Source organism: Actinomadura chokoriensis (assembly GCF_041463665.1).
Classification (GTDB): Bacteria; Actinomycetota; Actinomycetes; order Streptosporangiales; family Streptosporangiaceae; genus Spirillospora; species Spirillospora chokoriensis_A.
Genome location: NZ_JAXCEJ010000011.1, coordinates 1 through 55,526 on the forward strand (window position 1 = coordinate 1; position 55,526 = coordinate 55,526).

Genomic DNA, 55,526 nt, shown 5'->3' on the forward strand with positions numbered 1-55,526 from the left:
GTCGGCGCGGATGGCGTTCAGAGGGCGGGTGTCGCCGTCGGTCTTGATGCCGCGCGCGGCGGCGGTGATCTTGTTGTGGATGGCGTGGGCGTCCTCAGGAGCCAGGTCGCACAGCGCGAGATCCGAAGTGCCGGACGGGTTGTCCCACACCTCCAGGCGCCGTTGCCGGACGGCTTCCCGTTTGCGTTCTTCGGTCGCCTCGGGTGCCAGGCGCTGCGCGATCCGTTTGATGCGGCGGCGCAGTTGCCCGGTGGTCTGCTCGGTCGCCTTCTCCAGCGCCGCTGATTCCACTCGGCCGGCTGTCTCGGGCGGCAGGTGCTCGGTGACCTCGCAGATGGTGCGGGCCTTGGCCATGTCGATCCGTCCGGCCTCCAACGCCGCCCCGCTCTCCGCCAGCGGCCCGGTCAACCGTTCCGCCAGGTGGACCAGGGTGGCGGCGGTGTTGCCGGTGACGGTCAGCGCGGCGGAGACCTCTTCGGTGACCGACTCGCGCGCTGACAGGATCCGGTAGTCGGGGTCGCCCTGGTCTTCGTCGGCGGTGCGGCGGCGGGCGAGCTCGGCGATCGCGGCCAGCTCCCGCGCTTGGGCCCAGGAGGTTTGCCTGCGTGCGGCGGCGGCGACTTGCAACAACTCGTCGTCGGTCAGGTCGTTCAGGCGGTTCTTCCCGCCGGACAGGCAGATCGCCAGTTGCGGGCCGGGCGGGAACCACTCCCGGTTCTCCCATTCACGCTGGCCGCCAGAGATTGTGGTGGCCTGGGCGGGCATCGACACCGGGGGTTCACCTCCCAACCTCAATTCCTGCCCCAATTATATTCGGCGCCCCCGCCGGAAGTGGTGGACAATTCAGACACGCCACATTTCTGTCACCGACTATTGTTACGGCCGGCGCACCAGAAAGGGACGTTCCTTGCGGTCGGTGGTCGTCCAACGGTTGGTGGGGGTTGAGCGCGGCTTTATCGGGGTCGGGGTGGTTGCTGCAGGTGGGCGGCTGGGGTGGCCTCCCGAAGGTGGGTGCGCACCGGACGGCGGGCTGCCGGTTGCTGTCACGTTGGTTGCGGTCGCCGGGTTGAGGGAGGTGTTCAGGTGGAAGCCGGGGCGCAGGGTTCTCGCGCCCCAGCACCCCAGCGCCCCAGCGCGCGCTTCGCGCGCGCCATCACCGACAACCCCCACCCACCGCCCGTCCTCGCCGACTGCTTTTCCGCGCGCAGCGCGGCACCGGCAGCACCCCGCGCCCACCCCGCAGCAAAACACCCCACCCAAACCACCACCGCAACCAACGTGACAGCAACCGGCAACACACAGAAACAAACGCACCCGCCTTCGGAAGGCCACCTCAGCTACCCACCCACAGCAACCACACAAAACCCGATAAAAGAAGACCTCGACCACGCGTGGCATAAGGAGACGCGGCAACCGCAACCCCGCGGCAAGCAGCGGGGCGCCCGAGCCGGGTCGCCCGCGAAGGCGTTTTGGCAGCCTGGTCGGGCGTGCAGCCATTTCTCCGGTCAATCCGCGGGCCGGTCCGGCGCTGTCGCCTCGTGGAAGGCCGCCCAGGCATCCGCCACAACCCCGACGTGCCCGAGTTTGTCGGGGTTGTTGACCGCGCGGATCGTCTGGATCCGTCCGTCGAGGATGTCGAGCGCCCAGGTGCTCAGGACCTTGCCGTCCCGGTCGCGGACGATCGCGCCCGGCTGGCCGTTCACCTGGTGCGGCTCCATCACCCCGCCGATCCGGGCGAACCGTGACACCGACCAGTCGAGCACCCGGACCACGTTCTCGGTACCGATGATCCGGCTGCCGAACTGCGGGGCCTTGCCCCCGCCGTCGCCGACCATCTGGACGTCGGCGGCCAGCAGCTCCCGCAGCCCGTCGACGTCCCCGTCCCGGAAGGCGTCGAGGAACCGCCCGGCGAGTTCCTCGCGCTCGGTCCGGCGGGCCTCGAACCGGGGCCGGCCCGCGTCCATGTGGCGGCGTGCCCGCACCGCGAGCTGGCGGCACGCGGCCTCCGAACGCCCCACCGCCGCAGCGACCTCGCCGAACCCGAACCCGAACACGTCCCGCAGCACGAAGACCGCGCGTTCGAGGGGGCTCAGCCGCTCCAGCAGCAACAGGGCCGCCATCGACAGCGAGTCGGCCAGCTCCGCCGCGCGCTCCGGATCCTGGTAGGGGTCGGTCAGCAGCGGCTCGGGGAACCACGGGCCGACGTACTCCTCCCGCCGTACCCGGGCCGAGCGCAGGACGTCGATCGATATCCGGGTGACCACCGCCGAAAGGAAGGACTTGGTGGACGCGGGTGGTGTCGGTGAGGCCGTGTAGCGCAGCCATGTTTCCTGGACCGCGTCCTCGGCCTCGGTCACGCTGCCCAGGATGCGGTAGGCGATCGAGAACAGCAGTGGCCGCAGCTCCTCGAACTCCTCGTTCTTCGTCCGATCCATCACCAGGCCACCGGGCCCTCTCCGGCGAAGAATCCCGCGGTCGGTCCGTCCGCGCCGAGTGTGGCCAGGCGCACCACGACCGCGGCGCCCTCCGCGACGGTGAGCACCCCGGTGTGGTCGTTGCTGTCGGTGTCGACGAAGCCGGGCGCGACGGCGTTGACGAGGATGCCGTCCTTCCGCAGCTCGTTGGCGTACTGCACGGTCAGTGCGTTGAGCGCGGTCTTGGACGGTGAGTACGCAGCCGACGGCAGCAGCGCCGCGAAGGGGCCGTCCGGGTCGCTGAAGAGGGTCAGCGACGCGGCGTGGCTGCTGACGTTCACGACGCGCGGCGCGGCCGACCGCCGCAGCAGCGGGAGCATGGCGTTGGTCACGGTGATCACCCCGACGACGTTGGTCTCGAACACGGCCCGGACCATCTCCAGGTCGACGACGCTGGGGACCTGGTCGTGGGCGTCCTCGGGCGAGACCTGCCCGGAGCCGGTGATGCCGGCGTTGTTGACCAGGACGTCGAGGCGACCGAAGCGCTCCTCGATCTGACGCGCGGCCTCCAGGACGGTCGCCGGGTCGGTGACGTCCAGGGCCACCGCGTGCACGTCACCGCCCGCCGCGCGCAGTGCCGCAGCGGCCTCCTCCCCGCGGCGCCGGTCTCTGGCGCCGATGAAGACCGTCGTCCCGAGCGCGGCGAGCTGCTCGGCGACCCCGCGCCCGATCCCCTTGTTCGCCCCGGTGACCAGCGCGACCTTCTGCCCGCCCATGGTTGACTCCTTCGTCATAGAGGTGCGTCCCTTCCCGGAACCCGTCTTCGCGACCCGAGACGAGACAGCCGGGACCTCTGTGACATGTGGACGCCGAGCCGGGCCCTCCCGGTAGGTTTGCGAGCCGTGAGCGGGTTTGGGGGGACCATCGCGACGGCGGTCGGCATGTTCGTCGGGACGAACATCGACGACATCATCGTGCTGACGGTGCTTTTCCTGTCGTCGCGGGCGGCGGGCAGCCCCCGGCCGTGGCAGATCTGGGGCGGACAGTACGCCGGGATCGCCGTCCTGGTGTTCGTGTCGGTGGTCGCCGCGCTCGGCCTCACGTTCGTGCCGGACGACTGGGTCGGCCTACTCGGCCTGCTCCCTTTCGCCCTGGGCGTCAAGGGCCTCGTCGCGGCCGTTCGCGCCCACCGAGACGGCGAGGACGCCTCGCCCGTCGTCGCCTCCGGCCTTTTCTCGGTCGCGGGGGTGACCATCGCCAATGGCGCCGACAATATCTCGGTCTACACGCCGGTTTTCCGCACCATTGGCGCCGGTCCCACCATCCTCACCATTGTGGTGTTCACCGCCGACGTCGCCCTGTGGTGCCTGGCCGGTTCCTGGCTCGGCTCCCACAAGAAGGTCATCGAGATCGTGGAACGCTACGGCCAATGGCTCGTCCCCGCCGTCTTCGTCGCCATCGGGGCCCTCATCGTGGCCGAGTCCGGCGTCCTCCTCAAGATCTTCTGACGGCGGTTCGCTGCCTGAGCCGCCGAAACGCCCACGCACTCCAGTACCCGAGGGCGACCAGACCGCCCACGAAGAGCAGCGTCACCAGGAGCCAGTCCCACGACCAGGTAGCGGGATAGACCAGGACGCGGGATCCGGTGTCGCGTGCTTTCACGCGATCTCCCACGTGGTCGACGGAGCCGCCGCTGGCCAGCCGGACGTTGCGGCGCACTCTGGAGCCGTCGTCGGAGATGAAGTCGCCCCGCCATGAGCAGGTCTTGCCGCAGTCCTCGTCCCGGGCGGTGAAAACGCCCGGCTCGCCGACGCGGAACAGGGCGGCGTACGACGGCCGCAGGTCCTGTGCCGCGTAGAAGACGAGGACGGCCGCCGTCAACGGCATGATCACCTTGAAGACCCACGTCCCATCCCGCATGTCGCACCCCCATATTGGAGACGCCTGACCCCCATCTCTCGATTGCCTGTCCGCTCCTGGTTGCGAAAGCGCTCAGCGGGGTGTGTTCGCGCGGTGTTCGTAGACGCTGATGTGGCGCCAGCTGATGGATGTGTAGGGCTCGCCTTTCCAGCCGCCCCAACGCTCGCGCAGGCGGAGACCGGCGATTCGGGCCATCAGATCGAACTCCGGTGGATTGGCCAGGCGGAGCCTGATGGGGCTGAAGACGATGCCCTCCGTGCTGATGCTGACATGATTCTCGTCCAGGATCTGGGTCACGGGGTCGTAGCGGCAGACGTCCAGTCCGACGGCGTCGACGTCGATGTGCTCGGGGTCGACGAACCGGTGGCCGGGGCGTGCCGGGGCCGTGGGTATGCGGCATTCGAGGACGAACACCCCGTCGTCGGCCAGGTGCCGGGCGGCGTTCTCGAAGCAGCGGACCTGGTCGTCCTGGGTGAGCACGTTGCCGATCGTGTTGAACACCAGGTAGACGAGGCCGTAGGTGCGTCCGGTGGTGGCGCGGGACATGTCGCCCATGGTCACCTCGATCCGGTCGCCGTCCGGCTTCTCGCGGATCCGGTCCACCATGTCCGGCGACAGTTCGATGCCGTCCACCTGCACGCCGGCCCTCAGCAGCGGCAGTGCGATGCGCCCGGTGCCGACCGCGAACTCCAGCGCGGGACGCCCATTGGCGAGGCCCGCGAGGAATGCGACCGTCTGGTCCTCGTCACCTCGATGGTCCTCGACGTCGTAACGCTTGGACGCCTCCGGGCCGAAGCTGGTCCGAGGGTCGAAGCCCTTCATGTGCACGCCCTTCCGTTCGGGGGTCATGAAGGCCAGTCCACGCCGGGGGAGCGCTGCGGCCAAGAGATGTAGCGTGGGGCTTAATGATCAGCTTCGAGCTCGGTGTCGAGGACCTCGCGGACACCCGGTTCGCCCTGTCGCCGCTGGACGAGACGGCGCTGAGCCTGCGCGTGCTGCGCGAGCCCGGTCTGCAGGCGGTGCATCTGCCGTGGCGCAGGTTCGCGCTCGCCCGTCTCGACCCGCGCGACGTCCGCCTGCTGACCTCCCTGGTCGGGACGAGGCTGGCCATCCCCGACTTCCTGGGACCGCGCCCCACGACCTTCGCGCCGAGGTTCGAGGACGAGCTGTCCATCGTCCGGCGGACGCCTCCGGAACTCGTCCGCAGGGACATGGAGGCCGCCCTCGTTCAGGCGACGCCACCGGACGACGCCGCGGCCGTCAGGCTCCGCGATGACGCATGCGATGTGCTGCACCGGTACTGGCGGACGGTGCTCGAACCGGTATGGCCGCAGATGCGGCTGCTGCTGGAGGCCGACATGACGTACCGGGCGCGGCAATTGGCCGTGGGCGGCGCGCGGCTGCTGTTCGCCGACATGCACCCGAACCTGCGCTGGCAGGACGGCGTGCTCCACATCGACAAGATGATCGGACGGCACCGCGTGGCGGTGGCCGGGCGCGGACTGCTGCTCATGCCGGCGGTGTTCGCCCACAAGCCCGCCCCACCCGTCCACCCGGACGAGCCGCCCAGCCTGTCCTATCCCAGCCGCGGGGTCGCCACCCTGTGGGCGGCGGCACCGGAACCGGACGACACCGCGCTGACGTCCGTGCTGGGCCAGCGCCGCGCCGCCCTGCTCGCTGTCCTGGACGAACCGCTGCCGACGGTGGAACTCGCGCGCCGTCTCAACGTGACCCCCAGCGCCGTCTCCCAGCATCTGCGAGTTCTGTACGCGGCGGGCCTGCTCACCCGGGCCCGCGACGGGCGGCACGTCCTGTACCGCCGAAGCGACCTCGGGGATCAGCTCACGAGGGGGGTCAGGGGGTGAGGCGGCGGATCTGGGCGTCGTACTCGGCCATGGGTTGCAGGCCCACGGCCGCGCGCCGGTCGTCGAGGCTGCCCGAGTCCTCGATCGGCTGCGGGCCGAAGCCCGTCTCGGTCATCCCGTACTGGGTTCCGTACAGCTGCGGACGGCCGGCGTTGACGCGGACGCGGTCCTCCAGGTAGGCGAGGTCCTTGCGTTCGGCGTCCCCGCGCTCGGCCGCCTCCGCCATGGCCTCCAGGAACATGCGCTGGACGTGCGGTTTCCGGTCGGCGTGCTGGGCGAGCAGCCAGGCCGCGTGCGCGCCCTCCGGGCCGACCGCCGCGATGCCGGGCCACCCGGACCGGCGGACGAGCCGGGCGAGCCACCGCGTGTTGCGCCGGTCGATCCAGATCCCGCGCAGCCCCTGCCAGATCGTCATCCGGCCCGTCCCCGCGGCCGGTTCCCTGACCCGCTGGTCCCGTTCGGCTCGGCGCAGTAACTCTTCACGCGACATGCCGCCATTCTGCCCATCCGACAGGGGCCGAGAACACTTCGCAGGTGGCGCGGGAAGGCAGCCAACCGGCCGCCGCCGACAGTCGGGGTCGTTCAGGAGATGTCGGTCTCGACCTGCTTGCGGAGGACCTTGCCGGTCGCGTTGCGGGGGAGCGGGTCGCTCGTGACGTGCCAGCGGGACGGGACCTTGAAGTAGGCGAGCCGCTCCTTCGCGAAGTCCGCCAGCTCCTCGGTCGAGGGAAGATCGTCACCGGCGGAGACGACGACCGCCGCGACCTCCTGGCCGAGCTCGGGGTGCGGGACGCCGATGACGATGCACTCGGAGACCCCCGGGTACTCGGCGAGGACGTTCTCGATCTCGATCGGGTAGACGTTCTCGCCGCCGCGGATGATCAGGTCGGAGCGGCGGGTGGTGAGCCGCAGCCGGCCGTTCTCGATCATGCCGATGTCGCCGGTGCGCAGCCAGCGGTCCGCGTCGATGCTCGCGGCGGTGGCTTCCGGGTCCCGCCAGTAGCCGATCATGTTGTAGGCGCTGCGGGCGCACACCTCGCCCTCGGCGCCGTCCGGGACCGGCCTGCCCTCGGCGTCGCGGATCTCCACCTGGACGCCGATGTTGGGGGCGCCGAGCGTCCCCGGCGCCTCGGCGAGGTCCATCGGGGTGGCGACGGAGATGGCGGTGCACGACTCGGTCAGGCCGTAGCTGTCGACCAGGGCGCCGCGCGCCGGCGGGAACACGGCCTGGAGCCGCTCCTTGAACGCGGGCGAGGAGGGCGCCGAGGCCAGCGCGAACCCGGTCAGCGACGACAGGTCGTACTTCGACAGGTCGCCGTGCTCCATCATGCGGTGCGCCATCGTGGGGACGGCGCCCCAGTTCGTGACCTTCTCCTGCTCGACCAGGCTCAGCACCCCGTCCACGTCGAAGCCGCCCATGTGCATGACCACGGCGGTGCCGGTGGCCAGCCGCGGGACGGCCAGGTTGTGCAGCGACGCGATGTGGAACAGCGGCAGCGCGAGCAGGTAGCGGCGGCCCGAGGCGTCGATGCCGAACGCGCCCATGAGGGCGTCGTTGTACCGGTGGTACTCGACCACCGAGGTGAGGTTCCGGTGCGAGTGGACGGCGCCCTTGGGGCGTCCCGACGTGCCGCTCGTGTAGAGGATGACCGCCGGGTCGTCCTCGGCGACGTCCGGGATGTCCAGCTCCGCGTCCGGGTAGCGCCCCATCAGCGAGGGGACGTCCTTCTCGACGGTCAGGACGTCCTCGGAGATCAGCGCCGCGCGCTTGGCGTCGGCGATGACGACCTTCGGGTCGGTGTGGCCGAGCGCGTACTCGATCTCGCGCGGCGCCCACCAGGCGTTGTAGCCGACCGGGACGGCGCCGGCGGCGACCGCGGCCCAGAAGGAGACGATCCACTCGGGGCTGTTGGCCGCGTTGATCGCGATGCGGTCGCCGGGCCGCACGCCGAGGTCATCCCGCAGCGCCTTCGCCATCGACGCGACGGCGGCGGCGTGCTCGGCGAACGTCAGCCGGCGCGTCGCGGTGACGATGTAGTCGCGGTCGCCGTACTCCGCCGACCGGGCCAGCACCTCACCGAGGCTGCGGGCGCGGTTCGCGAACACGGGCAGCCGCGCGCCGAGCACCTCCTCCTCCCGGAGTTCGAACTCGCCCCCGGGACCGGTCAGCTGCTGGATGATCTCCATCGGAACCCCTCCTCCTCGCCGGACGGCCCATTGTGGGCTGCCGCACACCGGGTTCACCAGGGCTTTCCGCTCAGCGGGACGATCGGGCGGACCGTTCCACACAAGTCATTCCCGCTGAGCGGGACTGGACCTTTTGCGTGCGCCGCGTCACATCACCATGACCGCACCAGGACTGAGAAGACCGGACTGACCGGGCAAGATCCGGCAGACCGGGCTAGGCGCGCTAGCAGGACTGAGCAGGAGAACCGATGGGAAGCCTCAGCGACAGGGTCGCGATCGTCACCGGAGCGGGACAGGGCGTAGGGCAGGGCATCGCCCTCGCACTGGCCTCCGAGGGCGCGGCGATCGCCGTGCTCGGCCGCACGGCGGCCAAGCTGGACACGACCTGTGAGCTGATCCGGGAACGCGGTGCGAAGGCCGCCCCGTTCGTCTGCGACGTCGCGGACACCGAGGAGATCCCCGGCGTGGTGGAACGGGTCGCCGAGACGTTCGGCGGCGTCGACATCCTGGTGAACAACGCCTACTCGGGCTCCTACGGCCCGCTCCTGGAGATGAGCGACGCGAAGTTCCAGAAGGGCTTCGTCACCGGCCCGTTCGCCGCGTTCGCGTTCATGAAGGCTTGCCACCCGCACATGAAGGCTCGGGGCGGCGGCAGCATCGTCAACCTGGTCACGTCCGCCATGGTCCGCTGGGACCCGGCGACGTACGGCGCCTACGCCGCCGCCAAGCAGGCCCTCCGCTCGCTGACCCGCACGGCGGCGGCCGAGTGGGGGCCGGACGGCATCCGCGCCAACAACATCGCCCCCCACGCCCTGTCGCCGGGGCTGAAGTGGTGGGCGGAGAACAACCCCGAGGCGGCCGAGGAGTTCCGCAAGACGATCCCGCTCGGCTACATCGGCGACTGCGAGGACGACATCGGCAAGGCCGTGGTGGCGCTCGTCCAGCCGGCGATGCGCTACCTCACCGGGGCGACCATCCCGCTGGACGGCGGCCAGGCCAACTTCGGTTAGCGCCGTCGACGCAGGGCCGGTTGCGGCCCTGAGCAGAACACGAACACCTCACGGATCCCGGCCTGCCACAGGTGTGCCGCTGATTCGCTCCCACCCAGACCCCGTCCCCCGCCTGCCCGAAATACCACTCGCCGCCGCGGCGGCCGGTGAAAGGAGTACGACCGGATGAAGGTCGACAAGATCGGACGCCTCGCAGCGGGCGCCCTCGCGGTCGCGCTCGTGACCGCGTCCTGTTCCAGCGAGCGTTCGGGTACCGACGGCGTCTCCGACGGCAACGGCTCGGGCGGCGGCACGGCCGTGTCGAGCAAGACGTTCGGGACGCTGGCCTCCCCCTGCGGTCCCGGCGACGCCAAGGGCAAGACCGACCAGGGCGTCACCGACGACGCCATCACCGTCGGCTTCGGCGACGACCGCGGCTTCACCGCCGCGCCCGGCCTGTCCAAGGAGATGGGCGACGCCGTCGCCGCGATGATCGACTGGTGCAACGACCAGGGCGGCATCAACGGACGCAAGATCAAGGGCAACCAGTACGACGCCGCCTACATGCAGTCCGCGAAGGTGGTGCAGGAGTCCTGCAAGCAGGACTTCATGCTCGTCGGGCAGGGCTTCGCGATGGACGAGGCCGCCGAGCAGTACCGGGTGGGGTGCAAGCTGCCGACGGTCGCGGGCTTCACCGTCGGCCCGAACTCCTCGATGGGCCCGATGAAGTACGAGGCCGTCCCGTACCCGGTGGACATGATGAACATCGGCGGGCTCCGCATCGCCGAGAAGCTGTTCCCCGACTTCAAGGGTAAGACGGACATCCTGCTGTCCACCTCCCCGGCCGTCAGCGCCGGCACCGGCAAGATCGCCGGCGCCATGAAGGAGATCGGCGTCAAGCCGCTCAACTGCGGCGTCCGGCTGAACGACAAGGGCGAGAGCAGCTACATGCCGTTCGCCGAGAAGATCAAGAAGTGCGGGGCGGGCTACCTGTGGTCGTCCGACTCGCCCGACGCCGGCCAGTTCAGCCTGCTGGAGTCGATCGAGCGGGCCGGCGCCAAGCCGAAGTACCTGTTCGAGGCGACCTGGTACAGCCCGCTCGTGTCCAAGTGGAACACCTCGGGCGCGGGTGACAACCTGCACATCGGCATGATCTTCCAGCCGCTGGAGAACGCGGACAAGGTCCCGGCCGTCAAGCAGTACACCGACGTCGTGAGCGCCAAGAACGGCAAGGTCGCGATGCTCGGCATGCAGGCCACCTCGTCGTTCCTGCTGTGGGCGCAGTCCGCGCAGAAGTGCGGCTCGGACCTCACCCGGCAGTGCGTGATCAACGAGCTGTCGAAGGTGCACGAGTGGACGGGCGGCGGCCTGCACGCGCCCACCGACCCGGGCAACAACAAGCCGGCGTCCTGCTCGCTGATGGTCAAGCTCAACAAGACCAAGTACGAGCAGGTCTACCCCAAGAACGTCGGCGAGTTCGAGTGCGGTCCGGAGTTCGTCGTCAAGACCGACCCGAAGACCTCGGGCGTGAAGCTGAACGACGACCGGATCTCGACGAAGTTCCTGACCGGCGACGTCATCAAGCCCCAGTCCTCCTGATCCGACCGCCGGAGGCGGTGACCACATGGCGGTGAGCAAGTGACGACGTTCCTGACCTATACGATCCTGGGGCTGGTCCTGGGGTCGGTCTACTCCATCGCGGCATCGGGGCTCGTACTCACGTACAACACCTCGGGCATCTTCAACTTCGCCCACGGCGCGCAAGCGATGTTCGGCACGTTCCTGTACTGGCACTTCACCGAGCGGTGGGGCTGGCCGGTGTGGCTCGCGCTGATCGTCGTGATCGGGCTGGTCGGTCCAGCGATGGGCGCCGCGCTGCATGCCGCGATCATGAAGGGCCTGCGCGGCACCGCCGACGTCACGAAGATCATCGTGACGGTGGCGGTGCTGCTCGGCACCGTCTACCTGGCCCAGTGGATCTGGAATCCGGACGAGGCCCACAGCGTGGACATGTTCTTCGGTGCGGGCTCGAAGATCACGGTGGCCGGCGTGGTGATCCGTTACCACGAGATCGTCTGCCTGGTCGCCGCCGTGGTGATCGCCGTCGGGCTGCGGGTGCTGTTCACCCGCAGCCGGACGGGCGTGATCATGCGCGGCTCGGTCGACGATCCCGACCTGCTGCGCCTGAGCGGCCACGACCCCGAGCGCGCCGCGATGCTGTCGTGGGCGCTCGGCTCCACGCTCGCCGTCCTCGCCGGGGTGCTGATCGTGCCCATCAGCGGCGGCGGGCTGGACGCGAACGCGCTGACCCTGCTGGTGATCGACGCGTTCGCGGCGGCGATGTTCGGCCGGCTGCGCAGCATCCCCCGCACGTTCGTCGGGGCGATGGTGCTCGGCCTCGCCGCCAACTACGTGCTCGCCTACCTGCCGTCGGCGGGCACGTTCACCGGCAACCTGCGCGTCTCGCTGCCGATGATCATCCTGTTCGTGGTGCTGGTGGTGCTGCCCCAGGACCGGCTGCGCGGGGCCGCGGTCCGGACCCGCGAGCGGTACCGGGTGCCGAGCGTCCGGAGCGCGGCCGTGTGGGGCCTCGTGCTGGTCGCCGTCGTCTACCTCTACAGCCTGCTGCTGTCGGACGGCGCCGTCACCACGTTCTCGCTCGGCATGACGTTCGCGATCATCGCGCTGTCGCTGACCGTCCTCACCGGCTACGCGGGCGAGCTGAACCTCGCACCGCTGGCGTTCGGCGCGGTCGCGACCGTGGTCGCGTTCCACGCCGGCGTGGAGGGCACGGGCCTCGATGCGCGGATGAACGTCCAGGGCGTGCTGCTGGCCGTCGCGGCGGCGGCGCTCGTCGGCGGGCTCGTCGCGCTGCCGGCGCTGCGGCTGCGCGGCCTCTACCTCGCCCTCGCCACGATGGCGTTCGGCGAGTTCCTGTCGAACATGGTGTTGCGCGACACCACCGAGCACAAGCTGTTCGGGTTCACCTTCACCCTGTTCCCGGACGGGTCGCTGGTCGTCCCGCCGCTCAAGGTCGGCCCGCTCGACCTGCGGGACGGGACGACGTCGCTGATGACGGCCACCGTGCTGTTCGCGCTGATCGCGATCGGGCTCGCTGCGCTGCGCAACAGCGGGTACGGGCGGCGGCTCGCGGCGATGAAGGACAGCCCGGCGGCGTCGGCGATGCTCGGCCAGAACCTGGTCCGGCTGAAGCTGAGCGTCTTCATGATCTCCGCGGCGATCGCGGGGCTCGGCGGCGTGCTGATGTCGGCGGCGACCGGGACCGTCGGGCAGGACAACTTCACGTTCATCGGAAGCCTCGCGCTGCTGATGCTCGTCGTGGTCGCCGGCATCGGCTACCTCAGCGGCGCGCTGATCGGCGGGCTGATCGCGGGCGTCGGCTCGGCCGTGCTCGTGTCGACGTTCAGCGAGCTGGCCCTGGAGAACGAGGGCATGGCGACGATCTACAAGGCGATCGGCCACCTCGTCCTCGTCGGGACGGCGCTGGTCGGGATGGGCGTCGGCCGGAACCCGAGCGGTTTCCTGCACGACCTCATCGGGGGCTACCGGGCGATGCGGGACGCCAAACCCGTCCTGTACGGGGCGGGGGCGCTCGGCGTCGTCCTCTACCTGCTCGCGCTCACCGGCGTGATCGGGACGTGGACGTTCGCGCTCATAGCCCTGTGCGTGGTCATGCTGCTGCCCGTCTTCGGTCGCATGTACCTGGACGAGGGGCGGCGCAACCGTCCGACACCGCTGGAACTCATCGGCGTGGACGAGCCCTACACCGACGAATTGCGCGCGCGCCTCGACCGCGAACTCGGCCTGAAGGGAGGGGTCCATGCCTGAAACACCGTCCTTGAATGAGACGGCGCTGCTCGAAACAAGGGGCATCACCGTCCGGTTCGGCGGCAACACCGCCGTCGACGATGTCAGCCTCACTATGGGCGAGGGGCAGATCACCGGGCTGATCGGCCCGAACGGCGCCGGCAAGACCACGATGTTCAACACCATCACGGGCTTGCAGAAGCCCGCGTCCGGCCAGGTGCTGCTGGACGGGGACGACATCACCAAACTGTCCCCGGCCAAGCGCGCGCGCCGCGGCATGGCGCGGACGTTCCAGCGCCTGGAGCTGTTCCTGTCGCTGTCGGTGCGCGACAACGTCCGCGTCGCCGGCGACATCCTGCGCAGCAACACCCGCAAGCGATTCGACCTGGACGAGCAGACCGACAGGGTCCTCGAACGGACCGGGCTCACCGACATCGCCGACCGCGATGTTTCCGACATCCCGATCGGACGGGCCCGCGTCGTGGAGGTCGCTCGCGCGCTGATGACCTCACCGCGCGTCCTGCTGCTGGACGAACCCGCGTCCGGGCAGACCGAGCGCGAGACGGAGGAGTTCGCCGAGATGCTGACCGGCCTCGCCGGCGAGGGTCTCGCGATCTGCCTCGTCGAGCACGACCTGCCGCTCGTCATGAAGCTGTGCTCGTCGATCCACGTCCTCGACTACGGCGCGCTCATCGCGTCCGGCGCGCCGGCGGAGATCAAGGAGTCTCCCGAGGTCATCGCCGCCTACATCGGCACGGAGGAGGCGTCGCATGCCTGACCCGAAGGTGGTCCCCGAGCCGCGGACGGAGCCGCGGACGGCGCCCGGGGAGGGGACGGCGGAGGCCGAGCCGCTGCTCGAACTGGTGGACGTCCGCGCGGGCTACGGCGCGATCGAGGTCCTGCACGGCGTGAACCTGGCGCTGAAGCCGGGGTCGCTGCTGGCCCTGCTCGGCCCGAACGGCGGCGGGAAGTCGACCACGATGCGCGTGTGCGCGGGCCTGCATCCCCCGACCGGCGGCGAGCTGCGGTTCGCCGGACGCAAGGTGAACGGCATCTCGGCGCAGGACGCGGCCCGCCTCGGCGTGTGCTCGATCCCCGAGGGCCGCGGGATCTTCCCGAACCTGACGGTGCGGGAGAACCTGTGGGCCGCCACCGGAACCGGCGCCAAGCTGGAGGACCTGGAGGACAAGGCGTACGGCCGGTTCCCGATCCTCGGCGAGCGCCGCCACCAGCTCGCCGGATCCATGTCCGGCGGCGAGCAGCAGATGCTCGCGCTGTCGCGCGCGCTCGGCACCGATCCGGCGGTGCTGCTGCTCGACGAGCTGTCCATGGGCCTCGCGCCCATGATCGTCACCCGGATGTACGAGACGGTCGCCGAGCTGGTCGAGGGCGGCCTGTCGGTGCTGGTGGCGGAGCAGTTCGCCCGCGCCGTCCTGCCGATCGCCGACACCGCCGCGCTGATGCTGCACGGGCGCGTGGTGGCGGTCGGCCCGCCCGAAGAGATCGAAGACCGGCTGTCCAGCGATTACCTGGGAGGTTGACCCCATCATGCTCACTGAGGAACGGCGCCAGCAGTTCAAGGACGACGTGGCGAACCAGAAGCTGAAGACCGATCAGTCCCGCTTCGACGGGGTGCTGCGCATCGCCGGTCTCGTCGCGATGGTCGCCGGCGTCGCGGGCGCGTTCATCGCCTACAACGTCTCGCTCGCCAAGGACGACATGCGGGACGTGGGCTCGCTGCAGACCCTCGCCATCGGGTTCCTGGCCGTGACCGTCCTCGGCGCGGCCCTCTACCTGGCCGCCGCCGTCACCCGCGTGCTGCGGCTGTGGCTGCTGCGCCAGCTCGTGGAGCAGCAGGCGCAGGCCGACCAGATCGCCGGCGCGCTGCGCCAGAAGGGATAGCGGGGAGGCGGGTCGACGCTCCCAGTCAGCGGGATGTCCGGAGTGTTCGGACATCCCGCTGATTAACGTTCTGTTCCGGATGGAGGACTCTGAATGAACGACCCGAAGCCCGACGTGTCCGCACCGGCGAAGCCGGGGCCCGTCACGCTGCGGAACCGCATGACCGCGATCCTCGGCGGCACCCACTGCGTCCTGCCCACCGAACCGGCCTGGGGAAGCGCGAGTGCGTGACGAGACGATCGCGGGCCTGCTTCTCGCGCGGCTGGGCGACGACCGCCCCGGCCTGCGCAGCCGCGAGCGGACGTGGACGTGGGACGAGGTCGTCCGGGAGAGCGCGGCCCGCGCGTCGCTGGCCCGGGAGCTGCGCCAGGACGGCCCGTTCCACATCGGCGTGCTGCTGGAGAACGTCCCCGAGTACGTCCTGTGGCTCGGCGCGGCGGCGCTGAGCGGCGCCACCATCGTCGGCATCAACTCGACCCGTACCGGCGCCTACCTGGAGCAGGAGGTCCGGCACACCGACCTCCAGCTCCTTGTCACCGACCAGGCGGGGCTGAAGCTCCTGGACGGCCTCGACATCGGCGTCCCGCGCGACCGCTTCCTGCTCATCGACGACGACGGCTACCCGGCCCGCGTCCGCGCCCACGCCTGCGAGCCCGCGGCCGACGCGTCGGTCACCCCGACCACGCAGATGCTGCTGCTGTTCACGTCCGGGACGACGGGCGCGTCGAAGGCGGCGCGCTGCTCGCAGGGCAGGCTCGCCGAGCTGGGCCGCAACAACAGCGCCAAGTACGACGTCAAGCGCGACGACATCAGCTACTGCTCGATGCCGCTGTTCCACGGCAACGCGCTGATGGCGCTGTGGGCGCCGTCGCTCGCGGCCGGCGCGACCGTCGTGCTCGCGCCGAGGTTCTCCGCGTCCGGGTTCCTGGACGACGTCCGGTTCTACGGCGCGACGTTCTTCAACTACGTCGGCAAGGCGATCGGGTACGTCCTCGCCACGCCCGAGCAGCCGGACGACGGCGACAACACGCTCACGCACGGGTTCGGCACCGAGGCGTCCCCCGAGGACAAGGCCGAGTTCCTGCGCCGGTTCGGGGCGCGGCTCGTGGAGGGCTACGGCTCCAGCGAGAGCGCCGGCATGATCAAGCGGGACCCGGCCACGCCGCCGACCGCGTTCGGGCGCCCCGCCCACGAGGGCGTCCGCATCGTCAACCCGGAGACGCGGGAGACGTGCGCGCCCGCGATCCTGGACGAGCACGGCCGCGTCACCAACGCCGAGGCCGCCGTCGGCGAGATCGTCGACGTGCGCGGCGCCGCCAAGTTCGAGGGCTACTACAACAACCCCGAGGCCGACGCCGAGCGGGTCCGGCACGGCTGGTACTGGACCGGCGACCTCGGCTACGTCGACGGCGACGGGTTCCTGTACTTCGGCGGACGGTCCGGCGACTGGATCAGGGTCGACTCGGAGAACATCTCCGCGCTGCTCACCCAGAACGTCGTCCGCCGCCACCCGAAGATCGTGGACGCGGTCGCGTTCGGCGTCCCCGACCCGCGCTCCGGCGACCAGGTGATGGCCGCGATCGAGATCCCCGAGGGCGTCGAGTTCGAGGACCTGGACTTCGCGGCGTTCCTCGCCGCCCAGGGCGACCTCGGCACCAAGGGCGCGCCGCGGTTCGTGCGCGTCTCGCACGCGCTGCCGACGACCGGTTCGGGCAAGCTCAAGAAGAAGGAGCTGCAGCTCGACGGCTGGCGCACGGGCGACCCCGTGTTCTGGTGGGCGGGCCGGGGCTCGCCCGAGTACGTCCTGATGACCGAGGCGGACAAGGCGGCGCTGCGGGATGAGTTCGTCGCCGCCGGCCGCCGCCGTTTCCTCCCGTGAGTTCAGAAGGGGCAGGTATGGATCTGCGTGAGTCCGACGCGCATCGCGAGCTGCGCGCGGAACTGAGGGCGTACTTCGCGGGCCTGCTGCCCGAGGACGTCCGGCGACGCGCCGGCGAGCAGGGCGTCGGCGGCGACCGGTTCCGCGAGATCGTCAAGATGCTCGGCAACGACGGCTGGCTCGGCTACGGCTGGCCGGAGGAGTACGGCGGGCAGGGCAAGTCGATCGCCGAGCAGTACGTGTTCTTCGACGAGGTGCAGCGGGCCGGGCTGCCGTTCCCGTTCGTCACCGTCAACACGGTCGGCCCGACGCTGATGCGCTTCGGGACGGACGAGCAGAAGAGGAAGTACCTGCCGGGCATCCTGTCGGGCGACATCGTGTTCGCGATCGGCTACACCGAGCCCGAGGCCGGCACCGACCTCGCCTCGCTGCGGACCAAGGCCGTCCGGGACGGCGACGGGTTCGTCATCGACGGCAGCAAGGTCTTCACGAGCGGCGCCAACACCGCCGACCACGTCTGGCTCGCCGCCCGGACCAACCCGGACGCGCCGAAGCACAAGGGCATCTCGATCCTGATCGTCCCGACCGACGCGGACGGGTTCTCCTGGAGCCCGATCCCGACGGTCGGCGGCATGGTCGTGACGTCGACGTACTACAACGGCGTCCGGGTGCCCGCGTCGTCGGTCGTCGGGGACGTCGACGGCGGCTGGAGCCTCATCACCACCCAGCTGAACCACGAGCGCATCGGCCTCGCCGCGCTCGGCGGCCGCATGATCCGGCTGTGGGAGGACGTCCGGGACTGGGCCCGCGACAACGGGGTGCTGGAGCTGCCCTGGGTCCGCGCCGACCTCGCCCGGACGTACGCCAGGCTCGAGGCGATGCGGCTGATGAACTGGAAGATGACCATGGCGGTCGAGGCCGGGACGCTGACGGGCGCGCAGGCCGGGGCCGCGAAGGCGTACGGGACGGAGACGCACATCTTCGTCCAGCGGACGCTGACCGGGGTGCTCGGGGCGGCCGGACGGGTCCGTCCCGAATCGCCGGGCGCGGTGCTGCACGGGCAGATCGAGCAGCTGTCCCGGCAGGGCATCGTCAACACGTTCGGCGGCGGCGTCAACGAGGTGCTGCGCGACATGGTCGCCGTCCAGGGGCTGGGCCTGCCGAGGATGAAGCGGTCATGAGCGACAACGCGGTTACGAAGGACAGCGCGGTCACGGGCGACAAGGCGCTGACGAGCGAGTACGAGGACGCCCTCCAGGCGTGGGTCGGGCGCGAGCTGACCCGCCGCGTCGGGCAGGACCCGGTGAACGTCCCCATGATCCGGCACTGGGTCGAGGCGATGGAGGACGAGAACCCGATCTACCTGGACGAGGCCGCCGCCCGGGAGGCCGGACGCGAGGGCGTCGTGGCGCCCGCGTCGATGATGCAGGCGTGGACGATGCGCGGCTACGCGGCGTCCGTCCACCCCGATCCGGCGCCGACCGCGTCCGACGAGCTGAACGCGCTGCTCGCCGAGGGCGGGTACACCTCCGTCGTCGCCACCGACTCGGAGTTCGAGTTCGAGCGCGAGCTGGTGCCGGGCGACGTGGTCAGCGTCGAGGAGGTCGTCGAGGCGATCTCGGCGGAGAAGAAGACCGGGCTCGGCGCCGGGCGCTTCGTCTCGACCGTCCGGACGTACCGGGACGCGTCCGGCGAGGTCGTCGCGGTCCAGCGGTGGCGGCTGCTGCGCTTCCGGCCCGCCGCCAAGCCGGCCGCCGAGGAGGCGCCGCCGAAGGCGCTGCGTCCGCGGCCCGCGATCAACCCCGACAACGCGTTCTGGTTCGAGGCGGCGCGGGAGCACCGGCTCGTCATCCAGCGGTGCGCCGACTGCAAGTCGCTGCGGCACCCGCCCGGCCCGTGCTGCCCGCAGTGCGGCTCCTTCGACTGGGACACCGTCGAGGCGCAGGGCGAGGGGCACGTCTACAGCTACGTGATCAACCACCATCCGCGCCATCCGGCGTTCGACTACCCGCTGGTCGTCGCGGTGATCGAGCTGGCCGAGGGCACCCGGCTGATCGCGAACATGACCGGGGTGGCCCCCGAGGACGTCGAGGTCGGCATGCCCGTCGTCCTCGACTGGATCGACCCGGACCCCGACCTGTCCCTGCCGGCGTTCCGCCCGGCCGACGCAGACGCTAAGGAGCGCTGATGGACTTCACCCTGGGCGAGGAGTTGGAGGCCGTCCGGGACCTGGCCCGGCAGATCTTCACCGACCGGGCCACGCAGGCGCGGATCAAGGCCGCGGAGGAGTCCGAGCGCGGTCTCGACGAGGGCCTGTGGACGGAACTGGCGGAGACGGGCCTGCTCGGCGTCGCGCTGCCGGAGGCGGCGGGCGGGGCCGGGCTCGGCGTCGCCGGGCTGGCCGTCCTGCTGGAGGAGCAGGGGCGCGCGGTCGCACCCGTCCCGATCTGGCCGGTCGTCGCCGCCGCGCTGACGCTCGCCTCGCACGGGTCGGCGTCGCAGCAGGAGGTCCTGCCGTCCGTGCTGGACGGGGCCGCGCGGCTGACGGTCGCGCTGGAGGAGTTCGGGCCGTCCGACCCGGCGTCGCCGCGCTGCGCCGCCGTGCGGGACGGGGACGGCTGGCTGCTGACGGGCACGAAGGCGGTCGTCCCCACACCGTTCGGGACGAGCCACGTGCTGGTGTCGGCTTCGTCGCAGGACGGGCCCGGCCTGTTCCTGGTCGAGACGTCCGCTGCCGGAGCGTCGTGGGAGCGCGCCGAGACCACCAGCCGCGACGTGGCCGGGCATCTCACCCTCGACGGGGCGCCGGCGCAGGCCCTCGCCTCCGGCGCCCTGGACGCGGTGCTGGACTCGGTCCGCGTGTCGCTCGCCGCCGTCCAGGTCGGCGTGGCCGAAGGCGCGCTCCGCATGGCTGGCGACTACCTGGCCGGGCGCGAGCAGTTCGGCCGCCCGCTCGCCACCTTCCAGGCCGCGCAGCACCAGCTCGCCGACTGCTACATCGAGATCGACGCGCTCCGCGTCTGCCTCTGGCACGCGATCTCGCTGATCGCCGCCGGGGAGGACGCCGGGACCGCCGTCCTGGTCGCCAAATGGTGGTCGGACGAGGGCGGGCTGAACGTCGTCCACCGCGTCCAGCACCTGCACGGCGGCATCGGCGTGGACGTCGACTACCCGGTGCACCGCCACTTCCTGTGGGGCAAGCAGCTCTCCGGCACGCTCGGCGGCGCGTCCTTCGACCTGGACCTGCTGGGAGCCGCCCTGTGAAGCGCTTCGCGGACGTCGCGGTGGGGGAGGAGCTGCCCGAGCTGCGCATCCCGCTGACCCGCACGATGATCGTCGCGACCGCGATCGCGAGCCGCGACTACCAGGACGTCCACCACGACCCGTCGCTCGCGGTCGAGCGCGGCTCCAGGGACGTCTTCATGAACATCCTGACGACCAACGGGCTCGTCGAGCGGTACGTCACGAACTGGGCCGGGCCCGCCGCCGTCGTGAAGGCCGTCAAGATCCGCCTCGGCGCGCCCAACTACCCGGGCGACACGATGGTCCTGACCGGCGCCGTCGCGGGCAAGCAGGACGGCGGCCGGGTCGAGATCAAGGTGCGCGGCGTGAACGAGATCGGCCCGCACGTGACCGGCACCGTCGTCGTCCAGTTGCCGGTGGCCCAGGCACAGGGGATCCGAGCACAGGGGATCCGAGCACAGGGGATCCGAGCACAGGGGAGCGGTGCATGAGCGTCCTGCCAGGGGCGGCGGCGATCGCCGGGATCGGCGCCACGGAGTTCTCCAAGGAGTCCGGCCGCAGCGAGCTGCGGCTCGCCTGCGAGGCGGTCCTCGCCGCCATCGTGGACGCGGGGCTCCAGCCGTCCGACGTGGACGGGATGGTGACCTTCACCGCCGACACCAGCTCCGAGATCCACATCGCCCGCAACCTCGGCATCGGCGAGCTGAAGTTCTTCTCCCGCATCGGGCACGGCGGCGGGGCCGCCTGTGGCACCGTCCAGCAGGCGGCCATGGCCGTCGCGACCGGCGTCGCCGACGTCGTCGTCTGCTACCGCGCGTTCAACGAGCGCTCCGGCACCCGCTACGGCCTCGGCCAGGCGGACCGGCCGATGGACGTCAGCGCCGACCGCGCCGCCTACTCGTGGATGACCCCGTTCGGCCTGTCGACCCCCGCCCAGTGGGTCGCCATGTTCGCCCGCCGCTACATGCACGAGTACGGCGCGACCAGCGAGGACTTCGGCCGCGTCGCCGTCGTCGACCGGGCGCACGCCGCGAAGAACCCGGCCGCGTGGTTCCACGGGCGGCCGATCACGCTGGAGGACCACCAGGCGTCCCGGTGGATCGCCGAGCCGCTGCGCCTGCTGGACTGCTGCCAGGAGAGCGACGGCGGCCAGGCGCTGGTCGTCGTCTCCGCGGAGCGCGCCCGTGACCTCCCGCATCGTCCCGCCCTGATCTGGGGCGCCGCGCAGGGGTCCGGCAACGACCAGCACATGATGACGAGCTACTACCGCTCCGAGATCACCGGCATCCCGGAGATGGGACTGGTCGGACGGCAGCTGTACGCGCAGTCGCGGCTGACCCCGTCCGACGTCCAGGCCGCGATCCTGTACGACCACTTCACGCCGCTGGTGCTGCCGCAGCTCGAAGAACTCGGCTTCTGCGCCAAGGGCGAGAGCAAGGACTTCATCGCGGACGGCAATCTCGAACTCGGCGGCCGGCTGCCGACGAACACCCATGGCGGGCAGCTCGGCGAGGCGTACATCCACGGGATGAACGGCATCGCCGAAGGCGTGCGGCTGGTGCGCGGAACGTCGGTGAACCAGCCGGGGGACATCCACAACGTCCTGGTCACCGCCGGAACGGGCGTCCCGACCAGCGGCCTGATCCTGGGAGCGGACGCGTGAGCGGGTGGAGCGGCCGAGACCTCGGCACCAAGACCGTCGCCTATGACGAGACGCAGGCCATCCTCTACGCGCTCGCGGTTGGCGCCGACGCATCCGACCTGGATCTGGTCTTCGAAGAGAAGCTCCGGGTCCTCCCGACGTTCGCGCTGACGCTCGCCCAATGGGCCCCGGACGCCCTCGGCTCGGCGGGCGCGTTCGATGTCCGGACGGCGGTCCACGGCACCCAGCGCCTCCGCGTGCTGAACGACCTCCCGCGCTCGGGGGCTGTGGAAATGACAGCCCGTGTGGCGGAAGTCTGGGACAAGGGCTCGGCGGCGGTCTTCGACGTGGCCGTGGAAAGCGAGTACTTCGAGGCGACGTGGTCGCTGTTCGCGCCCGGTTGCGGCGGATTCGGCGGTGACCGGGGCCCGTCCGCCCGCCGCCGTCCGGAGACCGCCCCGTCCGGCACGCTGGACGTGCGGACGGCCACCAACCAGGCGGCCCTCTACCGCCTCCTGGGCGACCGCCACCACCTGCACATCGACCCGGAGGCGGCGGTGACGGCCGGGATGCCGCGCCCCATCATGCACGGCCTGTGCACGCTGGCGGCACTGACCCTTCCGCTGGCATCGTCCGTCGGCGCCCACCCGGCCGACCTCCGCGAACTGGAGGGGCGCTTCGCGTCACCGGTCTTCCCAGGCGACGAACTCCACGTCGAGACCTGGAAGGACGGCGAAGCGACCCTCTTCGAGGCATCGGTGGACGACAGAACAGTCATCTCCGCCGCCCGAGCCCACTTCGCCTAAGCCCACCGCTCGCCCTCTCGGAGGCGTCAGGTGGGCATTTGGGCCCAGGCGATTTTTCCTTCGCCGGTGGCGGAGGGACGGGTGCCGGTGTGGAACTGGCGGAGTCGGGTGACCGGGCGTGGGGTGCGTGCCCCCGCCGCCGCTACCTCGTTGACTTGCGGCATGTTGTTGCTTCCGGCACTCCTCTAACAACGACTCGCCGCAAGTCAACGCGCTCGAAGTTGTGGATCATGCTGTCCTATGGGAGGTTGCGTGCTCCGCAGGTTTCCGGGAGGACGGGCACGTGCGCGTGGGCGGGAAGAAGCTGGCTGAGTGGGAGCGGGCCGCCGTGGTCGCCGGCTTCGTGACCTTGGCCGTCTCCCTCGCGTTGGCGGTGCTCGTCCCCGATCTTGGCAGGTCCCAGCAGGAGTCCGGCATCTCTGCGAGGCAGCGGCAGGGGCTCGGCGCCGCGGAGCAGGCGCGGATCGCAAAGTTCGGCACACGCCAGCTGCTCGCCCTGAACACTGCGGACCTCACCCAGCCCGGCGAACGTCGGCGCATCGCAGACTCCATGGCCACCGGCGATCTGCACGAAGAGTTGGTCGATGACGGCACAGCCCTGAACAAGCATCCGCGGAACAAACTGACCGGAGCGCGGGTGTCGACGTTCCTGCTTACGTCTAGCGGACGGGGGCCCAGGGTCCCGAACGACACCTACCACGACGACGGCTGGGCATCCGCGATGGCCGTGGTTCGGGGGATGACCGCCGGGCCGGACGGCGCCCCGGTCCGGACCGTACGCCGCTACGAAGCGATGATGACGCTCACGCCGCAGGGCTGGCGTTTCGACTACTTGGTGCTGTGTCCGGACTCGACCGTCCCTCAGTGGAGGGGGACTCTCGTCGTGGGTAAGCCGACCGAGGAGATGCTGTTCAGGGACGAGATCGAGAAGACCATGGGTGTGGTATTGGGGGCGCCGTCCCACTCGACGGCCGAGCGCCCGGCCCGGGACGAGCGCCTCCGCCCGCTGACCGGTGAAGGTCGGCGGCGGTACTCCGCCTGGCTGGCCCGGATCGGGATCCGTGGCGGCCAGGTCGACGGCAGTGCCGAACGCACCGCGATCATCCGGCGCGACCGGGACTCCGCTGTGCTGCTGATGTTCGTCAACGTCAGGGACCCCGATCCGATCCCCTTCTCGTATGTGGTCCCCCATGGCGACGGTACGTACCAGACGATGCAGCCGCCCGCGTGGGAACGCTCGGCCAACGTCCTCTTCCCTCAGGGCGGCGCCTGCGCGCTCAAGGTCACCGTGGTGGGGGAGCGCGGCGAGTGGAAGATCGACCGCGTGGCGGACGCCTGAGCCTGCTGCGTTGACGTGCGGCGAGTCGTTGTTATGAGCGCGGCGAAAGCAACGACACGCCGCAAGTGAACGAGGTGGCGACCCGGCGGATCGGCTCGCGTACGCAGGTCCCGGAGGGCCCCTGGCAGGTTGCGCCCAAGGGCGGGCCCGCGCCTGGGCAATGCGTGACATTTATTCGTATTTGCCGTAAATGTCACCGTCGCAGTGCCGCCGTTCCCGATCCCCCTCGGGGCGCCCCCCGCCCTGGCCGGGAACGGCCGCGGAAGGGCTCCCCCGATGCGACGCCTGCCGCCGTTCCTGCTACCGGTCGTCCTGGTCGCGGCGCTGATCGCCGTCCTGGACGCGCCGGCGTCCGCGACCCCGCCCAACATCCCGTCCGCCGCCACGGCCGCGAGCCGCCTGGCCACCCTCACCGTCGCCGCCGAATCGCACGGCAGCACCTACGACCGCGACCTGTTCCCGCACTGGATCACGATCTCCGGCGCGTGCAACACCCGCGAGACCGTCCTCAAGCGGGACGGCACGAACGTCGTCACCGACTCCGCCTGCGCCGCGACGTCCGGCAGCTGGTACTCGCCCTACGACGGCGCGACCTGGACCGCCGCGTCCGACCTGGACATCGACCACATGGTCCCGCTCGCCGAGGCATGGGCGTCCGGCGCCTGGGCGTGGACGACGTCCCGCCGCCAGACCTACGCCAACGACCTCGGCGGCCCCGAGCTGTGGGCCGTCACCGACAACGTCAACCAGGCCAAGAGCGACAAGGACCCCGCCGAGTGGCAGCCGCCGCGGAGCGCGTTCCGCTGCACCTACGCCCGCGCCTGGATCCAGGTGAAGTACTACTACGCCCTCAGTGTCGACAGCGCCGAGAAGAGCGCCCTCACCTCGATGCTCAACACCTGCTGACCCGCCCCGGCCCGCCGCCCGCCGGAACGGGCGGCGGGCCGTCCCGGAGCGGGACTCCTAAGATGCGGGACCATGTCCCTGTCGCATCTTCCCGACTCGGCGCATCCGCGGGTCGCCGTCGATCCCGCCCTCCCCGCCGAGGACCAGCGGGCGCTCCGTGAGAACCAGGACGCGCTGCCGCCGGGGACGAGCCCGCCACCCGGCCGGCTGCACGGGCTGGTCGGCGGGGGCGCCGCTCGCCTCGCCCGCAGGCTGTCCGGCCGCTACATCGTGGCCGCCGACCTCGACCCCGACGCCAAGATCCTGCTCTGCAGGGCGCAGGACGCGATCGGCGCGGTCCTGGAATCGGAGGTGAACCGGGCCGGGCTGCTCGACGGCATGGACAACGCGCTCACCCTTCCCGCCGAAGAATGGGAGATCGCCCAGACGCTCGTGGCCCACTCGCGGATGCGGGACGAGCAGCGGGCCCTGCGCGAGTCCGACCTGACGCCGCTCGAGAAGGCCGGGTTCGCTCCGCAGCGGGACGCCCTGCGGCGTTCCGTGGCGGCGGTGACCGGGCGGATCGAGGCGCTGGAGGAGTACGCCGCGCGCACGGCGGCGGCCGATGCCGTCTACCGGAGGCAGCGGCGCGGGACGCTGCCTCCGCCCGACCGCAGCGCCGAGATCTCCGAACTGCGACAGCGGGACGAGGCGTACGAGGAGCTTCTGGCCCGCACCGCCGCGCACGATCTCGCGACCGAGCGGATCGGCGAACTGGCCGAGGACGCGTCGGAGATCGAGGCCGCGCTGCGCCGGGCCGCCGACGCGAGCACCAGCCTCGGCCCCCCTTCCGGCCACGGACCCTGACCCCTGGATCCCGGGTGTGCTGGTGGGCCCGCTCGGCGCGCTCGCCGCCCCGGCGACGAGCGCCCGGATCCAGCCCGGCGTGGCCCGGGCCCGGCCGCGACCCCCTCGGCGTCGTGCCCCGCGCATGCGACGACCAGTCCGATTCCGGCATCTCGCAACACGCCGCCGGTCTGGCAGGGATGATCACGCATCTCGCGTCCGCTCCGCCAGCCTGCCTCCGGTGCGGCGGGTCAGGCGGCCCCAGGGTTTGGCCACGGCCAGGACGGTGGCGAAGGTCAGGGCCGTCAGGGAGACCGCCGGTGGGAAGAACAGGTTCGAGATGAAGGCCGGTTCGGGGGCGCCGGCGGTGAAGGTGCGGCCGTACTCGTTGACCTCGTCCATGCCCGGCTGGAGGGCCACCACGATGAGGGTGCACAGGACGAGGTTGAGGACGAGCTTGACCGCTACCCACCAGTAGCGCACCAGACCCCACCGGGTGCCGAGGCCCAGGATCAGGCCGGTGACCAGGCAGATGAGCGCGGACGTCAGCATCGGCCACACGATGAAGGTCGCCAGGGCCTGGTAGGCCAGGCCGCGAACCTCGCCGGTCGTGCCGAAGCGTCCCGTCAGGACGAGGACGGCCACGATGACGTCAATCCCGATCCACGCGCCGGCGGACACGATGTGGACGATCAGCGTCGTCCTGCGCCACCCCCTGCCGAGCCGGAGGCGGCCGTCCTGGCGGGCGCGAGTGCGTTCCTGTACCGCCATGTCCGCGGTCCTTTCTGCTCGTCGTCCTTCTGGACGTGACGATGCTGGGCGGATGGGGGGCGTGTCGTCGGGTGTGCGGCGGCATCGGGTGTACGACGGACGGCGCAGCGGGAAGGGGGCGAGTACCGCGGGCGGCGTGATTGGAGAAACTCTCTAGAGAAGCTCTCTGGAAATGGGTAGGGTGCCCGGCATGGACGAGACGTTGCGAGTTGTCGTCACCGGTGGAAACCGGGGTGTGGGGCGCGCGGTGGCGGCCGAGGCCGTGCGGCGGGGGCACCGGGTGGTGATCGTGGCGCGGCGGCCGGACGCGGGGGCGGCCGCCGCGCGCGAGATCGGCGCGGAACTGGTGGTGGGGGATCTGTCGTCCACGCGGACCGTGCGGGAACTGGCCGGCGCCCTTCCCGAGGTCGACGTCCTTGTCCACAACGCGGGGCTCTGGCCCGACCGGCGGGTGCTCAACGAGGACGGGTTCGAGCAGGCGTTCTTCACCAACCATCTCGCGCCGTTCCTGCTGAACCGGATGCTGGAAGAGCGCTTGCGGCGGGTCGTGCAGGTCAGTGCCGGGCTTTACGTCACGGGCAATGTGGATCCAGACCGGACCCCCACGGGAAAGGACTTCCACGCCGTCAACACGTATGCCAACACCAAGCTGGCGAATCTGCTGATGGTCCCCCTGTTCGCCGAGCGGTGGAAGGACGCCGGGGTGACGATCGACGCCGTCCACCCGGGAGTCCTGCGGACGGATCTCGGCGCTCGGCGCGGCGTCCTCGGGGCGCTGCTGAAGACGGTCAAGTGGACGCTGAAGCCTCCCGGGAAGAGCGGCCCGCCCGTCGCGGACCTCATCACGGCCGACGGGACGGGCCGGTATTTCCACGTGAGGAAGGAGACCCCCCTTAGGGCCAAGGCTCTGGACGCGCCATTGGCGGAAAGGCTCTGGGCGGACGCCGAGAAAGCACTCGATGTCCCCTAAGCACCAGGGGACGGACGAGACCGTCGCGCGGATCCTGACCGAGGCGCTCCGGGTGCACGCCGAACGCGGGCACGAGGGCTTCACGATGAAGGCCGTCATCGCGGCCACCGGGATGAGCAGCGGCAGCCTCTACCACCATTTCGGCTCGTTCGACGGGCTCGCCGCCGCCCTCTACGCGCGCTGCATGGCCGAACTGCTCGACACCCTGCTGGACGCGCTGGACGGGGTGACCGAGCCGCGGGCGGGCGTCGAGGCCGCGACGCGCGCCTACCTGCGCTTCACCCGCGAGCGCGGCGGGGCCGCCCGGTTCATCCACGCCTCGGCGTACGCGGCGTTCCTGCCGAGGTACGCCGCGCTGCTCGCCGAGTCGAAGGCGCCGCGCATCGCGCGCCTCACCGCGTGGATAGCCCCGCACGTGGCCGCGGGCCGCGTCGCCCGCATGTCCCCGGTGATGATGGAGATGCTCCTCGTCGGCCCGGTCGCCGAGACCGCCCGGCGCTGGCTGTCCGACCCGGCGGCCGTCGACCTGGACGAGGCCGCCGCCGTCCTGCCGCCCCGGATCTGGCGCTCCCTCCAGCCCTGACTCAGCCGGTTTCGGCGCGGTGCCACATCTGCAGGTACGCCTCGGCGCCGCGGGCCAGGTCGTCGACGACCTCCGTTCCGCCGATATTGCGCATGTCGGCGATCCAGTCGGGGACGAGCCCGTAGTTCGCGACGCCGTCGATGTTGACGTCCCAGGTGCGCTGCCCGGTCCGCTGCCGGTCGAGCGTGACGCCGTTGATCGGGGACGTGAACGGGTAGAGCAGCGGGTTCACCGAATTGTTCGCGCGTGGCGGGGGCAGCGGGCCCATGCCGTTGGCGTCCAGGCCGTAGCCGTATCCGAACGTGCGGGCTGGGTCGCGGTACTGCTTGTTGCGCTTCCACTCCGCGACGAACCGGTCAGCGGCGTTACCGTAACCCGTGACCATTCCGCCGAGCCCGTAGATGCGGTGAACGTAGTGCTCGTCAGTCCAGCTGTGTGACGAGATGACGCCCGAGTAATGCGCGTTCTCCAGGATGTCGAGCGTCTCTCCGGCGGCCTTGGCGCTCATGTGGTCGATCTCGACGATCATGTGCCGCTTCATCATGCCCCGGAGCATGTGTTCCCCGAGGTCGGTCAGGCCGAGGATGTTGCAGTGCGGTGCCTTCGGATACAGCGGGAGCGTGATGCCCGCCGCCCCGAGCCGCCGCAGGAACGCGGCCGTCTGGTCGTCGACGGCCCCGGCGGGCGCGATCGTGTTGTCGTGGACGGAGCCGGTGCACGTCTCGGCCTGCCAGAAACGGCCGGTGCCGAGGAAGTTGCCGGTGTTGACGATGGCGCCCGTCGTCCCGCCGTCGAACCGGACGCCGCAGAGCGCGTTGTCGAACTTGTGGCATGCGAACATCGAGGCGATGCCGAGGCGCTTCACCTCGTCCAAACCGCGGTCGATGTCCGCGCGCGTGCATTGCGGTGTCCCGTTGACGACCCGGCAGCCGAACGGTTCCGACGTCTCGATGCCGAGGACGACGGCGAGTTTCCCTTCCTGGATGATCCGTCGGGCCTCGCCGGAATCGCTCACGATGCGGAACCAGCCCCTGCCGGGGCCGCCATTCTGCGCGTCGATATAGGACTCCATTTCGCGCATGCGCTGTGCCTCGAGCCGGATGACGTCCATCTCGTCGCACGTGTTGCGCTTGAGCGGATACACCTCGCAGAGCTGACGGTTGGCGACCAGGTGGTTGACGAGGACGCGCTGCCCGGCGCGCCAGGAGCGTTCCAGCCACGTGTAGTAGACCTGCTGGTGAGTGCGGGAGTCCCAGGCGGGCCAGTCCTTGAACGTCGGCCAGCCGGTCGGGTCGTGCGTCCCGAACGGGCTGCCGTGCCGCATGAAGTTCTCGAACCAGGCGAACGCCCCGTTCCCGGCGTGGTCGGGGCAGTCGCTCAGCGCCGCCTCGACGCCGCGCGGGTCGAACGGCTTGCCGCAGAGCACCTGCCCGCCGAATGCCTCGTACGACATCAGGTGGCTGTGGGCGTCGACGTATCCGCGCACCTCGCCGCCCGCGCCCGCGTCGGCGTGCGCGGGCGGGGCGGGACGGACGGCGAGGAGCAGTGCGGCGAGAAGAGCGAGGGCGGCGAGAAGAGCGAGGGCGGCGAGAGGGGCGAGTGCGGTGAGAAAGGCGGGGGCGTGGAGGGAGCGTCGGAAGGGCATTGGGGGCACCTCGACCGGGTGGGAGTCCACGATTCTCCATCGAGTGAAACACCGATCCGGATAAAAATGAACAAGCCTCACATTGAGGATGTAAGGCGGGTACCGGTCAGCGGGATGGGGTGGCCCGATCCGCCCCGCCGCGCCCATCATGGAGGGTTATGAGCGAGCTGACGATTCCAGGTGTGCTGGCGCGGACCGCGAAGGAGTTCCCGGACGCGGAGGCGGTCGTGGACGGCGACGTCCGGGTCACCTACGCGGAACTGCACGCCCGGGTCCGGGAGGCGACGGCCGCGTTCATCGGCGCCGGCGTCGACGCGGGCGACCGCATCGCGATCTGGGCGCCGAACGGGCTGCGCTGGATCGTCACCGTGCTCGGCGCCATGGGCGCGGGCGCGACGCTCGTCCCGCTCAACACGCGTTACAAGGGCGACGAGGCCCGGTGGCCGCTCACCAAGGCCGAAGTGAAGATCCTCTTCGTGGAGGACGGATTCCTCGGCATCGACTACCCCGGCATGCTCGGCCTGGACGAGACGGGCGCCGTCCCCGGGCTGCCGCGTCTTGAGACCATCGTCACGTTCAACGGGTCCGCGCGGCCGGGAGTCACCGACTGGGACGCGTTCATCGCGAAGGCGGTGCCGCTGGAGGAGGCCGACGCGCGGGAGGCGGGCGTCGGGCCGGACGACATCGCCGACATCCTGTTCACGTCCGGGACGACCGGCCGGCCCAAGGGCGTCGTGGTCACCCACGAGCAGAACGTCCGCACCTACGCGGCGTGGACGGGCCGGACCGGGCTGAAGGCCGTCGACCGCTACCTCATCGTCAACCCGATGTTCCACTCGTTCGGCTACAAGGCGGGCGTGCTGGCGTGCGTGCTGAAGGGCGCCGCGATGGTGCTCCAGCGCACCTTCGACGTCCCGGAGACGCTGCGGCTGATCGAGCAGGAGAGGATCACCGTGCTGCCCGGCCCGCCGACGATCTACACCTCGCTGCTGGACGCGCCGGGCCGCGACGAGCGGGACCTCTCTTCCCTCCGGCTCGCCGTGACGGGCTCTGGGGACGTGCCGGTCGCGCTGGTGCGGCGCATCAAGGAGGAACTGTTCCCGCAGGTCGTCACCGCGTACGGGCTGACCGAGTCATCCGGGACGGTGACCGCCTGCTCGGTGGACGACGACGACGAGACCATCGCGACGACCTCCGGCCGCGCCATCGCCGACGTCGAAGTCAAGATCGTCGACGAGAAGGGCGAGCAGGTTCCGGCCGGCGTCGACGGGGAGATCCTCGTCCGCGGCTACAACGTCATGAAGGGCTACCTGGGCGACCCGGAGGCGACGGCCGAGACGATCCGCGACGGCTGGCTCGACACCGGCGACCGCGGCCGGCTCGACGAGCGCGGCAACCTCGCCATCACCGGGCGGACCAAGGAGATGTTCGTCGTCGGCGGGTTCAACGTGTACCCCGCCGAGGTCGAGGACGCCCTCGCCCGCCACGACGCGGTCGCCGAGTCGGGCGTCATCGGCGTCCCTGACCAGCGCATGGGCGAGGTCGGGCGCGCCTACGTCCGGCTCCGCCCCGGCAGGGAGGCCACGGCGGACGAGCTGGTCGCGCACTGCCGGGAACGGCTCGCGAACTTCAAGGTCCCCCGGGAGGTCGTCTTCGTGGACGACCTCCCGAAGACCGCGTCCGGCAAGGTCCGCCGCGTGGAGCTCAGAGAGCAGCGATGACGCGAGCCCTGTGCTCGGCCACCGAACCCCAGGCCGAGTACAGCGCGCGCGCCTTGCGGATCCACAGCGACGGGTCGTACTCGTCGGTGTAGCCGATCGCGCCGTGCACCTGGAGGGCGGTCTTGGCCAGCCCGTAGGACGCCTCCGACGCGGCGACCTTCGCGGCGGAGACGTCCCGAGCGAAGTCCGGCGTCCCGTACGACAGGGCCGCCCCGTACACGAGCGGCGCGGCGAACTCCAGCTCGACCATCGCGCTCGCCAGATGATGCTTGATCGCCTGGTACTCGCCGATCGGGCGCCCGAACTGCTGCCGCGTCTTGGCGTACTCCACGGACACCTCCAGCAGCGCCCGGCCGAGCCCGACCTGCTGCGCCGCGCACAGCAGCGCGCCGAAGCCCGTGAACCCGGCCCCGCCCTCGACGCGGAACAGCCGCCGCGCCGGGTCGAGGGACGCGAGCGCCTCCCCGGCCTGCCGCTCGACCCCGTCCACGGTCAGCACGAGGTCGGCGACGTCGGCGTCCAGCGCGTGCGGGACGGCCAGCGACACGACCGCCTCGCCCTCCCCGATCCGCGACAGCCACGGCGACTCGCCCAGCAGCTCGGCCGCCGCGAGCGTCTCCACGTACGGCCCGGGGGCCGCCGCCCGGCCGAGCTCCTCCGCCGCGACGACCAGCTCGACCGGCAGCAGCCCGGCGCCGCCGAACTCCTCCGGCACCGCGACCGCGAACACTCCGGCCTCCGCGACGGCCGACCACAGCGCCCGCCCCGGCCCGGTGTCCCCGGCCGCCCAGTCGCGGGCGGCCTTCGCCGTGCCCGCGCCGGCCAGCAGTTTGCGCAGCGTCTCGCCGAACATCCGCTGCTCGGCGTCCAGGACGAATTTCACCGTGCCCTACCTTCCTGGGGGGCTGCCCCCATACCCCCGGGGCGCGGCCCCGACGATCCTCGCTTCGCCGCGGTCATCGGGATCCTCTCGGCAGCCCGAGCAGCCGCTCGGCGATCACGTTGCGCTGGATCTCGTTGGTGCCCGCGTAGATCGGGCCGGCCAGCGAGAACACGTAGTTCTCCAGCCACTCCGACTCCAGCTCGCCGTCCGGGCCGAGCAGGTCGAGCGCCGTCTCGTGCAGCGCCACGTCCAGCTCCGACCAGAAGACCTTGTTCAGGCTGGACTCGGCGCCGATGTCGTCGTCCCGCGAGATCGTCTCGAAGCCCTTGAGCCGGTAGGCCCGCGACCTGATCCACGCGTCCGCGACCCGGTCCGCCAGCGCCGTGTCGGCGGGGTCGGCGCGCTCCTTCCACAGCTCGACGAGCCGCTCGGTCGCCGCCGTGAACCGGCCGGGGCTGCGCAGCGTCAGCCCCCGCTCGTTCCCCGCCGTCGCCATCGCGACCCGCCAGCCCTCGCCGGGCGCGCCGATGACGTCCTCGTCGGGGACGAACACCTTGTCGAGGAACAGCTCGGCGAACGCGGGCTTGCCGTCCAGCCGGCCGATCGGGCGAACCGTCACGCCCTCCGCGTCCAGCGGGAACATCAGGTACGTGAGCCCCTTGTGGCGCGCCGACTCCGGGTCGGAGCGGAACAGCCCGAACCCCCAGTCGGCGAACGCCGCCCGCGAGCTCCACGTCTTCTGCCCGTCCAGCAGCCAGCCGCCGTCGGTGCGCGTCGCCGTCGAGCGCAGCGCCGCGAGGTCGCTGCCCGCGCCCGGCTCCGACCACGCCTGCGCCCAGATCACCTCGCCCGCCGCCATCGGCGGCAGGATCCGGGCGAGCTGCTCCGGCGTCCCGTGCTTCAGCAGCGTCGGCGCCAGCAGGTTGATCCCGTTCTGGCTGACCCGTCCGGGCGCGCCCGCCGCGTAGTACTCCTCCTCGAAGATCAGCCACTGCAGCACCGACACGCCGCGGCCGCCGTACTCCCGCGGCCACGACACCACCCCGAGCCGCGCCGCGCCGAGCGTCCGCTCCCACTCCCGGTGGGCCGCGAACCCCTCCTCGGTCTCCAGCGAGGGCAGCGGCTCCGCCGGGACGTGCGCGCGCAGCCACTCCCGCACCTCGCCGCGGAACGCCTCGTCCGCCGTCCCGAACTCAAGATCCATGAGAACCTCTTTCTAACAACTGTTTGGTAGAGTAACCGCCCTTCCGGACCCCCGCGGCCCCCTCCCGCCCAGTGAGATGCGGGCGCCCGCGAACTCCCGCCGCCCATGCCTGTCGCGCGCGGCGGGACGCGGTTAGGATCGCGCCCTAGAATCGCGTTCGGAATCCCCGGAGGGGCCATGACGAGGGTCATCGAGCACGGCACCTGGAATCTGCGGCCTACGGACGAGGGATTGCACGATCCCGGACCCGAGCAGCTGTGGAACGAGTCCTACTACTTCGACTTCGCCGCCCCCGACGGATCCATCGCCGGCTACGTCCGCCTCGGCATCTACCCCAACTGGGAGCGCGCCTGGTACTGGGCCGCGCTGGTGCGGCCGGGCGAGCCGCTCCTGCTCCTCGCCGACAACGACGCGCCGCTGCCCAAACCAGGGACGGCCGACGTCCACGCCGAGACCTACACCGCGACCCAGCAGATCACCGACCCGTTCGGCCCGGCCAGGATCACCCTGAACGGGAACGCCGCCGTCCTCCCCGACCCGGCCGCGGCCGACGGCGACCTCGCCGCCGCCGAGACCATGGGCCTCTCCTTCGACCTGCGCTGGGACACCGTCGGCGGCGTCTACCCCTACAAGGACATCCCGCGCTACGAGATCCCCTGCACCGTCACCGGCCTCATCTCCGCGGGCGGCAGGAAGATCCCCGTCAACGCCCACGGGGAACGCGACCACAGCTGGGGCGAGCGCGACTGGTGGAAGGTCTCCTGGCTCTGGACGTCCGGCCGCCTCGACGACGGCACGTTCGTCCACGGGATGCAGGCCAACATCGGCGTCCCGCTCCCGTGGCCGTGCTTCGCCGTCCCGCCGGACGGCGAGATCGAGCACCGCGACGGGTTCTCCGCCGAGACCGCCTTCGCGGACGGCCTGCCCGCCCGCTCCGATCTCCGCTTCCCGGGCGCACCCATGACCGTGACGCCGGTCGCGTTCGCGCCGGTCACCGTCACCTCGCCCGACGGCCGCCCGGCCCGCTTCCCGCGCGCCCTGTGCCGCTTCGAGGCCGAGGACGGACGAACCGGATACGGCTGGACGGAATGGCACCAGCCGCCCGGCTGGGAGGACCACGGCTGGACCCACCTCGCCGGGGAGACCGCATGACGGGGCCGGTCTCCGGCGCCGAAGCGCTGACCGCGTCCTGGCTGACCGACGCGCTCGGGACGAAGGTCGCCGCCGTCCGGACCGAACCCGTCGGCACCGGCCAGGTGTCCGACAGCCTCCGCCTCTTCCTCACCTACGCGGGCGACACCGCGCTCCCGTCCACGATGGTCGCCAAGGTCCCGGCGGCCGACCCGGCCAGCCGCGCCGCCGCCCGCGCCGTCCGCACCTACGAGGTGGAGGCGAGCTTCTACGCCGAGATCGCGGACCGGCTCGACGCGGGCATCCCCACCTGCTACTTCTCCGCCTACGACCCCGAACCGGACGAGTACGCCGTCCTGCTGGCCGACCTCGCGCCCGCGCTCCCCGGCGACCAGCTCGCCGGGATCACCCCGCAGGACGCCGCCGCGGCGATCACCGAGATGGCCGCCCTGCACGCCGCCGGCTGGGACGACCCCGACCTCGCCGCCCTGACCTGGCTCAACCGGCACGACGCCGACGCGGCCGCCTTCACCGCCGCGATGGTCACCGACCTCTACACCGGCTTCAAGGACCGCTACGCCGCCGACCTGGACCCCGAGGTCATCAGCCTGATCGAGGACTTCCTCCCGTCGATCGGCGCCTACCTGGCCGTCCGCGAAGGCCCGTCCACCATCGCCCACGGCGACTTCCGCGCCGACAACCTGCTGTTCGGCGGCCCGCGCACCGCCGTCCTCGACTGGCAGACCTGCGCCTACGGCCCCGGCGTCGCCGACCTGTCCTACCTGCTCGGCTCCAGCCTCCCCGTCGAGGACCGCCGCTCGCACGAGCAGGAACTCGTCCGGCGCTACCACACGGCCCTCACCGCCCGGGGCGTCCAGCTCACCTGGGACGACTGCTGGACGGCCTACCGCCGCCACGTGTTCCACGGCATCGTCATGGCCATCGGCGCCGCCATGCTCGTGGAACGCACCCCGCGCGGCGACGAGATGTTCCGCACCATGACCACCCGCCACGCCCGCCACGCCCTCGACCTGCACTCCCTCACCCTCACCGGCTGACGCCTCCCGGGTCGCCACCTCCTTGACCTGCGGCGAGTCGTTGCCTCCGGCGCGCTCATAACAACGACATGCCGCAAGTCAACGCAACCGACCGCACTAGGGCAGTTTCAGCGGTTGGCGGGGGAGCCGCAGCACTTCTTGTACTTGCGGCCTGAGTCGCACCAGCAGGGGGCGTTGCGCTCGGGTGGCCAGACAAGGGTGTGGGCGCCTGCGCGGACGCGGTCCGCGAGATGGTCGGCGCGGGTCTGCTGGTCCTTCGGGTCACGGCCCTGGTCGCTCGCGAACTTGAGGAGATCGTCCACCCTCGTGGGGAGGAGGCGGAGTTCGGACGCGCCGATCTCGTCGCGGGAGGCGCGCCAGCCGCGTTCGACCTCGCAGTGGTAGGTGGCCGCGTCAGCGGGGCCGTGCACCAGGCCCTCGGCGAAAGCGCGGACGACGTCTGAGCGGACGAAGAAGGAGGCCGTGTGCGGCTGGGCCGGGGCCGCGGCCCGCTCCAGGAGTTCGGCGAACTCGGCCTGCTGGTCCTCGCAGTACAGGTCGAGGTCGTCGGGCGGGAGGCCGAGCGCCCGCCGGACGCGCCGCCGCCCCAGCAGGTCGGACCTCCCGAACAGCGCGTTCTCGGGGAGCGCCTCGTCGTCGGTCAGGAAATCGCGGCAGGCGATGTTGAACCAGGTGAGGGCGTCTTCGAGCCGTCCCTGCCCTTCGAGGAACTCGGCGACCAGGGTGGCGGGCCCCGAATGGACGCGGGTCCGGCCGAGCCGGGTGATCTCCGCCTCCGCCTCGTCGGTCCGGCCGAGTTCGGTGAGCAGTGAGATCCGCTCCGAGGCGGCGAACTGCGCGTCCTCCTCGCCGCCGGAGGACATGACGTCGTCGTAGATCCGCAGTGCCCGGTCGGGGTCGCCCGCTCGCGTCCACTGCCCGGCGGCCTCCAGGAGAATCTCCGCGCGTTCCTCAGGGTACTTCTCCGCGTCGCGTTCGAGGTTCTCGGCGAGGCGCCGTGCTCGCTGCTTGGAATCCGTCACGGGGTCACCGTACAAGAACACGTCCGTGGCAGCCGGTCAGAGGGACTTATATGGTTGTCGGGCGATTTCAATAGCGGCGATGGAGGAGGAATTGGTGGCATTGGACGGAGAATTGCCAGGCCAGGATAAGCTTTCCCGGGTCGACACGAACATCCCTCACCCCGCCCGGGTCTATGACGTCTGGCTCGGAGGCAAGGACAACTTCGCCGCCGACCGGGCTGCCGCAGAGGCCGGACTCCAGGCTTTCCCGTCCACGGTCAAGTCCGTCCGGGCGAACCGCGCGTTCCTGGCGCGGACGGTGGAGTACCTGGTCGCCGAGGCCGGGATCCGCCAGTTCCTCGACATCGGGACGGGCCTGCCGTCGGCGAACAACACCCACGAGGTCGCCCAGGCGATCGCGCCCGAATCCCGCGTCGCCTACGTCGACAACGACCCGATCGTGCTCGTCCATGCCGAGGCGCTGCTGAAGAGCAACGCCGCGGGCGCGACCGACTACATCGACGCCGACCTGCGCGACCCGGCAACGATCCTCCGGGAGGCGTCCCGCACGCTGGACTTCACCCGGCCGGTGGCGGTCATGCTCGTCGCCGTGCTCCATTTCATCCCGGACGGGGCGGACCCGTACAAGATCGCGGAGACGCTGATGTCCGCCGTCCCGCCGGGCAGCTACCTCGTGGTGTCCCACACCGCGAGGGACATTTTCCCCGACGAGATGGCCGCCTTCGAGCGGGCCATGAACGCGAACTCGGCGGAGCAGGTCACGCTGCGCGACCGCGAGCAGGTCACCGGTTTCTTCCGCGGGCTGGAACTCGTCGAGCCCGGCGTCGTCCAGGTCCCGCACTGGCGCCCCCGCTCCGACCTCGAGGCGTCCGCCCCGGCCGCCCTCTGGGGCGGAGTGGCCCGCAAGCCGGCCTGAAGCCCGCGATCAGCCCCCGCCCACGCCCGCGCGCCGCTCGTGGCGCGCACGCGCGAGGCGGTAGGCCGCGTCCAGCAACTCGCGGACCGCGGCCTGGGTGCGCGGGCCCGGGTTCACCACCCCCAGCCAGCCGACGCCGCCGTAGACGGGATGGGCGATCACGGTGTCGGCCGCGCTCGGGTCGGCCTCCGCACCGGCCCGTTCGCGCGGCCGACGAGCGCGAGAAAGTCCGGCTGGCCAGGGAGGCCGTCCGGACGATCTCCGGCGAGCCGGTCGGCGACGTGCGCGCCTCGGACTCGATGACCGTCTCCGAACTCGCCGCCGCGCTCGGCGTGCGCCCTTCGACGCTGCGGCACTGGGACAAGGAGGATCTCGTCGTCCCCGACCGCGACCCCGCCGCGGGAGCGCGGCGCTACACGCCGGCCCAGGTGCGGGACGCGCGGATCGTCCACCAGCTGCGCCGGGCCGGATACCGCATCGAGCCGCTCCGGGCCCTCATGCCGGAACTGCGGAGCGCCCGGCGGCTGGAGGACGCCGCCTCCGCGCTGGAAGCCAGGGACGCCGGCATCGAGGCTCGCTCCAGAGCCCTCCTCGACGGTGCCGCCGCCCTTGGTACCGTCCTCTCGATGTGCGCCGTCTGATGTACTGGGCGGGTCCGGTGGCGGTGATCTCGGGGAGGCGTGCGGCATGGCGAACGAGAACGCCGACAGGCTGGCGGTGCTCATCGACGCCGACAACGCGCAGGCCGCGATCGTCGAGGGGCTGCTGGCCGAGGTGGCCAAGTACGGGACCGCCCACGTCAAGCGCGCCTACGGCGACTGGACCGGGACGACCCTGCGGAGCTGGAAGGCGCATTTGCTCGACCAGTCGATCCAGCCGATCCAGCAGTTCGCCTACACCACCGGGAAGAACGCCACCGACGCGGCGATGGTCATCGACGCGATGGACCTGCTGTACTCCGATCGCTTCGACGGGTTCTGCCTCGTCTCCAGTGACAGCGACTTCACCCGGCTGGCCGCGCGGATCCGCGAGTCCGGCCTGACCGTGTACGGGTTCGGCGAACGCAAGACGCCCAAGCCCTTCGTGGCGGCATGCGACAAGTTCATCTACATCGAGAACCTCGCCTACGACCAGGACCCGACCACACCCGCCGCCTCGCTCAAACCGGCTCCGCCGACGTCGGCCGCCAAGCTCAAGCAGGACACCTCACTCGTCAACCTCCTGCGCAACGCGGTGGAGGCGGCCTCCGACGAGGACGGATGGGCACCCCTTGCGTCGGTCGGCCACATCATCACCAAACAGCGCCCTGAGTTCGACTCCCGCAATTACGGCTACGCCAAGCTCAACGAGCTGATCGCCGCGACGACGCTGTTCACCCTGGACCGCCGCAGCCCCGGCGACGGGAAGGCCGGAATCATGTACGTCCGCGACAAACGCCACCAGGACAAGAAGCCGGGCTCATAGCCTCGTCGCCGGACTGCGACGCCGCGCCTACCTGAACCGGCGCGATACTCGAGCGGTCATCCGGTCACGACACGGCGAGGTGGCTGCGGTGGTTTCGCGGCGTCTCGGCCTCATCGAGCAGGACGAGGGCGAAATCCGCATAGGAGATGCGGGCGGCGGGGTCACCGTGTTCGCGGATCTCGTAATGGCCGGTGCGCTCCCCCTGATGGTCGAAGTCGCCGGAAGGGCTGACATACACCCAGTCCAGCGCGCCGCTCTCGACACGCAGCACCTCAAGACCCTCGGCGTGGCCTAGGCAGAAAGGCCGGAACTCGGCGGGGAAATCGGGCATGTCCATCAGGCGGGCGCCGTCGGAGCCGGGTAGGAGCGATGCCAGCCCGACCGCGACAAGCCTCTCCACCCCTGCCTCCCGCAGACCTTTGATGAGGGCACGTGCGCCATTGGCGAAGAATTCCGTCGGCTGGATCACCGCCGCCGCATGGATCGCGGCGTCGTGTCCGGCCGCCAGTGCGGCGACGTCCGCCGCGTCGGTGACGTCCCCGGCGGCGATCCGTACGCTGTCGTCCGCCAAGCCGCCGTGACGGGAGGGGTCGCGGACCACCGCGGTGACCTGGTGGCCACGCCGGCGCGCCTCAGCGACGGCCTGACTGCCGGCCCGGCCGCCGGCCCCGAAAACCACGAACTTTCCCATCGCTGGAATACCTCCTGTTGGCTCGATGCTCCGGAAGGTATCCGCATGGGCGGTTACCTTCTGGATACCGAGGCCGGCTACCGGCCCCAGCCGACAGGCAGGAGAGAACATGATGGGCCGCGAGCCACTGCCACCGGACATGTTCGACGAACTGTGTCCGTCATCGCTGTTGCCATTCCGCTTCGGCGACAAGTGGACGGCCCTGATCCTTCGCTGCCTGGAAGACAGCCCTCGCCGGTTCTCCGAGCTGCGCGTGCCACTACACCGCGTCACTCCGAAGGTGCTCACGCAGTCATTGCGCGCTCTGGAACGAGATGGGCTCGTCTCACGCACGGTCCACGCCGATCCGAAACTGCGCGTGGAGTACGCGCTGACGCCGCTGGGTCGCAGCATGCTGGAACCATTGTATGTCGCGTGCGAGTGGGCAGCGGAGCACTGGGACGAGTTGCTGGATGCACGAGAGCGACCGTTGAGCTAGCGCGCACGTTGCGGTACCCCGCTCATGCTCCACGCTAGTCGGGACTGGACGAGCGGAACACGCCGATGCCGTTGGCGACGGCGCGTTCGGTGCCGTCCGACGGTCTGTTGCGGACGGTCACGGACGACTCACCGGCGCTCCGCGTGACGAGCGTTGACGAGCCGCCGCCGTCAAGGTTCACGGCGTCATCGGCGCCCACCTCGTCCAGCAGGGACGCCAGCTCGGCGAGGGTCAGGCCGCCGCTCTGCTCCGACCTGCCGTCCGCGACGACGAGGAACAGGTGCCGCCCGTCGCGACTGACGCCCGCGCCCGTCCGCGGCGCCGACCCCTTCGGGCCAACGTCGAGCGGCTCACCGTCCCGCAGGATCGGAAACCCGCCGACCGCGAAACGGAAAGGGACCGGCCCGGTGAAGCGGTAGGAGACCCGCACCCGGTCGCCGACCTTGAGCCGGCGCAGCGCATCGGCCCCCTTCTCCCGCCCGACCAGCACGTCCGTGCCCTCTGGGATCGCGCCCTCGCCCACCTCGTCGGACACGTCCGCCACCACGCCCTGCCGGACGGTCACCTCGGCGGTGTTGGTGCTGCACGGGGCACCGCGCACCTCGTCCGTTCCGCACACCGCACGCTGCCGGGCAACCTCGCCCCACCGCGAGTCGAACGCGCCGACGCTTCCGACGTGGAGCGCGTACTGGTTGAGCCCGCGCAGGGCGATGGACGTCTTCCCGGACCGGACGCTCCCGGCCAGGCGGAGCCGCGCGACATGCCCGCGCCGGTCGGTGCCGACACCGATGACATCCTCGGCGGACGCGCCGGGCGGCAGCGCGGGCCCGAACCGCTGCCCGTCCGGTACCGCGCCCTTGAGCGGACGGCCGTCGTCCACCTCGGGGCCTGACGATGACCCGGTCGCCGCCACCCCCGGACGCGTCTCGCTGACGTTGAAGAAGTCACCGTTCACCCCGGCCACGGCACCCTGCGCGTCCGCCATCCGGGACACCGTCCGCCGCGCCGCGACGACCGGCGGATGCAGCAGCCCCACGTCCACCCGCCGATCCGTCAGATCGACGTCCAGCAGGTCACCGTGCACCCGTCCCGCTATCCCGGACGTCTCAAAGACCCGGAGCACCGCCCCCGGCGCCACCTGCTCCGACGAGGTGAACCGCAACTCCCCGACAGCAGACGCCGACGGCAGCGCCCGCGCCCGAGCGTCCGGGACGTCCCCGGCCCCGGCCACCCATCCCACGATCACCAAGGCCACGAGCCCGACCCACATCGACGCCCCTCCCAGCGGAAACCAGCCCGCTGATCATGACGTGCGCACGCTGTTTCCGCCCGCTTGCCGGATGCCAACATTCGCGCAAGACCATGTAATGAGCCGTTGACCGGCCAGGCCACGATGCGGGCGGGGCATCTCCCGGACATGCCAGCGGCCCCGCCGGAAGGCGAGGCCGTTGCGTTACCTGTTGGGGGACGAAGGGTCTACAGGTGCAGCCCTCCCCGCTTCACAGCGGTGATGAGCTGGGCAAAGCTATGCGTGGAGAGCATGAGGTGTCCGGTGTCAGGAGCCTTGCTGTCGCGCACACCGATTACGGTGTTGAGGCTCGCGACCTCAACACAGTCGCCGCCCGTGGAACTAGAGCGGCTCGACTTACGCCAGGCGGGCTCGGTCATCGCGTGGTCTCCATCTGATCGGCGATCAACCTACGGGTCAGGGTCTCAGGCAGCGCCCGCGCCCCGATTCGCTCCCACCGTAGTCCCATATCGATAAGCTTTGCCGGATCAGTGATCAATCTTCCCTCTATCGCGGCCTCGATGTAGACCACATCGCCACGCCCGACCGTCATCAGCTTGAACGAGCCGTCTTGCCCCATATGCGCGCCGGCTTCCCAAGGGATGATGCGCACCATGGCGTGCGGCCAATCGGCCACCTTGAGGAGGGCGGCGAGCTGCTCACGCATCACTTCCCGCCCGCCGACCTGGCGCGTGATCACTGCCTGATCAAGCAACACGTAGAACTGCGGGGGGTTGGGCCCATCCAGGATCGCCTGGCGCGCCAACCGCTGCTCCCATAGCTCGTCCGCTCCCGGCTTGCCGATCCCTGCGGAGTCGAACCCAGCCCGCGCGTAACCCTCCGTCTGAATAAGACCTGGGACCCACAGACTCTCGTAGGCCCTGATGACAGACGCCTTTGCCTCGTACTCAATGTTCTGGTGGCGCCAGTCTGGGTCGTGCATCGACTCCGCATATCGGCGAATTCGGACGAAATGGCCGCGAGTATGCCAAAGCTGGTCAATAATTTCGGCCTTGCGTTCGGGTACTTTCGATGTGCCCGATTCGTAGTTCGAAACCGTGGAGTCGTCAACTCCCAGGATCTCGGCGAGCTGGGCCTGTGACAGGTTGCGTTCGATGCGCCATATGCGCAGGTCAACGGCCAGCCAGTGCCATGGGTTGTTGTCCGGATCGAGTCGGTCGGCCTTCCGCATTCAAGATCCTTAATGTTGATATTCCTGAGCGAAAGAAGACAAGCATAACCGTCCGACGTCAGGCTGTGGACAGAAACGCAAACCGCGAGAGGGCGGCCGATGTCCGCGACACCCATAATGGACAAAAATCACCAAAACATATTGAGCGAGATCTTCCGGGCCTATCCGGAAACCGTCTATCTCGCACGCGAAGTCGTGAAGAGCGCGCTCGCCTCCTGGGGGCTTGGCGCCTTCGAGGGGGACGCCGTACAGATCATGAGCGAGCTGGCGTCCAACGCGGCCAGGCTGTGCGAGGGCAGGAAGATCCGCGTGTGGATCAGCCGGATCGACCAGGGCGTCGAGATGTGCGTCTGGGACGACCACCCCGGCCGGCCCGTGATCCAGCACCCCCACGAGTTCGGCACGTCGGGGCGCGGCCTGATCCTCGTTCAGGCGCTCGCCTCCGGCGGCTGCGGCTGGTTCGACCTGGGCGAAGGCAAAGCAGTGTGGGCGCGGATCGCGATCGACCACGGATACATGCTGGGTGCCGCGCGCAAGGCGGGCTGCCCGATCCTCACGCCCTTGCAGCACGTGGACCGGCCGCACGTCCCGCTGCGCTCATAGACCGCCCCCGCCCTGCGGAGCGCGTCCCACCGGTTCCCCCAACCTGGTGGGTTCCCCCAACGCCCGCAGGGCGGGAGGCCAACAACTCGCCCCGGGCGTCGGCGTCAGCCCCGCCAAATCGATGCCTGTGCAAGGCGTCTGCTCCAGATCACCTACGCGTCAACCAGCTTCATAAGGGCTTCCCGCTTGTCTGAAGGAGCGTCGCGTAGCACCTGCCGAGCACGCAGAAGGGCGTCCACATCAGCGGCGGCGGCGGCGACCTCTGCGGCAACCGAGTCGATCTTCCCGAGTCCGGCATCGGCAAGCCAGCGAGACACCTGTGCCCAGGAGTACAGCTTGACGCGGCTGCCGCGATGGATGGCCGGAGCGGGAAAGCCTCCAGGCCCGCGTTCACCGGTCGTCCAGTGCCCGACCGCCGGGGCGGATCTGCCGGTCTTCTCGGCGATGTCGTCGATGGTCACCAGGTCTTCCATGACGCCGGTCACCGCCAGTCCACTGCGCTCGCTGTCGTCGATGGCCGACAGGACCGCCCCGATCGCGTTGGGCGCCTCGCGCGAGAACAGGATCGTGCCGCCCTGTTCATCGCCGGAGAGTTGACCGTCAACGCAACGCGAGTACAGCCGCTCTGCGGCCTCCTCAAGGTCACTGACCGGGCCGACCTCAAGCTCGAACCAGTAGGTGCTCATCAACCCTCCCCTTCCCGCCGTGCGGCCACCTTGGCGTCGTGCTGTCGCATCCGCCTAAAGATCTTCTGCGCCTCGTGTTCGTCGACGTCGGGAATTCCGTTGATCGAGAAAGGAGGGGCGCAGCAGCCGGGGCCGCCAGGACAGGACGCCCTCGCATAGGCGTGAGCCCGTCCGCTGGTGTAGGTGATCTTCCACCCGGCTTCCTCTAACTCTTTGATGGCCGCCCGCGCGCGCTTCCCTTACGTGTAGTGATAGGACTACACGTGTAGGTCTAGACTAAACATGCCCTTCTGATGGTGCCTTGCCACGCTTGCTCCCGCTGGGCCGCGCGGCCTCCGGCGAGGTGAGACGCACTTGCCCGACCTCGGATGGTGGTAGCGCCCGCACCTGCAGCCGCTCTCCAGACCCGCCCTGTGGTTCCCCCTGGACAACGCAACAGAGGCGCCGCACATGCGACGCCTCTGCGAGCGGCAGGCCGGGCGGGGCTACCCTCGGCCCACCCGACCCGGTATCACAACCTCAACCAGTCATATGGATACAAACCACCACGATAATCGGCGCCACGGTGAGCACCAGACCAGTGGTCAGTGCGTTATGAAAAAGGCGGGTCATGCAAATCCAATCCACTTGAGAGCAAGGAACCCGCCGGTCTGTCCGGGTTCCTGGTGAGATCGTACTCAGTCCGGCTGCTTGTGCGCGGCAACTTTGTGGCTCTCGTGCCTGACAGACCGAGATGTGGCATTGCGTGGGAGGGGCGGAGGCGAGGCGTCGGCTCGGCGTACACCCGGCGGGCGTCGCAGATTAGAACCGGTTTCTTGAATGATGTTCGGCACTGCGCGACGAGGTGTTCGAGTCACACGTCCGGCGGAAAATAGAATGAGTTCTAGTTTAGGGGTCAGGTGCCGGTGGCGTGGTCCAGGGACTGGAGGCGGGTTCGCAGGTCGTGCGCCTCCGGGAGGTTCAGGGTGGTGAAGATCCGGAGGGCCTCCTCCCACGGACGGCGGGCGGCTTCGCTGCCCTGGACGTGGAGGAGGGCTGCGCCCAGGCTCGCCAAGGACCTCGCCCTCTCGTCGGGGACGTCTATTTCGGTGGCTAGGGCATAAGCCTGCCGGAGGTGCTCGACCGCGGCGGGATAACGGCCAGACGCGGTCAGCGCCTCGCCTAGATGGCGGAGGGCCGCTGTCTCTTCATAACGCACCTTGATGGAGCGTGAAATGGCGAGGGCTCGCTCGTGGTGAATGAGAGCCTCGCCGTAGCGGCCGATGTTGTGGAAAGTGGCGCCGATACCGATGAGGGTGTCGACCTGGGTGCGTCGATCGCCCAATTCCATCGCTATCGCGAGTGCCGCCCGGTAATTGGCCAGGGCTGTTTCGTGATCTCTGGTGCGGCGGTGGACGTGGGCCGCGTTGATGAGCACGATGGCCTCGTGCTGGCGGCTCAGCTCGGCGGCGCCGGCGGTCTGCGCGTAGTACCCGGCGGCGCGATCGACGTCGCCCATGCGGATCATCAGGTCGCCCATGTTGTTGAGCGCCATCGTCCGGAGGTGCGGGACGTCGATCTCGGTGAGGATCGCGAGTGCTTCGAGGCGGAGCCGTTCGGCCTGGCGGTAGTCGCCGGTGAACTCCAGAATGATCGCGGTGCGATCGAGGTTCTCGGCCTCTCCGCGCCGGTCGCCGAGAGAGCGGTGGATTTCCAGTGCCTCCCGGCAGCGGACCAATGCTTCGGGGAACCGGGACTGCTGCCAGTGGATGAGGCTTATACGGCCGAGAATATGGGCCTCTCCGCGGCGGTCACCGGTCGAACGATGGATTGCCAGTGCTTTTTCCGCATTTTCCATCGCGGTGTCGTAGTCGCCGACGCGGAAACGGATGTGGCTCAGATCCGCCAGGGCGCGGGCGGTACCCGGACGGTCGTCCAGGCCCTGGAGCGCCTCGACCGCCTCGGTGTGCAGGCGTGCGGCGGCGTCCCAGTGGCCGCGCGACTCCAGATGGGCGGCGAGCACACCCGAGAAGCGGGCGACGTGCGTCGCTGAGCCGATGCGGCCGGATTCGGCTGCGGCGTTCAGGAGGCAGGCGTGCTCGGCGGCGAACCATGCGGTTGCGTCCACCTCGTTCGTCAGGGGCGGCAAGTCCTGCATGTCGGGCCCCGGGGCGTCCGGGCGGTGCTGGGACAGCAGGTGGTTCGCGTGGTTGGCCGCGGCCAGGTAGAAGTCGAGGATTCGGTGGATGGTCCGGCGGCGGTCCTCATCGGTGTCGGTCTCGCGGGCGAGGCGGCGGGCGTAGTCCTGGACGAGGTCGTGGAAGCGGTAGCGGCCCCGGACCGGCTCGGTGATCAAATGCCGGTCGAGCAGGTCCTCCAGGATCCGCTCCGCCTCCCGGACCGGGCACGTCAAGGCTGCGGCCGCCGCTTCCGCCGTCAGGTCGGGGCCGGGGTGCAGGCCGAACGCGCGGAACGCATCCCGCAGCCGCGGCGGGAGGCCGCGATAGGAGACCTCGAACACGGTGGTGATCTCGCGGTCCTCGTCGCGCAACTCGTCCAGCCTCCGGTCGTCGGGTGCCAGCCGGGCCAGCAGGTCGCGGGTGTCCCAGGCGCGGCGGTGACGCAGCCGGCTCGCCGCCATGCTCACCGCGAGCGGCAGCCGCCCGCAGCGTTCCACGACCGCGGCGACGTCGGCGCCCGCCTCCGCGCGGCCGGGGCCCGCGATGCCGGTGAACAGCACCATCGCGTCCCGGACGGGCAGAGTCTCCAGCGACAGCGGCCAGGCGTCGTGGAGCCCGGTCAGCCGGCGGCGGCTCGTCACTATCACCAGGCAGCCGGCGGACGCCGGGAGCAGCGGCCGGACCTGGTCGTGCCCGGCGGCGTCGTCCAGCACGAGGATCGCGCGGCTGCCCGCCAGCTCGGACCGCCACAGTGCGGCGCGCTCCTCCAGCGCCCGCGGCATCCGCGTCACCGGAACGCCGATCATGCGGAGCAGCGTGTCGAGCGCGTCCGCCGGATCGACGGGCTTCTGCCGGGCGTCATGCGCGTGCAGCTCCAGATACATGGTCCCGTCGGGGTAGTGCTCGGCCAGCCGGTGCGCCAGGTGGACCGCGAGCGCCGACTTGCCGACCCCGGCCATGCCGTCGATGGCAATGACGGTCATCGCGGAACCGGCGGGCGGGCCGGTGATGCCCGGCACCGTGTCCATGAGCTGCCGCATCTCCTCGTCGCGTCCGACGAACACCCGCGCGTGGTGCGGCAGGGTGTGCGGGCGCCGGTCCACGCTCAACTGGGTGCCGGGGACGCGCAGCAGGTCCGGGTCGCCTTGCAGGATCTGCTGCTGGAGCCGCCGCAGCCCGGGGCCCGGGTCGGTTCCGAGTTCCGTCGCGAAGAGGCTGTGCGCGCGCCGGTAGACGTCCAGCGCCTCCGCCTGCCGCCCGCAGCGGTAGAGCGCTTTCATCAGCCGTTCGACGGGCCGTTCGTCCAGCGGATGGCGCTCGGTGAGATCTGATAACTCGCGGAGGACGTCGGCGTGATTTCCGTGCTTCAACTCCAGGTCGATGCGCGCGAACGCGGCGGACAGCAGCTCCTGCTCCAGAATGTGCCGGGTGCGTTCGGCCCAGCCCCCGGAGAGGTCGGCGAGCGGTTCGGCCCGGCACAACTCCGCGGCCTGGCGATGGTGGTCGAGGGCGTATTCGTCGTCCCCGCTTTCGGCGATCGCCCGTGCCTGGCCGTGCAGCCGCCGAAACCGGTAAAGGTCGACCGATTCATCGTCGACATCCAGCAGATAAGCCCCCTGCCGGGAGATCAGCGCGGCGCCCTCCGCGTCCTCCAGCCTGTGGCGCAGCCGCGTCATGTAGACCTGGAGGCCCTGCCGGGCCTTTGCCGGCGGGTCGCGGTCCCACACTCGGCGGATGATGGTCTCGGTGGGCACCGGCTGCCGGAGCGCGAGGAGCAGTACGGCCAGCACGCAGCGTTCCTTGGGCGTTCCAAGGTCGCGCCGCCGGCCGTTCACCCACAGCTCGACGGGCCCCATGATGCGGAACTCCACCGGTTCCCCTTTGTGGAAATCTCTCCTCGTGAGCCGATTTTGGCACCGTGCGTACCGAATGGCCAGAGGAGTCGCGCGTTCTCCGCACCTTGCCGCTGATCCCACTACTCGTCGAGTCAGGATGATTGCAAGTTTTCGTCAAGCTCTCCGATAGACACTCGAATCCGGAGGGGCGGTTCATTTCGATCCGCGACGGAGGAACGGATGGCAGCATCCAAGGTCGAAGGGGGTTCGTTGACGGCAATGACCGGCTTCGAATGGCGTCGGGCCCTGACCGGGTTCGACCCCGGCTGGTGGGGACGGCTGGGGGACCGGCGCACCGTGCTGGTTGTGGTGGGCTCGCCCGTACCGGGGCAGCCCGCACTGGACGTGGCGCGACTCGCGGGAACCGACCCGCGGCTGCGCGTGCTCTTCGCGGCGGCCCCCGGGCCGTCCTCGACCGCAGTGGAGGTGATGCTCAAGGACGCGGGCGCAGCCCCGCTGCGCTGGTCTGAACTGGAGGGCGGTGACGTCGGCCTGGTCGTCACCGCGTCCCGGATTCCCGCGCGCCCGCCGGACGCGCCGCTCGTAGTCCTGCCGGGAGCGAACCCAGGGGAGGCTGCACACCGGCCTGCGGTGACCGTGTTCACCTGCGCGCACCGCCTGGACCGGCCTCCCGACGCCGGGGACGGCGGCACGGCCGTGGTCGGCGACTCCGACCATGATCGTTTAGTGGCGAGCCTGCCGCTGCGCGACTTCTACCGGCGCGCCCTCGGCGTCGGCGGGCGGCGCCGGCTCGTGGTGGTGGCCCTGCCCGAGTCCGGCGGCGCCCGGCCGTGTGTCCGCTGCCGGCCGCTGGACGTCGTGGGCCGCCTGCTCGCCGAGCTGCCGGCCGACCGGTACTACGTTCTCGGCGTCCCGGAGCCGGACGGTGTCCGGTGCGCGGGCGGACCCGGGCTCGCCGTCCACCTGCGGGACGGGCTCGGGCTCATGCCGCCGGAGGCGGACTGGCGCGCGGCGCTCGTCGCCGCCGACTGGATCATCGGGCCGCCCGGCCACGTCACCCGGTACGGGACGGTCACCGGCGCCCCGGTGCTGCTCACCGGGACGGCGGCGGGCGGCGCGCTGCGCCTCCTCGCCGCCCGGCTCGCGGCGCACCGTCCCGTCCGGCCGCAGCTGATCGAGGCGGCGGCGCGGTGGCGGCCGGAGCGGGTCCGTCCGGTCCTCGGGCGGATCACGTCCGAGCCGGGACGGTTCGACCGCAACATGCGCAGCCTGATGTACGGGCTGCTGCGGCTGCCGCAGCCCGCCACGATCCCCGTGGCGGACCCGGTCTCGCCGCCGTTCCGCGTCGGCTGCCACGCGGACGCGCTCGTCCGCGCCCGCAGGGGAGGCTGAGATGGACTTCCCATCGGACGGATGGGTGCCGGGCCCGTTCGGGCTGGACGCTCTGAAGGGCTCGACGGTGCAGGCCGGACGGACGGTCCTCGCCGTCGCGCACCATCTGACGGCGGCGACGCGGCTCGCCGACGTCATGCCGCTGCTGGAGACCGACCGGCGGGTCGCCGTCGCCTACACGGCCGCGCCGGCGTCGGCGATCACGGGCGGCCTGGACGCGCATCTGCGGGACCTCGGCGGGCTGGTACTGCCCTGGCGGCAGGCGATCAGCACCCGGTGGGACCTCGTCGTCGCGGCGGGCCACGGGATGCTGGAGAAGCTGCACGGACCGGTCATGACCGTGTCGCACGGCGCCGGTCCGGGCAAGCTGCTGCCCCGCTACGCCGGCTCCGGGCCGCTCTCGGCGCGTCCGGTCAGCGGCCTGATCAGGGAACGGCTCGTCGTCGGCGGGCGGGTCGTGCCGTCGTCGATCGTCCTGCCGCACGACCGGCACCTGGAGATGCTCGAACGCGAGTGCCCCGAGGCGCGCCCGGTGGCGTTCGCCGGCGGCGACCCGTGCCTGGACCGGCTGGTGGCGAGCCTTCCCTACCGGACGGAGTACCGCCGCGCGCTCGGCGTGCGGCCGGGCCGGCGGCTCGTGTTCGTCAGCTCCACCTGGAACGGGGACTCGCTGCTCGGCCGGCACCCCGACCTGCTGCTGCGCGTCGCGGCCGGGCTCCCGCGCGACCGGTACCAGGTCGTCGCCGCGCTGCACCCGAACGTGTGGTCCTTCCACGGAAGACGCCAGGTCATGGCCTGGCATGCGGACTGCCTGCGGCTCGGCGTCCGGCTGTTCCCGCCGGAGGAGGGATGGCGCGCGGGGCTGGTCGCCGCCGATGTGCTCGTCGGCGACCACGGGTCGGTCACCTGCTACGGCGCCGCGATCGGGGTGCCGGTGCTGCTCGGCACCTTCCCCGAGGACTCCGTCGCCCCCGGAACCCACGTGGCCGGGCTCGGCGCGCTCGCGCCGCGCGTCGACTGGGACCGGCCGCTCGCCCCGCAACTGGAGGAGGCGGCGCACGCCTTCTCCGGGCGGGTCCATGCCGCGATGCGGGGCGCCATCAGCTCCCGGCCGGGTGAGGCGGCCCGCCTCATCCGCGGGGAGATGTACCGGCTGCTGCGGCTGCCCGACCGGGACCGCCCGCCGGACGTCGAGCCCGTCCCGCTGCCGGTCCCCAGCGGGCTGAGGGCGGCGTGATGGTCGCGCTGGTACGGGTCTGGGACGACCTGCCCGGCGCGGAGCGGGTGCTCATCGGCGGGAGGGCGCTGACGCTGCGGCGCTCGCCCGCCGGTGGCCCCGCCCCGCCGCCATGCGACGAGCATCTCGCGGCCGGCCCCGGAGAGACGTCCACTGCCCTGCTGGCGTGCGCGGACGTGATCGTCAGCGGAGAAGGGGAACCGGCCCGGCTCCTGGCGGCCTATCCGGGCTGCCTCGTCGCGGCGGTCGCCGCCGGGCGGGCCTGCCTGGTGGCGGTCGGCGATGCGGAGGCGCGGCTCGACCCGGTCCTCGGCGGGACGTGCGCGCCCGCCGACGCCGCCCTGTACGCGTCGGCCGTGCACGCCTGGCTCGTGGCGGGCGGCTCGTTCGGCGCGGTCACCCGGCTCACTCTTCTCCGCGGGAACGCGATCACGATGGTCAGGGTGCGGCATCGCCCGGCGGCACGGCCGGAAGATCGGCGAGCCGTTCCCTGACCGGCGCCTCCTGAGGTGCGCCGAGCCCGGCGTAGAGGGCGAGCGCCTGCTCCAGGAACAGGCGCTCCGCCGCCGGATCGCCCCGGTGCTCGGCCACCCGGGCCAGTTCGCGCAGTGCGCCGGCCTCCACGTGCGGCGCGTCCATCTCCCGCGCGACCTCGCGCGACTCGTGCAGGGCGGCGGCGGCCTCGTCCGGACGTCCGGCCCGAAGCCGGGCCTGACCGAGGCACGTGAGCGTTCGCGCCCGGTGGTAGGGCTCGTCCAGCCGGGTGAACGTCTCCAGGGCGCCGGTCAGCGTCTCTTCGGCTTCCGTATGCCGACCGGCCGCGCTGAGCGCCTCGCCGGTGTGCCGGTCCATCAGCGCGACCCCGCGCGGACGCCCGAGATCGACGTGCACGTCCCGCGCCTGGGCGAACAGCTCGACCGCGCGGGACGGTGCGCCGGTGGCGAGCGCCGCGACGCCGAGTCCTTCGAGCGCCGACGCCTCGCCGAGCCGGTGTCCGGCCTGCCGCTCCAGGGCGAGGGCGGTGTCGTAGTGGTCGGCCGACGCGCCGAAGTCCTGGAGGTTGGCGTGGACGATCCCGAGCCCCTCCAGCATCCGCGCCTGGGCGCGCGGGTCGCCGCAGGACTCGGCGGCGGCGAGCCCCAGCTCGTACATCCGGAGCCACGACGGGTAGTGCTTGCGTTGCACGAACAGCGGCCACATCGCCTCGGCGAGCTGCCAGGTGACGGCGTGCAGCCCGGTCTTGTGGGCCTTCAGCGCGACCGCCGCCAGATTCGGCCGTTCCTGTTCGAGCCACTCCAGCGCCGCCGGGCGGGACGCGAACAGGTCGTCCGGCGGCGCCGCGTACCGCTCGCCGAGGTGCCACCGTCCCGGCATCAGGGTGCGGTCGGCGGCGACGGCCTTCGTCAGGTACCAGCCGGCGAGCCGCGCGAACGCGGCCTCGCGGTCGGACGCCGGGACCTGTCCGAGGGAGGTGTCCCGCGCGTGCAGGCGCACCAGGTCGTGGAAGCCGTACCGGTCTCCGGGGCCTTCGAGCAGCAGGCTGGCGTCCACCAGGCCGTCCAGGAGTTTCGCGGCGTTCTCCTCGTCCGTACCGATGAGGGCCGCCGCGGCGGCGACGCAGAGATCGGGTCCCGGATGGACGCCGAGCAGCCGGTAGGCCGTCGCCTGCGCCTCGTCGAGCGCCTGGTAGGACGTGTTGAACACGGCGCTCACCGAGATGTCCCCCTCGCCGGTGCGCAGCGCGGAGAGCCGCCGCGCCTCGTCGTCGAGTTCGGCCACCGCGCGGGCGATCGGCCAGCGCCGCCGCGCCGCCAGGCGGGCACCGGACGCGCAGACCGCCAGCGGCAGCGTGCCGCAGAGCGCGACCAGCGATCGGGCGTGGTCGCGTTCCGCGCCGATCCGTTCCGCGCCGATCAGGTGCTCCAGCAGTTCGAGCGCCCCCGGCTCGCCGAGCGGATCGACGTCCAGGAACCGCGCGCCGTCCACCACGAGCCCGGTCAGGCGGTGCCGCGAGGTGATCACGACCAGTGACCCGCCCACCCCGGGCAGCAGTGGGCGGACCTGTGCCGCCGAGATGGCGTTGTCGAGCATGACGACCAGGCGGCGCCCGGTGGTCATGGACCGGAACAGCGCGGACTGCTCGTCGGCACCGGCCGGGATGTTCGCGGGGGCGGCGCCGAGGGCCCGCAGGAAGCGTTCCAGCGGCTCGTCGGGCGGGAGCGGCTCGCTCCCGGAGAAGCCGTGCAGGTCGATGAAGAGCTGGCCCTCGTACCGGTCCTTGATCTCGTGCAGCCACCGCAGCGCCAGCGTGGTCTTGCCGACGCCGCCGGGGCCGACGAGGACCACGGGCCCCGGGCCTTCCGCGAGCGCGGCCAGCCGCCGCAGCTCGCCGTGCCGGCCGGCGAACAGCCCCGGTGACGGCAATTGAGCGGGGACGGGAACGGGGTTCGCTCCGGGCGCGGTGATGTGCACCCCGCCGGCGATGGACCCGGCCTGGACGCTGGAACCCGCTATTCTCCCCGTCAGTTCGTTGGTCCACCGGTCCCGTTCGTCGGGAGACTGCACGTTCTATCCAATCCATTGGGTCAGTGGCGTTGATCGCCCCGCTTTACGGTTAAAAGTACCTGATGTCCGCTTAAATATAGGGTGGATGGTATTTGCAATTTTGGTCACGTCATTAATCGCGAACGGGTCAAAATGGCGATTGTCCTTGCCTTTCTCGCGTGATGAACTGGGAAGGTGACCGATCCGATGACCGTCGCCATAGCCACCGCCATGGCCGGCAAGGCCGTTGAAGTAGTCGGGGAGCCGGTCCGGGCCGCCGTCGCCGAGCTGTCCCGGCGGGTCCGCGAGCGCCTGCGCGGTCGGCCGTCCGGCGAGGAGGCGCTGGTGCGGGCCGCCGCCGACCCGACGCCCGAGACGGTCGCGACCCTCGCCTCGGTCATCGAGCACCTGATGGCCGACGACCCCGGGTTCGGGGCGGAGGCGCGGAACCTGTGGAACCAGGCGCAGACGAACGCCGCCGCCACGAACGACGGCGTGGTGAACGTCCTCAACGGGCGGGCCGGGAACGTGATCCAGCTCCGGGACGTCCAGGGCGACCTGAACATCGGCTGACGGTCAGGCGCCGCCCGTCAGCCGTAGCGCTCCTGGTCGGACGGCCGCGGCGCCTCCGGGCCGTCGCGGCCGAGGCGGAGCATCCGGGAGACGCGGACGGTGCGGAACTCGCGCCCGCGGACGCTGAACGAGTGGCCGCGCGTCGCCCGGATCCCCGCGGCCATCGCCTCCCATTCGGCGAGCTCCTCGGCCGACGGCGGGTCGCCCTCGAACTCGCGGAGGCGGGGCAGCCGCCCGGTGAAGTGCCGCGCCAGCCGGTCGCGGGCCTCGCTCGGGTCGTCCCCGCCGGCGAGCGTCGCCCAGGAGTCGCCGTTGAGCTCCACCGAGATGAACGTGGGCGGGAGCAGCACCACCCCCGGTTGTGCCCGGATCGCGTGCCGCGCCTCCGTCCGGACGATGTCCGGGACGGTCCCGGCGGCCGGCATGAACCCGACGAGGTTCAGCCGCAGTTGCGCCTCCCACTGGCCGCACGGCTCCGCCGGATCGATCAGATGGTCGCGCAGCAGGCCGTCCGCGGCGAGGTCGGCGTCGGTGGACCGGGGCGGCTCCAGCACCCGGTCGCCGAACTGGATGAACTTCTCGACCCGGACGATCCGGTACCGGCGGTCGCCGATCTCCCACTCGTCCTTGGCGAGCTGCTCGCCCTCCTCCGGGTCGAGCCGGCCGGCCGCCGCCAGCATGGCCTCGGCGGTCGCCGGGTCGGGCTCGTCGTCGGCGGCCGTCCGCAGGTCGATGGCGAGCCCGTACCGGGCCGCGGACGGCTCGTCCGCCCCGAGCGACCCGATACGCCATTCATTTCCATATTGCATCGCGTGGCCGAAATCGGGGGAGCAGGCGGGGAAGATCTTCGGGTAGCGCAGAATCCGGTCGCCGAGTTCCCGGTCGCGCACCGCCGCGACCGGATCGAGGCGGGCGACCACGTTGATGTGGTCGTACCCGCGCATCAACGCGAAGGTCATGCCCGCATCCTGGCCGCACGCCGCTTCCCCGCGCACGGCTTTCCCGCATTCCCCGGCAGGACCGGCCTGCCTTGCCGCAATTATCCGTCTTTATGCGGTGGGCCTTTCGGCCGTCCCACGTCAAAGGCGCCGCGACGGCGCCCAGCCGTAGTCCCCGGCGGCGATCTCCCTGTCGGTGCCGCACACCCCGACGGCGAGCCCGTCGACCAGCAGGTCGTTCTCCCCGGGCTCCGGGTCGGGGACGTCGGTGACGGCCAGCGAGCCGGCCTTCTCCGGCAGGACGGTCAAGGCGCGCATGGCGTTTCTCCTTCGACGGCTTCCAGCGGTCGGGCCGACGGGCGGCGGGACGGGCTCCCGCTCGGGCGCCGCGCGGTGTCGCCGGGCCCGACGGGCGAGTACGCCTGCCGGGTGTTCCCGATCTGACGTCCGGTAGTCGTGTCGTACTCCTCGCTGAGCGGCCCGAGGCGTAGCACAGGCGCGGACCTGGTCGGCGGCGTGCCGATCGCCCGGCCTCTGTCGGCCATTTCTCCTGCGTGCCCCCGAGACGCCCAAATAGGATCTCTCCGTCGGCCGCGAGTACTTCGCGGCGCTGGGTCGACGTGCGCCCGAAAGAGAGGCCGAACAGATGAACAGCGGCAAAAAGGATTCTCTCGACCTCGATGAGGAGGTCGCGCATCCGGCCCGAATGTACGACTACTACCTGGGCGGCAAGGACAATTACGAGGCGGACCGGACGGCCGCGGAGTCCGCGCTGC

General features: G+C 70.9%; 56 protein-coding genes (1 of these 56 running past the window's edge). 34 read left to right on the forward strand and 22 right to left on the reverse strand.

From position 1 onward, the window contains the following. The 3 genes from SM418_RS18290 to SM418_RS18300 all read right to left on the reverse strand — a co-directional run. Positions 1 to 765 (reverse strand): DUF222 domain-containing protein (locus tag SM418_RS18290; protein ID WP_371942472.1); only part of this gene is annotated, 765 nt, incomplete at its 3' end. A 740-nt stretch (positions 766 to 1,505) separates the two neighbouring features. Then, positions 1,506 to 2,435, reverse strand: a complete 930-nt coding sequence (locus tag SM418_RS18295; RefSeq protein WP_371942470.1) for an RNA polymerase sigma-70 factor — start codon at positions 2,433 to 2,435, stop codon at positions 1,506 to 1,508. Beyond that, the gene (locus tag SM418_RS18300; protein ID WP_371942469.1) at positions 2,435 to 3,190 is read right to left on the reverse strand and encodes an SDR family NAD(P)-dependent oxidoreductase; all 756 of its coding nucleotides are present in this window, start codon (positions 3,188 to 3,190) and stop codon (positions 2,435 to 2,437) included. Before SM418_RS18300 ends, SM418_RS18295 begins: the two co-directional genes overlap by 1 nt. Before the next feature lie 126 nt (positions 3,191 to 3,316). Between SM418_RS18300 and SM418_RS18305 the strand changes: the two genes are divergently transcribed. After that, positions 3,317 to 3,922 (forward strand): cadmium resistance transporter, encoded by a 606-nt coding sequence (locus SM418_RS18305; protein ID WP_371942468.1) that lies wholly within the window; start codon positions 3,317 to 3,319, stop codon positions 3,920 to 3,922. Here the strand turns inward: SM418_RS18305 and SM418_RS18310 are convergent. Then, positions 3,909 to 4,334, reverse strand: a complete 426-nt coding sequence (locus SM418_RS18310) for a hypothetical protein (protein WP_371942467.1) — start codon at positions 4,332 to 4,334, stop codon at positions 3,909 to 3,911. The genes SM418_RS18305 and SM418_RS18310 overlap by 14 nt on opposite strands. A 72-nt stretch (positions 4,335 to 4,406) precedes the next feature. Then, positions 4,407 to 5,183 (reverse strand): class I SAM-dependent DNA methyltransferase, encoded by a 777-nt coding sequence (locus SM418_RS18315; RefSeq protein ID WP_371942466.1) that lies wholly within the window; start codon positions 5,181 to 5,183, stop codon positions 4,407 to 4,409. A gap of 56 nt (positions 5,184 to 5,239) precedes the next feature. On the opposite strand from SM418_RS18315, the gene SM418_RS18320 reads away from it, so the two are divergent. Continuing rightward, a complete protein-coding gene (locus SM418_RS18320; RefSeq protein ID WP_371942465.1) occupies positions 5,240 to 6,199 on the forward strand; it encodes an ArsR/SmtB family transcription factor in 960 nt (319 codons plus the stop codon). Here the strand turns inward: SM418_RS18320 and SM418_RS18325 are convergent. Together SM418_RS18325 and casG are read right to left on the reverse strand one after the other, a co-directional pair. Then, positions 6,189 to 6,689 carry a DUF6624 domain-containing protein gene (locus SM418_RS18325; protein ID WP_371942464.1) on the reverse strand — a complete coding sequence of 167 codons (501 nt, stop codon included), beginning with the start codon at positions 6,687 to 6,689 and terminating at the stop codon, positions 6,189 to 6,191. The two genes, SM418_RS18320 and SM418_RS18325, sit on opposite strands and share 11 nt — an antisense overlap. Positions 6,690 to 6,781: 92 nt before the next feature. Beyond that, on the reverse strand, positions 6,782 to 8,386 hold the full coding sequence (gene casG, locus SM418_RS18330; protein WP_371942463.1) for a steroid-24-oyl-CoA synthetase: 1,605 nt from the start codon (positions 8,384 to 8,386) through the stop codon (positions 6,782 to 6,784). 248 nt (positions 8,387 to 8,634) lie between these two features. Between casG and SM418_RS18335 the strand changes: the two genes are divergently transcribed. The 17 genes from SM418_RS18335 to SM418_RS18415 all read left to right on the forward strand — a co-directional run bounded on the left by SM418_RS18335 (position 8,635) and on the right by SM418_RS18415 (position 25,766). Next, positions 8,635 to 9,396 (forward strand): SDR family NAD(P)-dependent oxidoreductase, encoded by a 762-nt coding sequence (locus SM418_RS18335; RefSeq protein WP_371942462.1) that lies wholly within the window; start codon positions 8,635 to 8,637, stop codon positions 9,394 to 9,396. 165 nt (positions 9,397 to 9,561) lie between these two features. Further along, positions 9,562 to 10,974: an ABC transporter substrate-binding protein gene (locus SM418_RS18340; protein WP_371942461.1), complete on the forward strand. Its 1,413-nt coding sequence runs from the start codon at positions 9,562 to 9,564 to the stop codon at positions 10,972 to 10,974. Positions 10,975 to 11,013: 39 nt separating this feature from the next. Continuing rightward, positions 11,014 to 13,224 (forward strand): branched-chain amino acid ABC transporter permease, encoded by a 2,211-nt coding sequence (locus SM418_RS18345; protein WP_371942460.1) that lies wholly within the window; start codon positions 11,014 to 11,016, stop codon positions 13,222 to 13,224. Then, on the forward strand, positions 13,217 to 13,981 hold the full coding sequence (locus tag SM418_RS18350) for an ABC transporter ATP-binding protein (protein ID WP_371942459.1): 765 nt from the start codon (positions 13,217 to 13,219) through the stop codon (positions 13,979 to 13,981). Before SM418_RS18345 ends, SM418_RS18350 begins: the two co-directional genes overlap by 8 nt. Then, positions 13,974 to 14,744, forward strand: a complete 771-nt coding sequence (locus SM418_RS18355) for an ABC transporter ATP-binding protein (protein WP_371942458.1) — start codon at positions 13,974 to 13,976, stop codon at positions 14,742 to 14,744. Before SM418_RS18350 ends, SM418_RS18355 begins: the two co-directional genes overlap by 8 nt. 7 nt (positions 14,745 to 14,751) lie before the next feature. Then, the gene (locus SM418_RS18360) at positions 14,752 to 15,105 is read left to right on the forward strand and encodes a hypothetical protein (RefSeq protein WP_371942457.1); all 354 of its coding nucleotides are present in this window, start codon (positions 14,752 to 14,754) and stop codon (positions 15,103 to 15,105) included. 93 nt (positions 15,106 to 15,198) lie between these two features. Beyond that, entirely contained in the window at positions 15,199 to 15,336 is a 138-nt protein-coding gene (locus SM418_RS18365; RefSeq protein ID WP_371942456.1) for a hypothetical protein, read from the forward strand. Then, the gene (gene casI, locus SM418_RS18370; RefSeq protein ID WP_371942455.1) at positions 15,329 to 16,984 is read left to right on the forward strand and encodes a steroid-22-oyl-CoA synthetase; all 1,656 of its coding nucleotides are present in this window, start codon (positions 15,329 to 15,331) and stop codon (positions 16,982 to 16,984) included. Before SM418_RS18365 ends, casI begins: the two co-directional genes overlap by 8 nt. Before the next feature lie 17 nt (positions 16,985 to 17,001). After that, positions 17,002 to 18,165 carry an acyl-CoA dehydrogenase family protein gene (locus SM418_RS18375; protein ID WP_371942454.1) on the forward strand — a complete coding sequence of 388 codons (1,164 nt, stop codon included), beginning with the start codon at positions 17,002 to 17,004 and terminating at the stop codon, positions 18,163 to 18,165. After that, complete coding sequence (locus SM418_RS18380; protein ID WP_371942453.1) at positions 18,162 to 19,172, forward strand: bifunctional MaoC family dehydratase N-terminal/OB-fold nucleic acid binding domain-containing protein; 1,011 nt, start codon at positions 18,162 to 18,164, stop codon at positions 19,170 to 19,172. Before SM418_RS18375 ends, SM418_RS18380 begins: the two co-directional genes overlap by 4 nt. Next, the gene (locus tag SM418_RS18385) at positions 19,172 to 20,248 is read left to right on the forward strand and encodes an acyl-CoA dehydrogenase family protein (protein ID WP_371942452.1); all 1,077 of its coding nucleotides are present in this window, start codon (positions 19,172 to 19,174) and stop codon (positions 20,246 to 20,248) included. The genes SM418_RS18380 and SM418_RS18385 overlap by 1 nt, the downstream gene beginning before the upstream one ends. Next, positions 20,245 to 20,718: a MaoC family dehydratase gene (locus SM418_RS18390; protein ID WP_371942451.1), complete on the forward strand. Its 474-nt coding sequence runs from the start codon at positions 20,245 to 20,247 to the stop codon at positions 20,716 to 20,718. Before SM418_RS18385 ends, SM418_RS18390 begins: the two co-directional genes overlap by 4 nt. After that, positions 20,715 to 21,890 (forward strand): lipid-transfer protein, encoded by a 1,176-nt coding sequence (locus tag SM418_RS18395; protein ID WP_371942450.1) that lies wholly within the window; start codon positions 20,715 to 20,717, stop codon positions 21,888 to 21,890. Before SM418_RS18390 ends, SM418_RS18395 begins: the two co-directional genes overlap by 4 nt. After that, complete coding sequence (locus tag SM418_RS18400; RefSeq protein WP_371942449.1) at positions 21,887 to 22,675, forward strand: MaoC/PaaZ C-terminal domain-containing protein; 789 nt, start codon at positions 21,887 to 21,889, stop codon at positions 22,673 to 22,675. Before SM418_RS18395 ends, SM418_RS18400 begins: the two co-directional genes overlap by 4 nt. A 289-nt stretch (positions 22,676 to 22,964) precedes the next feature. Further along, positions 22,965 to 24,014, forward strand: a complete 1,050-nt coding sequence (locus SM418_RS18405) for a hypothetical protein (protein ID WP_371942448.1) — start codon at positions 22,965 to 22,967, stop codon at positions 24,012 to 24,014. A 276-nt stretch (positions 24,015 to 24,290) separates the two neighbouring features. Next, positions 24,291 to 24,920, forward strand: coding sequence for an HNH endonuclease family protein (locus tag SM418_RS18410; protein ID WP_371942447.1), 630 nt, complete (start codon positions 24,291 to 24,293; stop codon positions 24,918 to 24,920). A gap of 72 nt (positions 24,921 to 24,992) precedes the next feature. Then, positions 24,993 to 25,766, forward strand: a complete 774-nt coding sequence (locus SM418_RS18415; protein ID WP_371942446.1) for a hypothetical protein — start codon at positions 24,993 to 24,995, stop codon at positions 25,764 to 25,766. A gap of 183 nt (positions 25,767 to 25,949) precedes the next feature. Here SM418_RS18415 and SM418_RS18420 read toward each other — a convergent pair whose 3' ends face one another. Further along, positions 25,950 to 26,516 carry a hypothetical protein gene (locus tag SM418_RS18420; RefSeq protein WP_371942445.1) on the reverse strand — a complete coding sequence of 189 codons (567 nt, stop codon included), beginning with the start codon at positions 26,514 to 26,516 and terminating at the stop codon, positions 25,950 to 25,952. A 190-nt stretch (positions 26,517 to 26,706) separates the two neighbouring features. On the opposite strand from SM418_RS18420, the gene SM418_RS18425 reads away from it, so the two are divergent. Together SM418_RS18425 and SM418_RS18430 are read left to right on the forward strand one after the other, a co-directional pair. Beyond that, on the forward strand, positions 26,707 to 27,486 hold the full coding sequence (locus SM418_RS18425) for an SDR family NAD(P)-dependent oxidoreductase (protein WP_371942444.1): 780 nt from the start codon (positions 26,707 to 26,709) through the stop codon (positions 27,484 to 27,486). Further along, positions 27,476 to 28,069, forward strand: coding sequence for a TetR/AcrR family transcriptional regulator (locus SM418_RS18430; protein ID WP_371942443.1), 594 nt, complete (start codon positions 27,476 to 27,478; stop codon positions 28,067 to 28,069). The genes SM418_RS18425 and SM418_RS18430 overlap by 11 nt, the downstream gene beginning before the upstream one ends. 1 nt (position 28,070) lies before the next feature. On the opposite strand, the gene SM418_RS18435 is transcribed toward SM418_RS18430, so the two are convergent. Further along, positions 28,071 to 29,714: an amidohydrolase family protein gene (locus SM418_RS18435; protein WP_371942442.1), complete on the reverse strand. Its 1,644-nt coding sequence runs from the start codon at positions 29,712 to 29,714 to the stop codon at positions 28,071 to 28,073. A 158-nt stretch (positions 29,715 to 29,872) separates the two neighbouring features. Between SM418_RS18435 and SM418_RS18440 the strand changes: the two genes are divergently transcribed. Further along, positions 29,873 to 31,435: a FadD3 family acyl-CoA ligase gene (locus SM418_RS18440; protein WP_371942441.1), complete on the forward strand. Its 1,563-nt coding sequence runs from the start codon at positions 29,873 to 29,875 to the stop codon at positions 31,433 to 31,435. On the opposite strand, the gene SM418_RS18445 is transcribed toward SM418_RS18440, so the two are convergent. After that, positions 31,419 to 32,318, reverse strand: a complete 900-nt coding sequence (locus tag SM418_RS18445) for an acyl-CoA dehydrogenase family protein (protein ID WP_371942440.1) — start codon at positions 32,316 to 32,318, stop codon at positions 31,419 to 31,421. The two genes, SM418_RS18440 and SM418_RS18445, sit on opposite strands and share 17 nt — an antisense overlap. 73 nt (positions 32,319 to 32,391) lie before the next feature. Continuing rightward, a complete protein-coding gene (locus SM418_RS18450) occupies positions 32,392 to 33,522 on the reverse strand; it encodes an acyl-CoA dehydrogenase family protein (protein WP_371942439.1) in 1,131 nt (376 codons plus the stop codon). Positions 33,523 to 33,699: 177 nt separating this feature from the next. Between SM418_RS18450 and SM418_RS18455 the strand changes: the two genes are divergently transcribed. Further along, positions 33,700 to 34,674, forward strand: a complete 975-nt coding sequence (locus SM418_RS18455) for a DUF7064 domain-containing protein (protein ID WP_371942438.1) — start codon at positions 33,700 to 33,702, stop codon at positions 34,672 to 34,674. Continuing rightward, the gene (locus tag SM418_RS18460; protein WP_371942437.1) at positions 34,671 to 35,711 is read left to right on the forward strand and encodes an aminoglycoside phosphotransferase family protein; all 1,041 of its coding nucleotides are present in this window, start codon (positions 34,671 to 34,673) and stop codon (positions 35,709 to 35,711) included. Before SM418_RS18455 ends, SM418_RS18460 begins: the two co-directional genes overlap by 4 nt. A gap of 107 nt (positions 35,712 to 35,818) precedes the next feature. Here the strand turns inward: SM418_RS18460 and SM418_RS18465 are convergent, their stop codons facing one another. Beyond that, the gene (locus SM418_RS18465) at positions 35,819 to 36,733 is read right to left on the reverse strand and encodes an SEC-C metal-binding domain-containing protein (protein WP_371942436.1); all 915 of its coding nucleotides are present in this window, start codon (positions 36,731 to 36,733) and stop codon (positions 35,819 to 35,821) included. A 112-nt stretch (positions 36,734 to 36,845) separates the two neighbouring features. Here SM418_RS18465 and SM418_RS18470 point away from each other — a divergent pair, with 112 nt between their 5' ends. Then, positions 36,846 to 37,649, forward strand: coding sequence for an SAM-dependent methyltransferase (locus tag SM418_RS18470; RefSeq protein WP_371942435.1), 804 nt, complete (start codon positions 36,846 to 36,848; stop codon positions 37,647 to 37,649). A 9-nt stretch (positions 37,650 to 37,658) separates the two neighbouring features. Here SM418_RS18470 and SM418_RS18475 read toward each other — a convergent pair whose 3' ends face one another. Further along, the gene (locus SM418_RS18475; RefSeq protein ID WP_371942434.1) at positions 37,659 to 37,811 is read right to left on the reverse strand and encodes a DUF6194 family protein; all 153 of its coding nucleotides are present in this window, start codon (positions 37,809 to 37,811) and stop codon (positions 37,659 to 37,661) included. A gap of 119 nt (positions 37,812 to 37,930) precedes the next feature. On the opposite strand from SM418_RS18475, the gene SM418_RS18480 reads away from it, so the two are divergent. Then, complete coding sequence (locus SM418_RS18480; protein WP_371942433.1) at positions 37,931 to 38,290, forward strand: MerR family transcriptional regulator; 360 nt, start codon at positions 37,931 to 37,933, stop codon at positions 38,288 to 38,290. A 46-nt stretch (positions 38,291 to 38,336) separates the two neighbouring features. Beyond that, positions 38,337 to 39,113 carry an NYN domain-containing protein gene (locus tag SM418_RS18485; protein WP_371942432.1) on the forward strand — a complete coding sequence of 259 codons (777 nt, stop codon included), beginning with the start codon at positions 38,337 to 38,339 and terminating at the stop codon, positions 39,111 to 39,113. A gap of 64 nt (positions 39,114 to 39,177) precedes the next feature. Here the strand turns inward: SM418_RS18485 and SM418_RS18490 are convergent, their stop codons facing one another. After that, entirely contained in the window at positions 39,178 to 39,804 is a 627-nt protein-coding gene (locus tag SM418_RS18490) for an NAD(P)-dependent oxidoreductase (protein ID WP_371942431.1), read from the reverse strand. A gap of 109 nt (positions 39,805 to 39,913) precedes the next feature. On the opposite strand from SM418_RS18490, the gene SM418_RS18495 reads away from it, so the two are divergent. Beyond that, on the forward strand, positions 39,914 to 40,282 hold the full coding sequence (locus SM418_RS18495; RefSeq protein WP_371942430.1) for a winged helix-turn-helix transcriptional regulator: 369 nt from the start codon (positions 39,914 to 39,916) through the stop codon (positions 40,280 to 40,282). A 34-nt stretch (positions 40,283 to 40,316) separates the two neighbouring features. Here SM418_RS18495 and SM418_RS18500 read toward each other — a convergent pair whose 3' ends face one another. From SM418_RS18500 to SM418_RS18510, 3 genes are all read right to left on the reverse strand, one after another. Then, the gene (locus tag SM418_RS18500) at positions 40,317 to 41,552 is read right to left on the reverse strand and encodes a phosphodiester glycosidase family protein (RefSeq protein WP_371942429.1); all 1,236 of its coding nucleotides are present in this window, start codon (positions 41,550 to 41,552) and stop codon (positions 40,317 to 40,319) included. A 206-nt stretch (positions 41,553 to 41,758) separates the two neighbouring features. Continuing rightward, positions 41,759 to 41,950 (reverse strand): DUF397 domain-containing protein, encoded by a 192-nt coding sequence (locus SM418_RS18505; protein WP_371942428.1) that lies wholly within the window; start codon positions 41,948 to 41,950, stop codon positions 41,759 to 41,761. Then, positions 41,947 to 42,762: a helix-turn-helix domain-containing protein gene (locus SM418_RS18510; protein WP_371942427.1), complete on the reverse strand. Its 816-nt coding sequence runs from the start codon at positions 42,760 to 42,762 to the stop codon at positions 41,947 to 41,949. Before SM418_RS18510 ends, SM418_RS18505 begins: the two co-directional genes overlap by 4 nt. A 141-nt stretch (positions 42,763 to 42,903) precedes the next feature. On the opposite strand from SM418_RS18510, the gene SM418_RS18515 reads away from it, so the two are divergent. Then, entirely contained in the window at positions 42,904 to 43,365 is a 462-nt protein-coding gene (locus tag SM418_RS18515; protein WP_371942426.1) for an ATP-binding protein, read from the forward strand. 152 nt (positions 43,366 to 43,517) lie between these two features. Here the strand turns inward: SM418_RS18515 and SM418_RS18520 are convergent, their stop codons facing one another. Together SM418_RS18520 and SM418_RS18525 are read right to left on the reverse strand one after the other, a co-directional pair. After that, positions 43,518 to 44,051: a hypothetical protein gene (locus tag SM418_RS18520; RefSeq protein WP_371942425.1), complete on the reverse strand. Its 534-nt coding sequence runs from the start codon at positions 44,049 to 44,051 to the stop codon at positions 43,518 to 43,520. An 895-nt stretch (positions 44,052 to 44,946) separates the two neighbouring features. Next, entirely contained in the window at positions 44,947 to 48,081 is a 3,135-nt protein-coding gene (locus tag SM418_RS18525; RefSeq protein ID WP_371942424.1) for an AfsR/SARP family transcriptional regulator, read from the reverse strand. A gap of 204 nt (positions 48,082 to 48,285) precedes the next feature. On the opposite strand from SM418_RS18525, the gene SM418_RS18530 reads away from it, so the two are divergent. From SM418_RS18530 to SM418_RS18540, 3 genes are read left to right on the forward strand one after another with little or no spacing between them, the layout of a single operon-like run. Then, positions 48,286 to 49,458: a hypothetical protein gene (locus SM418_RS18530; protein WP_371942423.1), complete on the forward strand. Its 1,173-nt coding sequence runs from the start codon at positions 48,286 to 48,288 to the stop codon at positions 49,456 to 49,458. Between the two features lies 1 nt (position 49,459). Further along, the gene (locus SM418_RS18535) at positions 49,460 to 50,695 is read left to right on the forward strand and encodes a hypothetical protein (RefSeq protein WP_371942422.1); all 1,236 of its coding nucleotides are present in this window, start codon (positions 49,460 to 49,462) and stop codon (positions 50,693 to 50,695) included. Further along, the gene (locus SM418_RS18540) at positions 50,695 to 51,189 is read left to right on the forward strand and encodes a hypothetical protein (RefSeq protein ID WP_371942421.1); all 495 of its coding nucleotides are present in this window, start codon (positions 50,695 to 50,697) and stop codon (positions 51,187 to 51,189) included. Before SM418_RS18535 ends, SM418_RS18540 begins: the two co-directional genes overlap by 1 nt. Here SM418_RS18540 and SM418_RS18545 read toward each other — a convergent pair. Further along, positions 51,134 to 53,260, reverse strand: coding sequence for a tetratricopeptide repeat protein (locus tag SM418_RS18545; RefSeq protein WP_371942420.1), 2,127 nt, complete (start codon positions 53,258 to 53,260; stop codon positions 51,134 to 51,136). The two genes, SM418_RS18540 and SM418_RS18545, sit on opposite strands and share 56 nt — an antisense overlap. 186 nt (positions 53,261 to 53,446) lie before the next feature. On the opposite strand from SM418_RS18545, the gene SM418_RS18550 reads away from it, so the two are divergent. Further along, positions 53,447 to 53,812 carry a hypothetical protein gene (locus SM418_RS18550; RefSeq protein ID WP_371942419.1) on the forward strand — a complete coding sequence of 122 codons (366 nt, stop codon included), beginning with the start codon at positions 53,447 to 53,449 and terminating at the stop codon, positions 53,810 to 53,812. Between the two features lie 17 nt (positions 53,813 to 53,829). Here SM418_RS18550 and SM418_RS18555 read toward each other — a convergent pair whose 3' ends face one another. Both SM418_RS18555 and SM418_RS18560 read right to left on the reverse strand, forming a co-directional pair. Continuing rightward, entirely contained in the window at positions 53,830 to 54,771 is a 942-nt protein-coding gene (locus SM418_RS18555; protein WP_371942418.1) for a DUF5954 family protein, read from the reverse strand. 120 nt (positions 54,772 to 54,891) lie between these two features. Beyond that, entirely contained in the window at positions 54,892 to 55,068 is a 177-nt protein-coding gene (locus SM418_RS18560) for a hypothetical protein (protein WP_371942417.1), read from the reverse strand. Between the two features lie 328 nt (positions 55,069 to 55,396). Between SM418_RS18560 and SM418_RS18565 the strand changes: the two genes are divergently transcribed. After that, positions 55,397 to 55,526: the 5' portion of an SAM-dependent methyltransferase gene (locus SM418_RS18565; protein WP_371942416.1), read on the forward strand. Its footprint extends 674 nt past the window's final position; the window shows 130 of its 804 coding nt (coding positions 1–130); its start codon is at positions 55,397 to 55,399; its stop codon lies off the right edge, out of view.

Coding starts and splice junctions, on each gene's coding strand:
- SM418_RS18355 (WP_371942458.1), top strand. CDS start 13,974: ATGCCTGACCCGAAGGTGGTCCCCGAGCCGCGGACGGAGCCGCGGACG.
- SM418_RS18455 (WP_371942438.1), top strand. CDS start 33,700: ATGACGAGGGTCATCGAGCACGGCACCTGGAATCTGCGGCCTACGGAC.
- SM418_RS18450 (WP_371942439.1), bottom strand. CDS start 33,522: ATGGATCTTGAGTTCGGGACGGCGGACGAGGCGTTCCGCGGCGAGGTG.
- SM418_RS18540 (WP_371942421.1), top strand. CDS start 50,695: ATGGTCGCGCTGGTACGGGTCTGGGACGACCTGCCCGGCGCGGAGCGG.
- SM418_RS18490 (WP_371942431.1), bottom strand. CDS start 39,804: ATGGGAAAGTTCGTGGTTTTCGGGGCCGGCGGCCGGGCCGGCAGTCAG.
- SM418_RS18380 (WP_371942453.1), top strand. CDS start 18,162: ATGAGCGACAACGCGGTTACGAAGGACAGCGCGGTCACGGGCGACAAG.
- SM418_RS18375 (WP_371942454.1), top strand. CDS start 17,002: ATGGATCTGCGTGAGTCCGACGCGCATCGCGAGCTGCGCGCGGAACTG.
- SM418_RS18360 (WP_371942457.1), top strand. CDS start 14,752: ATGCTCACTGAGGAACGGCGCCAGCAGTTCAAGGACGACGTGGCGAAC.
- SM418_RS18430 (WP_371942443.1), top strand. CDS start 27,476: ATGTCCCCTAAGCACCAGGGGACGGACGAGACCGTCGCGCGGATCCTG.
- SM418_RS18520 (WP_371942425.1), bottom strand. CDS start 44,051: ATGAGCACCTACTGGTTCGAGCTTGAGGTCGGCCCGGTCAGTGACCTT.
- SM418_RS18535 (WP_371942422.1), top strand. CDS start 49,460: ATGGACTTCCCATCGGACGGATGGGTGCCGGGCCCGTTCGGGCTGGAC.
- SM418_RS18395 (WP_371942450.1), top strand. CDS start 20,715: ATGAGCGTCCTGCCAGGGGCGGCGGCGATCGCCGGGATCGGCGCCACG.
- SM418_RS18350 (WP_371942459.1), top strand. CDS start 13,217: ATGCCTGAAACACCGTCCTTGAATGAGACGGCGCTGCTCGAAACAAGG.
- SM418_RS18555 (WP_371942418.1), bottom strand. CDS start 54,771: ATGACCTTCGCGTTGATGCGCGGGTACGACCACATCAACGTGGTCGCC.
- SM418_RS18295 (WP_371942470.1), bottom strand. CDS start 2,435: ATGGATCGGACGAAGAACGAGGAGTTCGAGGAGCTGCGGCCACTGCTG.
- SM418_RS18415 (WP_371942446.1), top strand. CDS start 24,993: ATGTCCCTGTCGCATCTTCCCGACTCGGCGCATCCGCGGGTCGCCGTC.
- SM418_RS18320 (WP_371942465.1), top strand. CDS start 5,240: ATGATCAGCTTCGAGCTCGGTGTCGAGGACCTCGCGGACACCCGGTTC.
- SM418_RS18485 (WP_371942432.1), top strand. CDS start 38,337: ATGGCGAACGAGAACGCCGACAGGCTGGCGGTGCTCATCGACGCCGAC.
- SM418_RS18500 (WP_371942429.1), bottom strand. CDS start 41,552: ATGTGGGTCGGGCTCGTGGCCTTGGTGATCGTGGGATGGGTGGCCGGG.
- SM418_RS18365 (WP_371942456.1), top strand. CDS start 15,199: ATGAACGACCCGAAGCCCGACGTGTCCGCACCGGCGAAGCCGGGGCCC.
- SM418_RS18420 (WP_371942445.1), bottom strand. CDS start 26,516: ATGGCGGTACAGGAACGCACTCGCGCCCGCCAGGACGGCCGCCTCCGG.
- SM418_RS18340 (WP_371942461.1), top strand. CDS start 9,562: ATGAAGGTCGACAAGATCGGACGCCTCGCAGCGGGCGCCCTCGCGGTC.
- SM418_RS18410 (WP_371942447.1), top strand. CDS start 24,291: ATGCGACGCCTGCCGCCGTTCCTGCTACCGGTCGTCCTGGTCGCGGCG.
- SM418_RS18560 (WP_371942417.1), bottom strand. CDS start 55,068: ATGCGCGCCTTGACCGTCCTGCCGGAGAAGGCCGGCTCGCTGGCCGTC.
- SM418_RS18530 (WP_371942423.1), top strand. CDS start 48,286: ATGGCAGCATCCAAGGTCGAAGGGGGTTCGTTGACGGCAATGACCGGC.
- SM418_RS18325 (WP_371942464.1), bottom strand. CDS start 6,689: ATGTCGCGTGAAGAGTTACTGCGCCGAGCCGAACGGGACCAGCGGGTC.
- SM418_RS18300 (WP_371942469.1), bottom strand. CDS start 3,190: ATGGGCGGGCAGAAGGTCGCGCTGGTCACCGGGGCGAACAAGGGGATC.
- SM418_RS18505 (WP_371942428.1), bottom strand. CDS start 41,950: ATGACCGAGCCCGCCTGGCGTAAGTCGAGCCGCTCTAGTTCCACGGGC.
- SM418_RS18510 (WP_371942427.1), bottom strand. CDS start 42,762: ATGCGGAAGGCCGACCGACTCGATCCGGACAACAACCCATGGCACTGG.
- SM418_RS18425 (WP_371942444.1), top strand. CDS start 26,707: ATGGACGAGACGTTGCGAGTTGTCGTCACCGGTGGAAACCGGGGTGTG.
- SM418_RS18335 (WP_371942462.1), top strand. CDS start 8,635: ATGGGAAGCCTCAGCGACAGGGTCGCGATCGTCACCGGAGCGGGACAG.
- SM418_RS18315 (WP_371942466.1), bottom strand. CDS start 5,183: ATGACCCCCGAACGGAAGGGCGTGCACATGAAGGGCTTCGACCCTCGG.
- SM418_RS18435 (WP_371942442.1), bottom strand. CDS start 29,714: ATGCCCTTCCGACGCTCCCTCCACGCCCCCGCCTTTCTCACCGCACTC.
- SM418_RS18550 (WP_371942419.1), top strand. CDS start 53,447: ATGACCGTCGCCATAGCCACCGCCATGGCCGGCAAGGCCGTTGAAGTA.
- SM418_RS18495 (WP_371942430.1), top strand. CDS start 39,914: ATGATGGGCCGCGAGCCACTGCCACCGGACATGTTCGACGAACTGTGT.
- SM418_RS18310 (WP_371942467.1), bottom strand. CDS start 4,334: ATGCGGGATGGGACGTGGGTCTTCAAGGTGATCATGCCGTTGACGGCG.
- SM418_RS18460 (WP_371942437.1), top strand. CDS start 34,671: ATGACGGGGCCGGTCTCCGGCGCCGAAGCGCTGACCGCGTCCTGGCTG.
- SM418_RS18385 (WP_371942452.1), top strand. CDS start 19,172: ATGGACTTCACCCTGGGCGAGGAGTTGGAGGCCGTCCGGGACCTGGCC.
- casG (WP_371942463.1), bottom strand. CDS start 8,386: ATGGAGATCATCCAGCAGCTGACCGGTCCCGGGGGCGAGTTCGAACTC.
- SM418_RS18440 (WP_371942441.1), top strand. CDS start 29,873: ATGAGCGAGCTGACGATTCCAGGTGTGCTGGCGCGGACCGCGAAGGAG.